Below are 57,671 nucleotides of genomic sequence, written 5' to 3' on the forward strand. Positions count from 1 at the left end.
ATCTCAACATCATTATTGCCGCCTATTATTCCCCCTGCATTGCATTTTGCAAAACAGTTGCAATTTGAGCAACTACTGCCAACAACTATCTACTCAAATAAAAACATAATTCTGCTAAGAGGCAGATAAATAAAGTGATATATAAAAATAAACTGATGAGTTTTACTTTGGTATACCAATTGCAACCTAGCTATTACTCAGCATTAACCCAATTTTAGATCTATAGAGTCAGTGTCTATTTATTATTTACTTTTATATTTCCAGGGTAAGGAGATCATATGTTAAGAGAAAAGAGTATCCTCATCGTTGATGATGAAGAAGGCGTTAGACAAACGCTTAAAAGAGGTATCCATCGCCAGTTTAATAAAGGCTGCAAACGAGTATCAATTAGCGAGGCCGGTAACGGTAAAGAAGCTATAGCCATCGCTAACAACTTTCCTCCCGATTTAATTCTTATGGATATTCGCATGCCGGTTATGGATGGATTAAAAGCTTGCCAAATTTTAAGAAGTGATAGTAAATTTGCCTCTACCATGATCATTATGCTGACCTGCGAAATAACCGAAGAAAGTGCTGGTTTACTCTCGGGCGCAGATGATTACATCATAAAGCCCTTTGATATAAAAACCTTACTCATTCGTATCGAAAGAGGCCTATTTAAACAAGGAGCAATGGGTCCAGTCTCCTATGCGGAAAGCGATGGTGTTTTATCTAAAAATTACTTTGTAGAAAGTTGGTTAAATTATGAAATAGCCAGAGCAAAACGTTATCAACACCCTTTAAGTTTACTGTTAGTAAAAATTGAATCAATAAATGACAAACAAGGAGCTAAAAGTAGGGACTTAGAAGTGATAAAGCTATTAAAACGTAGGGCATCTGATCCCTTGATAAAGTGGGGTGAGAAGACCTTTGCTATTTTACTGATTGAAACCTGTGCCGAAGATGCAGTTTTACTTGCTAAGCGTATCATCTGGTTAGTTCAAAAAAGTCCAAATCTTTCACCGCCTAATTTAGGTATTGCTAACTTAGAAGACACCTTTACTGATGATTTAATTATCAATGCCGAGTACTCCTTAGCGGCTTCAATAGCTAGCGGAAATGTTGTCCTTAATAGGTTGGCGGTAAGTTTGTAAACCCTAATTTATATTGGTTGCTTTTTATTCGATAACTTATAAATCTTTATGTGCTAGTAGGGGGAGCTATGAAACCTTTGTCATCTATTTTTGTAGGATTGTTTTTAACGTTTGTATTGCTAACTTGGTCAGTGCATTGTTATGCCACTTTTACCCAAAACCTCAGATGGAGTATAGATGGCAGTGCACGCTTGAACCATAACCAAGCTTTAGATAATACTAGTCGAATTTATGCTTTAGGTTTAGATACCCATAAAGTCTTTACGTACGCCAATGGTGATATTGGTTATGGCGTAGCGCAGGTTTACTGGACTAAATTATCTAACCATATACCTGTACCTTTTTTATTTACTTCTAAAGATGATAGTGAGTTTATTATCAGAGAGGCGCACCTCAATTTTACTGCGGGTCCCAACTGGTTGCCTAATGTTCGAGTCGGTCACTTTACTTTACCTTTCGGCTTGGAAGAGAGTATTGATACCAATGGTCGCTTACTTGATTACTATCATGGTAAAAACTTGGGCACAAAGCTCGATTGGGGGCTTAGCCTCAACAAAGTAATAAGACAAATAGAATATAACGTGAGTTACACCCTCGGTGGTAAAGACAAGGCAAAATCAGTTGACGGCTCTTATGCGGTCACCGGGCGAATAGGTTCATTAAGTCATCTTGACTTTGTGCTTGGTTTATCCATTTTTGATGGCAAGATTGATAATGTATCAAGACAAAGGTTGGCACTCGATTGGCAGTATTACTGGGGTACATGGGGACTCTTAGGTGAGTTAGCATTAGGTAAAGATAATAAACAACCACAGGGATGGCAAAACGAAAAGTACAATTTAGTTGAGCTAAATAAATCCGCCGTTAATGAGCAACTAAAATTATATGGCCAGTTCATCATTAGGGATAAGGAATTTCAAGCAAGTGCAAATAAACTAATCAATATTGGCTTTAGTTATCAATTTAATACTCAGTTAGAGTTTAGCATGTCCGGGGGGCTGCAAATTAATAGCCCAGCAAGCGGTAAAAAACAACAATTGGCTAGAGCGCAAATAAGGTATAGGTACTAATTATGAACAAACTTCATATGGTATTAGCACTGACTTTACTCGTACTGCTATTACTACCTGGAAAGGTTAACGCCATCGCTTATTGCTCCTTACGTGACCCGGTTGCGCAAATAGCACAGCTTTATCCGCAAAAAACTAATCAACTATCTATCGTTAAAACCGTTGATGATAACATTCGCTCTCAAGTACAAGTTGCACTGCCTAGTAATGACTTACACTTTAGTGAACTCGGACGACATACCCTATATATCGCTATGTTGGGTAAGCAACCCCTAGGTTATGTCCATGTAAGATCAGAGCAAAGTGATTGGGGCTTGGTAGAAATAGTGTGGGCAATTGATAAAGACTTAAGAATAAGTAACTTTGTTTTTCAACGCTGTAGAAGTCCTAAAAAGAAAATTGCCCAAAAAAGCGATTTTAAAGCCATATTTATTGGCAAAAACTATCGAGAATTGAAAGCACTATTAAGTGCTGATGGTATTACGGCAAAGAAAAGCGTATTAAATAATGCGCAAGGCGCTGCTGAGTTAGCCAATGTTGTTTTAATGTGTGCTTTGAAAACCCTGTTACTGACCGAAATGTTATGGGGAGAGGACTTGGAAAAGCTATAGTTGTAGTAACGGTTTTATTTATATATCCGTTACCAATCAAAGTGCAGGACTCAGCTGGAATTAGAAACCCGCATTTTGAAGTATCGTGGCTATATAACTAAACAATGGCAAATTAATTATGAAAATCTCTAATTATAATCAGCTATTAGCAATATCGACACTGCTCTCTGGTGTAGTTATTTTTGCAAGCCTTTGGCATCAATATCAAAAGGTGGAGCAAATATCTCGGGCACATTACGAGTCACGTTTGTTGGTACAAACCATTGAACATGTATTTACTATGTCGCAACTTTGGTTAACCACACAAGACTTACTGTTTTCTGGTCGACAAACGTATTTAGCAAAAGGTATAAAAGTTCAATCGGAACAGCTTAAGAAAACACTGCTCTTGGTTAAAATAAAAAGCTCTAACAAAAATGATAAAAATTTAGTGCAGGCTTTGATTACTAGCATTGAACTAAATGATGATATCGTCAATTTCTTTGTCAATATTTCAAGAGAAGATAATAAGTTTTGGCAAGCTAGGGTTGCTGAATCTGACCAAATAACTACGCGTTATGTTAGTAACTTAGAACTATTATCAACACAGGTTTTGACGGATAATAACGCCTTAAGTAAGCTGACTAAGAGAGCCTCGGGCAACTTTATCAAGCTGTCCTTATTAGTGGTTTCTTTATATTTATTCGTTATCGTATTTACGGTAAGTAGTTTTAGTAAATATATAGTAAAACCCATCGAAAATATTACTGCTTTAGCTCAACAGGCTGCATCTGAAGATGTGATTGTTGAGTTTAGACAAACCCGAGCTCCTACTGAAGTCATAACCTTATCAAAAGCTATTCAGCACTTTACTCAACATATCACCATGGCAAAAAAACGAGCTGAGTTAGATAGGCTTAACGTTATTAAGGCAAATGATAAAGCCAATATTATTATGGATACCATACCTTGTTCGGTACTGCTGGTTGATGATAAAGGTCTGATAAAAGAGTGCAATATAGAAACTGAAAAATTATTGCTAAGTAACAAAAATGATATTATTGATAAGCCAGTGTCAAATTTTGTCCCTGCGTTAGCAACATTAGATGGTCAGTTTGATAGTGAAATAGTGTTAAGAAACATGGAGGAATCTTTACTCGCTCCTCGATTTGAACACCCACACATTGAATTCTCTGGCCGGAAAATTGTTATTATGGGAGGGGTTAATTATTTAATTACGCTGAATGATATTAACGAAAGGAAACAGAGCCAAAAAGCATTGTCTTCATTAAATGAACAGTTAATAAATGCAGAGAAGCTTGCTTCCATAGGGCAATTATCTGCAGGTATAGCCCATGAAATTAATAATCCAGTAGGTTATATTCGCAGTAACTTGGATGTACTTAATGACTACTTTAATCCATTAATAACGTATATCGAATTAACAAAAAATCCGGACAACAAAAATGCGGCCGAAGTTTTTTTCAAAAAGGAAGATTTAAGTTTTATTCTCGATGATATTGAACCCTTAATCGCATCCTCTTTAGAAGGCGCGGCAAGAGTAAGTAAAATAATTAAAGACTTAGGGAATTATGCCCATATTGACGATAAACTGCCTGAAGCAATCCCCATTGATGAATTAATAGAAAAAAGTCTGACCTTAGTCGCGAATGAACTTAAATACAAAGTAGAAATAACCAAACGGCTAGAAGCTAACGCCAGTGTTATGGGCTTTCCACAAAAATTATTGCAAGTGTTTATTAATATGCTTGTAAATGCTTCTCACGCTATTGAAACTCAAGGCAGTATTTGTATTTCGTCACGTGTTGTTAAACAAGAAATTAATGTTTGTTTTGCAGACGATGGCTCTGGTATTCCCCAAGAGCACCTGAAAAGTATTTTTGATCCCTTTTTTACCACTAAGCCTGTAGGCAAAGGCACCGGTTTAGGGCTTCATATCGTACGATTAATTATTGAAGATCACCAGGGTCGTATTGATGTTAGCTCAAAGGTTGGAGAGGGTAGTCAGTTCAATATTTATTTACCTATTCATCATGCGGACCTCATTAAAAACAAAACATTTCAAGTAACGGATAGACTAGGTATTAGTTAAGGCTAAGTATTGCCCATGAAATACCTGCTATGTACCCAAGCTAATTAAGGCTTCATCTTCATGTAGTTTGAGTATAGTAACCATGCTACAAATAATGTAGCATGGTGTTTTCATTAATGTAGAAATGACCATGACCATACCCCTTCCAGGTGGCCAAGTACGCGGTTCTAAAACCGGTAAGCCTATTATGGCTTTACTCGATTTACTTGGTCGAACATGGGCGTTAGGTATTATTTGGCATCTGCATAGTGGTCCAGCAACCTTTAGAGAGTTGCAACAGCGCTGTGAGAAAATCTCTCCTACCTTGTTAAATACTCGACTAAAAGAACTCAAGACACTGCAGCTTATTGAAAGCCAACAAGCTGGTTATCAATTATCACCCCAAGGTGTTGACTTATTTGACATAATATCTCCTTTGGGTAATTGGTCATCTCAATGGGCACAAGCACTTATGGATGAAAGTAAATCATGTCATTAGCCTACGGTAATATGCCCTTAGATAGAGGTACTAACCAACGAAAGAATAAACGCTGGTTAAGTGCTGAGTTTACTCAGGATAAGACGCTATTTTGCCTAATCAATGATGGTATGAGTTTGTTCGAAAAAAGGGCGGTACATATGCCTATTTACTTGAGCAGGACACAGCTGCCCACTTTAACTGTTGATAGTTGCATTTACTTAGGTAAAGGAGCATTAGGTAAGGGTACATTAGATAAAGAAAGTCGCTCTGTTTTTGCCGTCGATTTTAATAAATTACGCTTCTCTACTCAGCAAGAGTTAACTGAAGTCGGCCAATGGTTAGGGCTTAGAAAAGTCACCGCTACTTTATCCGCCATTGATGCGTCAATATTAGCGCTTGCTAAAGGTTTGGTGCATTGGCATATAAGTCATCAATTTTGCGGTCAATGTGGTCATGCTAATCGTTCTGTTGAAGCCGGACATGCGAGACGCTGCTCTGATTGTCGCAATATGAGCTTCCCACGAACCGATCCTGCGGTCATCATGTTGGTCGAGAAAATGTTTGACGATGGTATTGCCCGCTGTTTATTAGGTCGGCAGGCCAGCTGGGCTAAGGGCATGTATTCCACCTTAGCGGGCTTTGTAGATCCTGGTGAAACACTAGAGCAAGCGGTGGTCAGAGAGGTGATGGAAGAAACCGCCATTATCGCTGAAACTCCGCAATATATTACCTCACAGCCTTGGCCATTTCCCGCCTCAATCATGTTAGGTTTTACTGCTGTTGCCACATCAGAAAAAATTGATATCAGCCAAGATGATTTAGACGATGCACAGTGGTTCACACGCGAGCAGTTAGCTGATTTTGTGGTGAATAATTCTAAGGTAGAAGAGTCAGAAGAATCAAATGAGCCGCAATATAAAATGAGTAGTGGTGATTCTATTTCATCGTATTTAATTACTGCATGGCTGAACAAAGAAATTGGGCAGTATTAATTGCAGTGGCTTAGTTAGTGTTTTAAATGGTAAACGTATAACTGTGCGCTTGTTGTACTGACAAGTTTGTGTGCATTGAAGACATTAACTAAATGTTATTTGTCATACTTTTTTCTAATGAACTATTTTTTACTTACCACTAAAGGGCTCAGCACAAGCTTATACATTAGAGCAACAATATATTATAACTACGGAGTTAAATATCTATTGCATACAGCGTTTGCTTAAATAAATAGAAATATAAAAAAGTTACTGTTGAATGAATGGTTTAAAGTTGTAGATAAAATCACTCAGAAAAATGGGAACTTTTATTTTTTTATGTTAATATTTTTTTAATTGTTAATGTTATCAAGGAATAAGATGAATTATAAAACACTAATGCTAGCTATGTCAGTTAGTCTAATATTCACCGGCTGCGCAACGGTTGAAAAAAAAGAAATTCACAACACACCAGTTAAATCACCCGCTATAAGTAAAACAATCTCAGCCAGTGCCGATCAAACTAAATATCTAAAAAGAAAAGTTGCTATTGGTCGTTTCACCAACGAAACAACCTACGGACAAAGCTTTTTTATTGATAACGATAATAACCGTATTGGTAAACAAGCTATGGATATTCTTTCATCAAAATTATTTGAAACGGGTAAGTTCATCATGCTTGAGCGTGCTGACTTAAGCAAAATTGAAAAAGAACTCTCTATGTCAGGCAGTTCTGCACTAAATAACGCAGCTGATTTTATAATTGTTGGTTCAATTACGGAGTTTGGACGTAAAGAAGTTAGCGATGTAGGCATTTTCTCACGTGTTAAACGTCAAGAAGCCAATGCCACTGTAAATATTCGTATTATTGATGTCTCTACAGGTCAAATTATCTACTCAGAAAAAGGTAAAGGCATAGCTTATTCTGAAGCAGGTACTGTACTAGGTGTGGGTGACAAAGCGGCTTACGATAGTTCGTTAAATGACAAAGTAATAGATGTTGCTATTACAGATTTAGCCTCAAATATTGTTGAAAATATGTTAGGTAAAGCATGGCGTTCTTATGTTCTTTCTTATGATGAAGGCAATTTGATAATTTCTGGTGGTAAGTCTCAGAATATTAAACAAGGGGCGATTTTTGAAGTAGTCAAGGCGGGTAAAAAAGTTAAGAATCCTCAAACAGGTATGTTTATCACCTTACCCGGTAAAACGATTGCTAAAGTTAAAGTGATAAGTTCATATGGCGAAACACCAGAATCAGAAGTTTCATTTAGCCAAATAATAGAGGGAAACTTGGACACTTATATCAAAAAAAATGATTATAAAGATTTGTTTATTCAAGAAATTATTAAATAACAATATAAGGACATTAAAATGAATATTATTCGGACATTATTTATATTTTCACTACTGGCTATGACATCAGCTTGTAGTAGTTACAACACTTATAGTTCAGGTCAAATGACTACAGAACCAGTATCTTATCTTTATTTCTCAGGAAATATTACCGGCGCTGAAGTTTCTATTGATGGCGCTCCTGCATTTTTGGTAACCAAAGCAGGCCCTAAACAACAATATAAGGTAACACCAGGTAAGCATACCATTATAGTTACCAAACAAGGTCAGGTAGTTGTTCAGCGTGACGTATTACTCGGCGATGATCATGAAAAAGAAATAAATATTCCCCAATAAAAACACCAATAACAATAATTAAAATCATCATAGGAACAACATGAAATTAGTATTAACACTTCTGTTATTTACCGTAATTCTTAGTGGCTGTAAATCCACACCTCCAATGTATATGTATGAAAATTACTCTGAAAGTTTTTATACCCTGAAAAAAGAAAGTGGCCATGAAGCTGATTCGCAATGGCAGAGCTCATTAGAAAACATTATCAAAAAATCAAATGCTAAAGCGGTAAGAGTTCCACCGGGAATTTATGCAAACTTAGGTTATATTCAATTAAAATCAAATAATTACCCAAAGGCGATTGAATTTTTTGAACAAGAAAAAAGCATTTACCCTGAATCAACAAGATTTATGGAAAATTTAATTAAAAAAGCAAAAGTGAAGGGATAATCAAAATGAATTTTATTGAAAAAATAAAAACTTCACTGCTAACCCTATCGATACTATTTCTTAGTGGCTGCGTAACTCCAACTTACGTAACAAAGGGGGAAGAATTCCCTAAAATGTACCAAGAAAAGCCTCGCTCATTGTTAGTTATGCCACCAATAAACCTAAGTACTGATGCCGAAGCAAAAGATTATTATTCCACGACAGTTGAAATGCCTATTGCTTTACATGGTTATTATACCTTTCCTTATCAACTTACTGCTGATGTATTAAGACAACAAGGCATTTATGATAGTGAGCTAGTTTATGATGTACCGCTAAATAAGTTTCATGAATACTTTGGCGCGGATGCAGTACTATTTACAAAAATTGTTAATTGGGATACTTCATATACTGTCTTAGCCTCAACGTTAACGGTTTCTATCGATGCAGAGATCAAATCAACCAAAACCTCTGAGATTTTATGGCAATATAATGGAACTGTTGTTGTTGATTTATCTGTAAATGGTGGCGGAGGAATAGCGGGTTTACTCGTTAGCGCAATAGCAACAGCAATCAATACCGCAGCAGCTGATTATACGACTTATGCTAAACAAGCAAATGGACGGTTTATTGGTAGTATGCCTGTTGGGCCATATCATCCAATGTACATGAAAGATCAACAAATTAAACTGTTAAAACAAAGTAGCAACGACTAAATAGGTTAAAATACTCTTAGTGGGCTTCTCGTGGTTCGACAAGTCCACTTTGTTGATTAGATAAATGGACAAAATACAGTTAGTCCAATTCCAATTTACTTCACATTTTTGTCGCTATTATTCACCATATAATGTCCATTTTTATGGGACAAGATCAGTTGCGGTGTCGCTTAATCCAACGAAATTTTAACCGGACTCCTTGGCGAAGAACACCACAGCATCTTTTAAAAAATTACGCTCATTTTTTACTTTAGCCAACTCTTGTTTCAACTTCATTAATTCAGGATTACTGTTTTGTTTATTTCCTTTCAAAACATCATCACCTTTCAAGCGAAACTCATCACGCCAACGACTTAGTGTCCTAAAACTAATCCCTATTACTTCGCAAACACTATTAGCAGTAACACCGTCCTCAGAAGCTTTGAGTAAAGTAATACCTTTAAACTCAGCAGGATAGCTTTGATAACTTTTGGCTTTTGCCATGAAACACCTCCTGTTGTATTTCTACAACAATTATAGTGTGTCCACTAAAACGGTGTAAGACAACATTGCTGCCGTTTGCAGCTCTAACCTGAAACTATTAAATCAAAGCCAAAACGACTACTTCAAATGCTTTGACCCCATTGGTTTACTCGAGCAGCTTAATTTTCTTTGTATAGAATCGAAAGTTTAGTTAATTCATCTTTGTTTTTTATTGAGAGTTCAGTAAAATAGTTAGTCTTTAACAGTTCTGTAAAGGTTAGTGATGAAACGCGTTGTTTTATATATTTCAGATAAATGCCCCCATTGCCGTGAAGCTCAAAAATACTTGGATGACAATGGCATTAAATACAGATTAACAAATGCGAAAATGCAGCGCGGTAGAAAAGAGCTTGACGCTATAGGAGCTCGCTCTGTACCAGCCCTTAAAATTGGTAATGAAGTAATGATTGGCTGGAATCTCGAAAATTTTAAGAAACTCTATGCCGCAGATTAAGAAGCTCAATTATCAAATTAGATAATTGAGCAACCAATGGGCACAGAGTTATTGGTTACACTATTTCGAGTGGACAACAAAATATAGAGCAGCAGAGCAGCAGAGCAGCACATAATCCGCCCCTTAGCATTATACCCGTTACCATTCAAAGTGCAGGATTTCAGTGGGATTTAAAATGACTTTAGGCAAGGAGAATAATTTCAGCATAGTCAGTCTATGCTTTGATTATTTACCGCAGTATAAAGTTATTTTAACCCCATCGAAGAAGCGCTTGAGCCATATCACTTCATCGTTGCTGTAACTTAGAATGACGCTACACGGATGTAGCTTATTAGAGAATGCAGGAGCATATTCTCCTGAATAACCATTATCTCATCACAGCGCCTTGAATTGAAATAGCTTAAGCACTCTGGACAAAATCTAGAAATAAACGGGCACCCACACAAGTCTTTTTTATCTTGCCTTTGCTCTTGCTATTCATCACGGTACTGGTAATATTTACAGTGTCGTGCCTTGAGTACTTTTTTGAGATTGAAAACTAATGATTTTTACCCTAGAGCAACAGCAATTGTTATCGACTTGGTTGCCAGTACTGGCCTTTATTGTTTTGACTTTGCTATTAATACTGGTGCTAATTCGCTTATCAAAGCAAGAAAAACGTATGCAAGCGCACACTTTTGAATTGGTTAGTCAGTTAGCCAAACAAACTGAGACGCAATTTTTACAGCAGCTTAACCAATTACAAGAAAAGCAGCAATTGCAGTTAGCCAATAGCTTTGAGCAACAAATGGCTGATTTACGTATTAAGCTTTTACGTCAATTCAATGAGCTTCAATCACAATTAAATCAAAATCAAAATCAGTCTCTCGATCAACTTATTACCCACTTAAATGCCACGGCCCATAGCAACAGAGAAGAATTGGCGAAAACATTGGCGCAAAGCAGTGACCAAATGAGTAAGCGCATTGATGGCTTAACTCAAGCGACCGATAAACGTTTGCAAGAGATTAGTGGCCAAGTTGAAAAGCGCCTTGCTGAGGGGTTTGAGAAAACCACTAAAACCTTTAGTGATATTTTACAGCGCTTAGCACTTATTGATGATGCCCAGAAGAAAATTACCGAGCTATCTACTAATGTGGTGAGCTTACAAGCCGTGCTTAATGATAAACGCTCGCGTGGCGCCTTTGGTGAGGTGCAATTAAATAGCTTGATCAGAAACGTGCTACCAGAGCAAAGTTTTAAGCTGCAGCATACTTTGTCAAACGGTAAAATAGCCGATTGCATCCTCTTTTTACCTAAACCTACCGGTAATGTTGTGGTTGACTCTAAATTCCCACTAGAAAATTATCGTAAAATGATGGACTTTGAAGCCCCCGAGTCTGAACGTAAATCGGCTATGCGTCAGTTTAAAGTAGATATAAAAAAGCATATTAATGATATTAGTAATAAGTATCTGATTGATAAAGAAACGGCTGATGGTGCCATTATGTTTATTCCAGCAGAAGCTATTTTTGCTGAAATTCACGGACATCAAAGTGACCTCGTTGAATATGCTAATAAGAAACGAGTTTGGCTGGCATCACCGACAACATTAATGGCGATACTAACCACCGCGCGCTCGGTACTTAAAGATGAAGCGACTCGTCAGCAAATACATATTATTCAGGCGCATTTATCTGACTTAGCCCAAGACTTTAATCGTTTTAAAGGTCGTTTTGCTAACCTTGCCAAGCATATTGACCAAGCGGCTAGCGATGTGAAGCAAATACATACTTCGGCAGATAAAATATCAACGCGCTTTGAAAAAATAGAGCAAGTTGATCTTGCTGAAAAAGAAACCGTAGAGCAACTTCAGTAAAATCTTTGCAACAAAGTAACACTGATATCGGCAAAAATAATTTTTTTAGTCACTTTGCTTACCCAGAGTTGCAGTTAAGTACTAGTGTTGTTCATCACTTGGTTTATACTCATTGTTATGTATTCTTGGTGCTCTTGTCTTTATGGTTAAAATATTATCTCATTTTCTGCTTTTATTATTGTTGTTATCCCCAAACTTGTTGATGGCAAAACAACAATTAACAGTGGGGGTTGGCAATTTTCCGCCTTTTTTTGTTGAAAAAGATGAGAAAGGATTTTTTCTTGAGATAACTAAAGCTATATTTAAGCAGCTGTCAGAATATAATGTGAATTTTATCTATATGAGTAACCATCGATTGTTACATGAAATTAATTCTGGCAAAATAATTGATGTGGCGTGTAATATATTTGCTGACTCGCAAGTTGATGGCTTTTTATCACTGCCTTTGTATCAATATACTGACGTCGCGGTATCAAATAAGTCGGCAAAACTGAGCATCAATAAGATTGCCGACCTACAAGGCTTCTCTATTACCGCCTATCAAGGCGCCAAAGACTTACTTGGCGAAGAATTTAAAAAAATGGCACTGGCTAACCCAAAGTACAGTGAGCATTCCCAACCTAAAGATAGTACTTATTTAATGGTTACCGGACAGAAGGATATTCGTATCGGTGATCTTCATATTTTTTTACATGATATAGCGAATAGTCGCTATAAAAATGACATGAACATAACCGCTGAAAACTTCACTATACATGAGCTGTGGCCAGATGTTTATTCGCATATGGCCTTTAAGGATGAAAAGTTAAGAGACTCAGTTAATGTGATAATTAACGAGCTGACAGAAAATGGTACTCTAGATGCCATTTATGCGAAATACCGATAATTAGTGCTATTGCTATAAGCCCACCTTCATCAACGAACAGTTTATCTTTTAAGTTTACCTAGCACTTATTTTGCTTTTAGCTAAAAGCGACATTAACAAAAACCACCACTAATAAAACTGGGCAAACAAAACGTAAATAAAAGCCAAGTAATTTTAACGATGTGTGTTGTTTTAATATAGCAATATCGGTGAGTTGGTTACCGCGTTTCCACAACCAGCCGACCACGATAAAGTAAAATAATGCCATCAAAGGCTGTAAAATAGTGGTGAGTAACTGAATCACTAAGCCAAATAATTGCTCGAAAAAGGCAATGAGTATCAGACTAGCAATAAACACTAACCCAGATACTAACCACGTCGCTCGTTTTCTCGTCATCGCTTTATCTTCAACCAAATAGGCAACCGGTACTTCGGTTGAAGAAATAGTTGAAGTAAGGGCAGCAATTGACAGTAAAGCGAAAAAGGCAAAAGAAACAAATAAGCCCACGGTACCCATAGAGCTAAATAAAGTCGGTAATATATTAAAAATTAATTGGCCTTCACCAATTAAGTGACCGTCAACAAAGACTTCTAGTCCCTTGTGTTGAGCAACGAAGAGTGCCGGGATAATCAGTAAGCCGGCAATAAAAGCGATAAAAGTATCGAGTAATGTTATCGAAAGCACTAATTTACCAATACTCTGGCCTTTAGGCATATAAGAGCCATAAGCCATCATAGCGCCAACACCAATCGCTAGAGAGAAAAATGCTTGCCCCATAGCTGCTATTATCAATTTAGGCTCGGTTACTTGCGAAAAGTCAGGCACTAAATAAAGTGTTAAACCTTCTGCGGCACCATCTTGTTGCAATATATAGGCGATCAAGCCAAGTAACATCACTAATAACATGGGCATCAATCGTGATGACCACCGTTCAATACCGCGGTGTACGCCTTGGTGGACTATGGCAGCGCCAACTACAATGAAAACTGGGGTGAATATGACATTACGTAAAGTACTTGATGTAGATAGCCATTGAGACAATTCCATTAAACCAACTAGCTCAGCTAAAGCGGCTAAAGCATGTGCGAGCATCCAGCCCGCAACGATGGTATAAAAACTCAACATCATCATGGCGCCAATAATGCCGATAATACCGGCATTATGACCGAGTTTTTTAAAGCGTTTACCACAAGCGTTTGCTAATGCAGATACTGGATTGGTTTGCGCTTGATTACCAATATAAATTTCAGCATAAAGCGCGGGTAGCGCCAGTAAAAAAGTCACCAGTAAATAAACGACTAAAAAAGCACCACCACCATTGTTTGCCGCTTGAGTGGGGAACGCCCAAATATTGCCTAAGCCTATGGCAGCACCAGCTGCAGCGAGAACAAAACCAAGTCGAGAATGAAAAGAATCACGGGGAGAAGCGGTGGTCATAAATAGTTATTAGTCGTTAAAATTAGTTACGCAAAGCTTACCGAGTTAAAACGCTTAGGGGAAGTACTATTCATACATTTTAGCCAGTAATACCAGTAGAAAAGTTATGATATAATATCGCCAATTTGTAAATAGCAATGATTAAAGAGCAAGTTATGTTGAAGTACGAAATTATCCCGGTAACGCCTTTTGCGCAAAATTGTACGTTGTTTTGGTGTAGCGATACCAAACAGGCTGCGGTAGTTGACCCTGGTGGTGATATTGAAAAAATCAAAGCAGCCATCACTAAACATGGCTTAACCCTAGAAAAGATCTTCATTACTCATGCCCATCTTGACCATGCGGGCGCAACTAATGCCTTGGCGGTACTTTACAGTGTTCCTATTGAAGGCCCTCACAAAGAAGATCTGTTTTGGATAAATGCGATTGAAGAGCAAAAACAAATGTTTGGTGAGGCATTTAATTATGCGGAAAAATTCACATCAAATCGTTTTTTACAACAAAACGATACCGTGAAATTTGGCAATATTACCTTTGAAGTCTATTTTTGCCCAGGGCATACGCCAGGCCATATCGTGTTCTTCCATCGTGAGTCCAAACTTGCTCAGGTTGGTGATGTGCTGTTTAGTGGTTCAATTGGCCGAACAGATTTCCCTCGTGGCGATCATGCCACGTTAATTCGTTCGATTCGTGACAATTTATTTAACTTAGGTGATGACGTACGCTTTATCCCAGGTCACGGACCAATGAGCACTTTCGGCCAGGAACGTCGTACTAATCCACAGGTGAGTGATACGGCAGTAGGAGTAAGATAATGAGCACTTTGATAATAAAAGCTCAGTGGCAGTTAAGTAGGATAGACAGCAGTAAAATATTTCAAGGTATTGTTATTTCGGTTATTTTACTGTCAGCGTTAATGATTGGTGCTAAAACCCATAATTTATCTGCCAATACTGTCGCCATGCTCATTTTTTTAGATATGGCGGTAACGGTATTTTTTGCGGTAGAGATATCGATACGTTTCTTAGCCTGTCCAGAGAAAAAACACTTCTTTAAAAGTGGCTGGAATATCTTTGATACCTTCATTGTTATTGGCAGCTTGGTGCCATCGGGAGGCTCCGGGGTATTATTGGCTCGCCTATTAAGGGTCTTTCGTGTTTTACGCCTAGTTTCCATGGTGCCAGAGCTGCGCTTATTGATTAATGCCCTGCTTAAAGCCATCCCGCGTATGGGCTATATCGCGCTGTTGATGTTTGTTATTTTCTATATTTATGCCGCTATTGGTAGTATGTTTTTTCATGCAATTAATGAAGTGTTATGGGGGGATGTTTCTATTTCTATGCTGACACTGTTCCGTGTGGCGACGTTTGAAGATTGGACCGATGTTATGTATGAAACAATGGCGGTTCATCCTATGAGTTGGATTTATTATTTAACCTTTATCTTCTTAACGGCTTTTATCTTTTTTAATATGATGGTCGGTACAGTGTTAGATGTGATGAGCCAAGAGCATGAGCAGTATCGTGCGGAGCAACACGGGGAAACTGGCGATGGCGGAGAACCAGCTAGTCGTGCGCAAATAGATAAGTTAGAAATGGAGTTAGCAGAAATTAAAGCCTTGATACTGGCAAGTAACTCACTTGGGAAGGTAAAAAATAGCAGTTAGTGAACAGATGTCAGTTAGACAGCATAAAGCAACAGGCAGTTACTTACTCAAGTCACTGCCTTTTTTATGGTCATACCGGTTTTATAAAGTTTGTGATCTTGTGGTGCATAGGAAAAATAAATCAGAGCAACGCTGATATGGCGTATTTTAACCAGTAAAAGTGAACAATGATGTAGTGAATTGCTATTATACACCGCTGATTTTATTGAGATCTTTTAAACTGAGTAATGATACGATCCAGGTGATTAGCAAAATTTTGTCTATCAGTTTGATTTAATGTGGGAGGCCCGCCTGTATGCACGCCACTGGCACGCATAGTGTCCATAAAATCACGAATGTTGAGTCGAGATTTTATATTTTCTTTGGTATAAAGTTCGCCACGTGGACTAAGGGCTTGGCCAGATTTAGTTATCACTTCATCGGCAAGCGGAATATCACTAGTAATCACTAAATCATTCGCTTCAATACGCTTAACTATTTCATCATCGGCGACATCGAAGCCACTGGTTACTTGCATGAACTTGATAAAGGGCGATGGGGGTATGCGAATATGATGATTGGCGACTAAGGTTATGGCTATTTTTGTTCTATCAGCGGCTTTAAAGAGTATTTCTTTAATCACCACCGGACAGGCATCGGCATCTACCCAAATTTTCATGTATTTCCTTAGCGTAACTTTTTCGGATGCTAATATGATACAGTAATTTACTCGGTAATTAACAACTAAGTAATTAAAAGTCTGAGCGAAAATCTAGCTCAAATTTAGCTGAACCTTAGATAAGGTTTAACTAAGGTTTAACTAAGGTTTAGCTGATTTTTAAGTAATAATGGAGCGGATTTAATAATGCCAAACCCCCGTTATCAACAAATATGGCAAACGGTACAGTTAATCCCAAAAGGCAAAGTGGCTTGTTATGGACAAATTGCTGACTTAGCCGGTTTACCTGGCAGGGCAAGGTTAGTCGGTAAGGCACTCGGTAAAGTGCCCAAGGGTGGTTGGCAAGGCAAAGCGGTACCCTGGTTTAGAGTCATCAATTCACAAGGAAAGGTTTCTTTCCCGGTCGAGAGTGAATATTTTGTCAAGCAAAAGCAGCTTTTACAAGATGAACAGGTTGTTGTCTTGGGAGGGAGAGTGAAATTAAAGGATTTCCAATGGCAACCAGACTTATCTGAACTATTGTTTTTACTTGAATTTTAACCGCTGTTGGCCTTAATGAGTGCCTTTAAACGACACTATTTAAGTGAGTGGCTGTTAAGAGGAGGGCGTAAGTTTCTGAGAGGATTATGCTAAAAAAAGCCCAGTCAAAAACTGGGCAAAACAAAAGGAGAAACATAAGGGAAGTTAGGGTTTAAGAGTCGCTATTTAACTAGCACCATTGAGTAAACTTTTGCCGTTAATGGCTATCTTACGTGGCTTTAAGGCTTCGGGGACCTCTCTTTCAAGATCAATATGTAAAAGGCCATTTTCCATATAAGCGCCAATGACTTTAACATGGTCACCTAGTTGGAACTTACGTTCAAAATTTCTTTCGGCAATGCCTTGATGCAAGAACTTTTTTTCTGTTTGGTCTTTTGTTGCGGCCTTTATTCCCGTAACAATTAAATTACTTTGTTTTGTTTCGATATCCAATTCTTGCTCACTGAAACCAGCGACAGCCATAGAAACACGATAAGTATCTTGAGTCAGAAGTTGAATATTATATGGCGGGTATGATGATTGTTTGTCAGCTCGTGAAGCTTTTTCGATTAATCCGGCTAAGTGGTCAAAGCCGATAAATGAACGGTATAATGGACTGAAATCTGTAGTGTTTCGCATAATAAGTTATCCTAATATATAGCAATAAGTGGGTATTATTTTAAACAAAAACGTTTATCTGTTGAGTCATTTCTAGCAAAGTTATATTGCCTAGAGCTGAACTCCGAAACTGTCATTATTTAAAATAAAGCTGCCTTTCACAATGAACAGGCAATTTTGTTGTGTAGCCCCTTACGGCGACTACACAATTAAAGATGGGAACGTTTATTTTTTTTTCAACGCTGAAGGTGAATAAAATAAATATTTTTATTTTAAGTGATTGTTTAAAAAGATTTTAAATTTTATTTCTTTAGGGCTATTTTTCAACCATTGGTTCAGACGGAGTATTGATTTTTGGGCCATCAATAACAATTACTGGTGCGGTAAATTTTACTTTTGCTAAGGCTTTGTCGTAATTAGGATACTGTGAAATGTTCGCCACCAACTCTTTGTAAACAATCTTTCCTTGGTTATCAATAACAAATATCGCTCGGGTAAGTAGGCCCATGTCTTTTATCAATAAACCATAGTTAACACCAAATTCTCGCCAAACAGAGTCCGATAATACTTTAATGGAATCAATTTTTTCAACATCACAAAAACGCTTTTGCGCAAAAGGAAGATCATTACTAATGGTTAACAAGGTGATATTTTTTGGCAGCTTTGCGGCTTCCTCATTAAAACGTTTAGTTTGAATGGAGCAAACACCCGTATCTAGACTCGGTACCACTGAAATTAATAGCGTTTGTCCGTGGAAGTCTTTTAGCGACACAGGGGTAAAGTTTTTATCAACAACTTTGAACTGTGGTGCTTGTTCGCCGACATTAACTTGTTGGCCTAAAAGGGTGATGTATTTGCTACCAGCTTTAACCAGATTATTCGACTCAGGCAGATTATTTAAATCCCAAGCGTTGCTGTGAGATTGAAAAGATAAGGTAAAAATGGCGATAAAAAAAACCGATAAGCTGATGTTTGAAGTAGAAAAATTCATGATTTATTGAAAGTAGTCGTTAAGGTGAACGGATAGTAGCCGTTTGGGGATGAAAATTCTATATATAGAACCTTTATCATTGTTTTTTATATTGGATACTCTATGGTTATCAATAGAGGCTTTAATCAGCCGTTGTTATTGTTTATGTAAGGCTCAAGGTTAATATGACAACCAAACTATTAATTTGTGATGATTCAAATATGGCGCGCAAACAAGTGGCGCGTTCATTACCAGAAGGTTGGGATGTCGATATCAGTTTTGCTACTAACGGTATTGAAGCAATTGAAGCGATAAAGGCCGGCAAAGGCGATGTACTATTACTTGACTTAAATATGCCTGTAATGGACGGTTATCAAGTGCTTGAGGCCATATTAGCACAAGATTTACCCACACTTACCATCGTTATATCAGGTGATATTCAACCGGAAGCTCATCAGCGTGTCACCAGTTTAGGTGCTTTAGGTTTTATTCAAAAGCCTATCAATAAAGATATCCTGACTAAAGTACTCTCTTCTTACGGGCTTTTTTCAAATGAAAGTCTAGCGGTCATTAGTGGGCAAGATAAGCTGATTGATAACCCGGTTACGCCGGATAAAAAAACTTACCCCATTACAACTCAAGAAATACGACCTGCCATGGCGGCTAATATTGAACAAGCTGAGTGTGAGCCCTTAAATGAAGGTCCAGAACTCACCTTATCAGCAGATATGCGGGATTGTTATCAAGAACTAGCGAATGTCGCTATGGGACGTGCAGGGGATTTGTTGGCACGTTTACTTAACGTCTTTGTTGAGTTACCTATACCTAATGTTAATTTCATTGAGGTAAGTGAACTTAGAATGGCACTAAAAGATATCGAAAACAATGAAACTACCTCAGGTGTTTGCCAAGGTTTTATTAGTGCGGGTATTTCAGGTGAAGCGCTATTGATCCTTAATGATTCCAGCTTTAAAGATGTCGCCTCACTGATGAACTATCAATATGATGCTGATATGGGCACAGAATTAGAATTATTAATGGATTTAGCGAATGTTCTTATTGGTGCTTGTTTAAAAGGCATCTCTGAACAACTTGATATCCAGTTCAGCCAAGGGCACCCAGAAGTATTGGGTCAGCATAGAGAAATATCTGAGTTGATTGCTAATAATGCTAAAAAATGGAAAAAAACCTTAGCAATAGAAATTAGCTACGGTATAGAAAATTATTCAATTAAGTGTGACTTGCTGTTGTTATTCACTGAGAAATCAATGGTAACATTAAATAATAAATTGGCTTATTTGATTGATTAGTAAATGGGTTGAACACAGGTTAATAACGTAGCTTATTGCAAGAAAAGATCATAAATAATGCAGTTAAGCGAAAACAGGAATGGGTTATGATGTTAGAAAAATCACAATTAAATGAACTACATTGGTTAATGGAAATGTTGCACAACATTGACGTAGGTTTAGTTGTGCTAGATAGAGAGTTTACTATCCAAATATTTAATGGCTTTATGGAAAATCATAGTGGTTTATTACCCACAGAAGTAAAAGGTAAATTGATCTTTGATCTATTTACCGAAATACCTCGAGATTGGTTTATCCGCAAAGCCGAGTCGGTTTTTTTACTAAAAAATAAAGCCTTTACTATTTGGGAGCAGCGACCGTATTTATTTAAGTTTGAAAGTTACCGACCGGTAACCGGTAGTGCTGATTTTATGTATCAAAATACCACCTTTATCCCGCTACTTTCCTCAACTGGTGAAGTAAGCCACTTATGCCTAATCGTTTATGATGTCACGGATAATGCGGTACATAAACAAAGCTTGAAAAAAGCCAATGAAGAGTTAGCGATACTGAGTCAAACCGACGGTTTGACTCAGTTATTTAACCGAACACATTGGGAGAAGTGTTTATTAGCCGAACATAAGCGCTGGGGTCGTAGTAAGCATCCTAGTTCATTGGTCATGATAGATATTGACCACTTCAAAAATATTAATGATAGTTATGGTCATATGGTCGGTGATGAAGTCATTCGTCATATTTCAGCTTTAATACGTCATCATGTGAGGGAAACGGATATTTGTGGTCGTTATGGTGGTGAGGAATTTGCCATTTTATTATCTGACACCTCTCTGGAGAATGCTCGAATATTTACTGAGCGCCTGCGTAAAGAAGTGAGTGAGGCTATTGTCAAATATAATGATATTGATATTACTTACACCATCAGTATTGGTATTGCTCAAGTAGACGAGAGCATTGAAAGCCATGAAGTTTGGCTTGAATGTGCCGATGCTGCCTTATATCGCTCAAAGAAAACAGGGCGAAATAAAACCTCCTTGCACCCCCAGCAGGTAATAACTTGATAGGTAAATCAGAGGGGAATTGATTAACAACGTTACGTTTAGCTAGTAAGGTTTATCGAGGTTTACAGTAAAAATAGTGGCTAGAATGGCCACTATTATATTTTTTAATAGCACTTAAAGTTTAAAGCTCTTTAGTAACGCCAGTGGTACTAAAATCATCAGCCATAGGATAGCATTTGGCCATTGACTGTATGGGGTGTTACCGCTAACAAATTCTACCGTGCCTCTGAGTACCACTTCTTCAAACTGTGGTGCAATCGCGGTAATTTCACCTAAATGGTTTATCATGCCGGTCACCCCATTGTTTGTCGCTCGGACTAAGGGGCGGCCAAATTCTAATGCGCGCATGCGTGCTATTTCAAAATGTTGATGTGGGCCATGCGAGTCACCAAACCAAGCATCATTACTGACCGTTAATATCATATCTGTTTTATCAGTAAAGTTGGCTGCTAACTGCTTTGGAAAGGCTATTTCAAAACAGTTTAACGGTAATATATGTAAGTTATTAGCGATTAAATTTGGTTGAATATAATTGCCCGCAGTAAAAGAGGACTGAGGCAGATTAAAAAAAGGTGCTAACGGGCGAAGAAATTCTTGAAAGGGTACAAATTCACCAATAGGTAATAAATGACTTTTATAGTACCGATTGCTGTGATTGTAATAGTAGCCTCGCTCATCTTCGGGCGATTTCTTTCCTAATACTAATAAAGCATTAAAATACTCTTTACTTTCAAAGTTATAATTAATTAAACCAGTAATAACGGCGCTGTTATTTAAAATAGCAGCGCGATTCACCGTCGCTAAATAATCTTGCACGGCGGGCTCTAGTACCGGAATGGCTGACTCAGGCCAAACAATGATATCAGCATCATAATTTTCTTGGGTTAAATTTAAGTATTTGAGCATGGTCGGCCACTCTTGCTCGGGTTGCCACTTTATTGATTGAGCTATATTGCCTTGGATCAAAGCAACTTTAATCGATTTTCCGGTTAATTGTGTCCAACCGACTTGAGTAAGGGCGATACATGTCGCGGCAATGCTTAAAAGCAGCGTAAGTGGAATAATTAAGTTTTTGCTAGTTAATGCTTTAAGCGCTGCGGAATTATTTTTCACCGCTAACGGTAGGTAAACGAGCAACACTTTAACTAAGCAGATATTGATAAGTAAAATAATACCGGTAAGGCCTACTTCACCAATAACCGGAGCAAAGCTAGCTAATGGACTATCTATCTGACTATAGCCAAGTGATAGCCAAGGGAAGCCCGTTAATACTACTGACCGTAAGTACTCACAAAATAGCCAAAGAGAGGGCAGTAACCATAAGTTAACTTGCTTGTTCTTCGATAGGCGTGCAGTTAAATAACCGGCGAGCGCTAGAAAAGTTGATAGATAGACACACAATACCAACATTAGCAGTAAAGATAAGATCAGCGGTAAACCACCAAACTGATCGATACTGACATGAACCCAGCTTATACCGCTACTAAACCAACCAAAGGCGAAAAGCCCTATTTTCTTAGCGGCAACTCCTGGGGAAGCCTGATTTACCTGGTGGAAAATGACGCTCGGTAAAATTAAAGCTAACCACCAGTAAGAAAATGGTGCGTAAGCAAAAACCAAGAAAAAACCACTAAAAAAACACAGCCAATTGGCCGGGTTGCTTAGCTTGCTTTTAATTGATTTTAAGAAACGGCCTATAAGGGTGTTAGTCACTCAATTTACCGTTAATTTCGTGGCTCTTATTGACGCTAACTTGTAACATTTGCATGCGCCTATTATCTGAGGAAAGTACTTTAAATTCAAAATTATCTAAATTAAATAATTCACCCTTTTTCGGTACATGATTAAACTTATGCAAGAGAATACCGCCAATAGTATCAGCATTGCTTTCATCAAAATCACAATTAAAGTAGTCATTAAAGTCACTTAACTCAGTGAGGGCTTTTACTAGGTAGACATTGCCAGCTAAATGTTTGATTTGGTCATCGATTTCATCATCGGTTTCATCTTCAATTTCACCAACAATAAGCTCTAAAATATCCTCGATAGTGATAACACCAGAAACACCGCCGTATTCATCAACGACAATAGCCATATGATAGCGGTTAGAGCGAAACTCTTTTAATAATGGTTCAACTTTCTTGCTTTCAGGCACAATGATGGCGGGTCGAATAATATCACCGAGGCTAAAGTCATGACTTTGAGAATTAAAACCAAACGCAAGTAGGTCTTTTGCTAATAAAATACCATCAACGTGATCGATATCCTCATTAACAACGGGAAATCGAGAGTGACCCGACTCTAGGATAATGGGCAAGAAATCTTCAAGTTTTTGGTTAATATCAATAGTAACCATTTGCGATCGTGGGATCATTATTTCTCGAACACGCATTTCTGATACGTCTAAAACACCTTTGATCATCTGCTTGGTTTCAGGGTTAATCAAATCTCTATCTTGTGCATCATTCAAAACATCAACGAGTTGGTCTTTGTTTTTCGGCTCAGAAGTTAATAATTGCATAACTCTTTTTAAAAATGATTTACTGGCTGAGCCGTTTCTAGAGTGGGGGTTGTCATCGCTCATAGAGCTATTTTAATTCCTTTATTAGGCTAAATAATATTTTATTTAGTATATTATTTAACAATTTCATTGGTTAATTTATCGGGTAAGTCTATTTTGATCGTTATTAATTTATAATTTACAGCGCTAAATACGGATTACTAACCCCTAACTTTTCTAAAATAGTTATTTCAATGGCTTCCATTTCTTCTGCTTCATTGTCACTTATATGATCAAAGCCGACTAGATGCAAGCAGCCGTGGATAACTAAATGTGCCCAATGGTCAAACAAGGCTTTATTTTGTTGCAGGGCTTCTTGTTTCATTACGTCGATACAAATAATTAAATCACCTAACAAGTTTAGTTCTATGCCTTCAGGTACTTCAAAAGGGAACGATAAAACATTAGTTGGTTTATCTTTACCGCGGTATTGAGCATTTAACTGCTGGCTTTCTTCACTGTTAACAAGGCGAATAGTGAGTTCAAAATCTTGCTGAGGCGTAGTGCTCACCTCGGCTAAAGCCGTATCAACCCAGAGTTGGAACTGTGCTTCGCTTGGTAACTGTGTTGCAGAACAGGCAATTTGCAGATCAATCACATGCGCCATTAACTTAAATCACTTTTATCATTCTCTGACAGAGAGCCTGATTGTACTGCTGCCTGTTGGGCTTGCTTCTTTTGTTGTTTTTCTCTATTGACCTTTTGATCATGATTGTCATAAGCATCAACAATTCTGGCAACAACAGGGTGGCGGACAACATCCTTAGACTGGAAAAAATTAAAGCTTATCCCCGGAATATCTTGTAAAACTTCAATGCCATGACGCAGCCCTGACATTTGATGTCGAGGTAAGTCAACTTGGGTAATGTCTCCGGTGATCACGGCACGAGAATTAAAACCAATACGGGTTAAAAACATTTTCATTTGTTCAACGGTGGTATTTTGAGCTTCATCTAATATGATGAAGGCATCATTTAGCGTTCTACCACGCATATAGGCCAGTGGCGCTATCTCGATAACATTACGTTCGATAAGCTTTTCTACTCTTTCAAAACCAAGCATTTCGAATAAGGCGTCATATAATGGCCTTAAGTAGGGATCTATTTTTTGTGATAAATCACCAGGTAAGAATCCTAATTTCTCTCCCGCTTCGACCGCAGGCCTAGTCAGTAAAATACGACGTACTTCTTGACGCTCTAGCGCATCTACTGCGCAGGCAACGGCTAGGTAGGTTTTACCTGTACCCGCAACACCAACACCAAAACTAATATCATTGGTGAGAATGTTTTGGACATAAGCTTGTTGGTTACCATTGCGCGGTTTAACAACCCCACGTTTGGTTTTAATAGTAACCATATCATCATATTTATTGTCTAACTGATTACCTAGTTGAGTATCTAATTTTGATGAAATTTTATCTTTTACCGGGGCTTGCTCAAGACAATCAGCCTCCAAAATGGCTAAATGGACCATTTCGGGGGTAATAATTTTACTTGCACCTTTAACGGCTAAGCTTTCAAGATAAAGATCTTTTAGAATCTTAACGACAGCTGCACGAGTCTTAGCTTGACCAACAACAGTGAACTCATGGCCACGGTAACTTATCTCAACACCTAAACGACGTTCAATAGTTTTTAAGTTATCGTCCATCGGGCCACATAAGTTGGCTTGCCTATGATTGTCTACCGGCTCCAAGTTGAAAACATCTCGGGTTAACTTTAGTGATTTAGTCGTCGGTGTTGTCAAATTTATTTCCGCTTTGTTAAATTATCAATGCTTAGCATTTATCAGTAGTGCACTTTCAGGAAAAACTATAGCGCAATGTTATGGCGTAAAAGTACCTACACCTAATTCGTCAAGGGTACTTGGCGTAGTAGTGTGGTGATTATTTGCCAAAATGTCTGCAGGAGAATGGGCAATGCGCAGACCCATGTCTTTCTCTTCACGGACTAATTCGCCACGTAATGAGTTGGCAATTACATCGGTAATTTTGATATCGACAAATTGGCCAATAACGCTATGTGGGGCAACAAAATTAACAGTACGGTTATTTTCTGTTTTACCGCGTAGTTCCATAGGGTTCTTTCTAGAAGGCCCTTCAACAAGAACACGCTGTTCAGTGTTGAGCATTTGTCTAGCAATACGCAATGCTTGCTGGGTAATACGGTCTTGTAATAGCTTTAAGCGCTGTTTCTTGGTCTCGTCACTAATATCATCAGGTAAATCTGCTGCGGGTGTACCAGGGCGAGCGCTGTAGATAAAGCTAAAGCTTAAGTCAAAATCAATGGCTTTAATTAAGTCCATAGTCGAAGTGAAATCTTCATCGGTTTCTCCAGGGAAGCCGATAATAAAGTCAGAAGACATAGACAAATCAGGGCGAACTTTTTTCAGACGACGAATTTGAGACTTGTATTCAAGTACTGTATGACCACGCTTCATTTGCGTTAGGATGCGATCACTACCACTTTGAACCGGAAGATGCAGGTGGTTTACTAGTTCAGGCACATCAGCATAGGCTTCAATTAGGTCATCGGTAAATTCAACCGGGTGCGAGGTAGTATAACGAATACGGTCGATACCATCGATGGTAGCAACCAAACGTACTAGGTCGGCAAAACGACAAATGCTACCATCGTGTGTATCACCACGATACGCATTTACATTTTGACCCAGTAGGTTTACTTCACGTACGCCTTGCGCGGCAAGTTGCGCTATTTCATAGAGTACGTCATCAAGTGGGCGACTAACTTCTTCACCACGGGTGTAAGGCACTACGCAGAAAGTACAATATTTACTACAACCTTCCATAATAGAAACAAAGGCAGTAGCGCCACTTGCTTTAGGCTCAGGTAGGCGGTCAAACTTTTCAATCTCTGGAAAGCTAACATCAACAACGGGACTACTTGTTTTCTGTACTTGATTAATCATTTCAGGCAAGCGATGTAGGGTTTGCGGACCAAAAATCATATCAACAAAAGGTGCTCGTTTACGTATAGCATCACCTTCTTGTGAGGCAACACAACCACCAACACCAATAAGTAAATCAGGCTTAGTCTCTTTCAAACGTTTCCAACGACCGAGTTGATGAAATACTTTCTCTTGTGCTTTTTCACGAATGGAGCAAGTATTAAGCAAGATAACATCAGCTTGTTCCGCTTCTTCAACCAAGGAGTAGCCATGGGTTGAATCCAACAATTCTGCCATCTTTTGCGAGTCATACTCGTTCATCTGACAGCCCCAAGTTTTGATATATAACTTTTTACTCATTTACTTCACTCTTCAAGCACAAATTGCACGGGGAATGCCTAAGCAAGCCCAGTACAGATAAAAGGAGGCGTATTTTATACCAATTTAGGACAAAGTTCGAATGAATAAGGCAACTAGTTGTAAATGTCTCTATTATTTTACTTTATCGTAAAAAATAATAGCTTAAGTTAAGGCCATCAACGGGAAGCTAATAACAAGCTGACTACCTTTATCATCGTTAGTAAAAGTATTAAGAGAAGCTTGATGTTTATAGGTAATTTGACGAATAGTATAGCTAGCTAAATCGAAACTTACTTTACTACTCAATTGACTAAATGAATCATTATCAGCACTAATGGTTAACCATAACTTTCCCTTCACTTCCTGTAACGTTAAGTCGAAGTTAGCGACATTACTTTTAAATATGGCAGAAATCAGTGCTTCAAATATTACTTTGTAGACATCAGCTCTAAGCTCATAATTTAACTTATCCAGTTCTTCATCAATATTGGTGTGTAACGTAACCTGATATTTATTAAAAACATAGTCAGCTAAAAAAGGCACTGCTATTGACAATGTTTTTCCGGCAAGGTTGTCAGGCTCTTGTGCATTAGAACTCTCTTCCAGTGCCAGTATGCTTTGTTGTATTAATTGTTTACTTTGTACTATGTCATTGCTCTCTAATGACGTGGAGACAAGTTGCAAGTTACGTTGGATGACTTTCATCAATTTACCACTGTTCCTCATATCATTTTTGAGTAACGTGTGGATATGCTTAATGGATTTGGTCCGTAAAAATAACAACCAAGCAATGATTAACACAGTAAAAAATAATGTTACGCCATAAAATATTCGTAGCTGTAAGCTCCAGTACCAAGGGTAGGCAACATGAATTTCAGTAAAGGCTTTTATGTTACTCCATTGGCCCAAACTATTAGTCGCCATAATTTCCACATGATAATTACCAGCAGCTAGCCCGGTAAGCGTTAATTGATTATTACTTATTTGTTGCCAGTTATTATTATTAATACGGTACTGGTACTTTTTGGCTAGGCCTGGCCGGTAGTCTAAACTGGCTAAATCAAGGGTGATAACATCGTTACCGCTGTCAATTTCAATGGTTTTATTAAGTAAATACGGGCGGCCAGATATCGTTGTTTTACTGATAAGAACATTTGGGTTGAATTGCTTCTGCTTGATAAGAGTAATTGCTAAAATGCCACTGTAATGAATGGCGTAAAGGGTATTGTCTTTTACTAACAGACTACTGACAAAAGTGTATTGTTGGGTATTTTCAATTAATGTTAATTGATGTGTTGTCGGCGAAAGTCGATATAAACCTGGCTGGCCAGAGACCCAAATATCGCTACCTTCTACTAACATCTCAGTGAAGCTATGCCCTTTAAAAATCTGAGCTAATAAATCACCTTGTAAGTTAAACACTAGGATGCCATCGCCTAGGGTTGAGGCGAATACCTTATTATCAGCTAAAACGAAAGAAGCCACTTTACTTTTGTTGGGGGTATCAAGTGTTATTACCGAATTTGATGACGGTTGATACAAGCTGATATTGTTATTATTGGCAATCCACAACTGACCATTATCCAGCGGTAGCACATCGAGAATTTCAGTGCTAATGAGGCCGTGTTCTACACTGATCTGCTTAGTTATCTTTTTTGAGGCCAAGTCATATATATATAAGCCATCATAATTAGTGCCGATATATAATAGGTTGTTTTTATGCTCGAGTTTTAAAATGAGTTGATTAGCAAGGATGTGGAGTTTAGTTACTTGCTGAGTCGTTTTATCAAAGCGCCATATGCCATCAAAGCTAGCCGTATAGAGTTGCTTATTTACCGCTAAGACATCAAATATTTTCAGGCCTTTTTTACTAAAGTTATTATTAACGCTTTCCTTAAAAACAGGTGTTAAAAAGTTTTGTAAACCTGCGCCATAACTGCCAATAATAATTTCATTTTCAAATAACGTTATTTCATTAGCATTAACCGCGAGTTTAAAATCAACGTCATGATTCTTAATAAAGCTTTCACTAAGTTGCTCGACCCCATGGCTACTGGCTAGCCATAAGACCCCCGAGGAATCTTGAAAGACTGCCTTAAGGCGTACATCTTTCGCAATGCCATAGTGATGAGGTAATGTTGTTAATGTTAAACCGTGATATTGAGTTACCTTACCCGTGCTGCTAACGGTGATGAAATTATCGCCTGCAAAGGTTTTGGTTAAACCATAAATTCTTTCGTTATGCGCGATAGAGGTTAGTTGACCATCATCAGTTAGTCGGTATATTTTATCAGCGGTTATCGCAATGACAGCATTAGATAAGACGGTTATAGCGGTAATGGAGTGAGGCAGAACGGATAACAGTTGTTCATCTTGTAATTGAAATAAACCGTCACTGGTGACGATATAGAGTTGTTCATTACTATGTAAAAGCTTACTGATGACAATATTGTGATGCAGTATTTCTGTTATCTTGGTAATTGGATTAAAGCGGTAAAGTTTATAGGGCGAATAAATATAATAATGACCTTTAAAGAATACCGCACGGTAATGACTTTGTATGTGAGTCTTTATCGGTAACTTTTCAACCCCACCATTACGCGTATCAAATAACCATAAACCGTGGGTTTCGGTGGCGAGTAAAAGCTTGTCGTCAATGAGGGCTATGTCCTGAATCCACGAGTATGGCAGCGGCCACTCTTGATTGTTCAGCGAAAAGTTAATACTTTGCTTACCATCGGCTCTTATTAAGCCTTCTTGCCCTGCAAGCCAAACAAAACCTCGTTTATCTTGCAATATTTTTGCGATATTACTAAAGCTGTTAACTGAAGTGCTGTTAACTGAAGTGCTGTGAGATGCATGGCTAGTAAGGCTGGTTGTCAAAAGGCTAAGTACTAGGAAAACTAAGTACTTAACCTTATCGAACACTATCAAGGGCGTATTAAACGATACTTTCAGGGGTGATTTTCTTGCCATCATCATGGACTTTATCGCCACAAACAGCGAAAACCATTGGCACGTCGCCATCAGTAATAGGTTTTTGCACCAACAGGTAAGTAGGTTTTCGTGGATCATCTTGATGTTTCTTCTCTGCCCAAGCTTTTTTGATGTTATCAGCAAACGGCTGACCGTATTTTACCGCGAAGGCTGTGACTAGCATTTCAACACCAAAGTCATCCATAACCAACATAGTATTGTTATGGTATCCACTTGCACTATCGAAATCTATATCAACCGTTAATATTTTATTATTAGGTAAAACTAAGTCAGCTCTTAGTTTAGATATTACAGCACGGTCACTATGCGCTTTTAGCTGAGTTCTATTTGGTTTTTCAGTAAAGTCATACACTAAATTGATATCTTTAGTGATACATCTTTTTTCAGTATTGAGTTCCGTTGTAGGGCTTTTTTTTAATGCGGACATAGTGGCTTCCTTGTTAATTCGTAGGGTGGTTTTTTATCATTATTATTAACGGTTCGCCTTTAAAGTAATAGACGGAGTTCAATGAACATTACTCCAATTGAAAGAGTTCAAACTTCTCACCAAAGGCATTTTACTATAACTTAAATATCCCTACAGACAAGGTTTCTATTTTTGGCTTAGCGGTAAATTAAAATTAAACTTAAACTTAAATTATCTGCTTTTGGTAGATGCACTTACGGTTAGATTCATGGTGCACTCTTTGTGGTTATTGCTATAAAAAACCTCTTTATAGCTGAACAACTGCTATTTCAAAGACACTAACGAAATAAACTTGATTAAAAATATCATAAAGCAGTCGAAAATCTCTGTGTGCTTGGGTAAAATAAAGTCATCTTACGATATTGTTGTGAACTCTAAAGCATGGAACATTTTGATTGTGTAGTTATTGGTGGTGGTATGGTTGGCGCAGCAAGTGCACTGACTCTAGCGCAACTCGGTTTACAGGTAGCCTTAGTGGAGCAGTACCAAGCAAAGAACTATAGTGCAGAGCAAGAGATCGACTTACGCGTATCCGCTATTTCTTTAGCGTCTCAAAATTTACTAAACCAAGTGGCTGCTTGGCAGCAAATTAAAGCGTGGCGGGTTTGCCCCTATAAGCGCCTTGGTGTTTGGGAACATGAAAGTGCTTATACTGAATTTAATGCCGATGATATAGAGCAAACACATCTTGGTCATATCGTTGAAAACCGGTTAATTCAACTGGCGTTATGGCAACAAATTCACGCAATGGAAAATATCAAAACCTTTTGCCCTGATAGCTTAGTCTCTTTAACACAAGATAATGATAAAGTAACTTTAGCCTTAACACATTGCTCGATAACGGCAAAACTGGTGGTTGGCGCAGACGGTGCACAATCAAAAGTACGCCAAATGACAGCCATAGGTATGACCGGCTGGGATTATCAACAATCAGCTATGTTGATTAATATTGAAACCTCACAACATCAACAGGATATTACTTGGCAGCAATTTTTTCCAACAGGACCCGTGGCATTCTTACCGTTATCCGGTGAAAGTACTTTGGGCGGTTATGCCTCTTTAGTTTGGTACCATCAACGTGATGAAATCACCCGTTTAGCATCCTTATCTAATGTACAACTTGAACAAGCAGTGCTTAAACACTTTCCAAAAAAATTAGGTGCTATTAAAGTGCTTGGCAAAGGCGCTTTCCCGTTAACAAGAAGGCATGCTAATACCTATCAGCATAAGCGAGTGCTGTTATTAGGCGACGCTGCGCATACGATTAACCCGATGGCAGGGCAGGGCGTTAATTTGGGTTTTAAAGACGTTGTGGCTTTACAACAGGTGATTGCCGAAGCTATTGGTAATGGCGAAAGTTGGCATGATGAGGCAGTGTTAGCACGCTATGAGAAAAAACGCCGCAAAGAGAACTTACTGATGATGTCTACCATGGATGCCTTATATGTTGGCTTTAGTCACCCTTCGCCAGTGATTAAAGCTGCACGTAATTTAGCGTTACTGGCCGTTAATAAAGTGCCCTTCCTAAACAGCACCATCAAAAATAAGGCACTGGCTTATGCTTGTGGTTTATAGCTGAGGTACCTGAGGTAAAGAGGTAGGGTAATAAAAGGTTTAACTCTTCCTCTTCTTTCGAAAGGGGGGGAGTTGAACCCTCACATCAATGAGCTAGAAAGTAGCGACTATTAGTCGTGGATAAACATAATAATAAAAATGATAGTAGGTGGGATAAATAGGCTCCCCAGATGTACTGATTATTTTAAAACTAGGGCTTATTTGTTAAATAATAGCTCTGTAGGAATTTTAATGTAGAGACGTTTTCTAGATGATACCGGGGGACTTTAATTCATCTTTACATGAGTAAAAATGGTGGCTACACCGGGACTCGAACCTGGGACCCCATCATTATGAGTGATGTGCTCTAACCAACTGAGCTATGTAGCCTTTGAAACACAAATAATTATCTAATATTAAGCAGTGCTTAAGTTTTTAGATAATAGAGGGAGTGTTTTTATTTTCTAGATATTTGAAATGGTGCGGGTCAAGAGACTTGAACTCTCACATCTTGCGATACTGGAACCTAAATCCAGCGCGTCTACCAATTCCGCCAAACCCGCATACATTCAAGGTTTAAAGAGACTTGAACTCTCACATCTTGCAATACTGGAACCTACTCTCTATAAGAAAAGTAGCGCGTCATCGATTTCTCAATTCCGCCAAACCCGCATACATTCAAGGTTTAAAGAGACTTGAACTCTCACATCTTGCAATACTGGAACCTACTCTCTATAAGAAAAGTAGCGCGTCATCGATTTCTCAATTCCGCCAAACCCGCATTACATCCAATTTTTAAAGAGACTTGAACTCTGTATACCACTATAAAAATGGCAGGGATAAGAGGATTTGAACCTCTGAATGACGGGATCAAAACCCGCTGCCTTACCGCTTGGCTATATCCCTCCAGGGAGGTAATTACATTACATACTTTTTATAGAGCGAAACTAATTTAAAAAATTAGTGACTTAATAAAAAGTGGCAGGGATAAGAGGATTTGAACCTCTGAATGACGGGATCAAAACCCGCTGCCTTACCGCTTGGCTATATCCCTGCAATGTACTTACTTTTTACTTGTGCAACTAAGTTGCTTTGAAATGGTACGGGTCAAGAGACTTGAACTCTCACATCTTGCGATACTGGAACCTAAATCCAGCGCGTCTACCAATTCCGCCAAACCCGCATTACATCCAATTTTTAAAGAGACTTGAACTCTTTTTTACTTCAATAAAAACCGAAGTAAAATGGTGGCTACACCGGGACTCGAACCTGGGACCCCATCATTATGAGTGATGTGCTCTAACCAACTGAGCTATGTAGCCTTTACCAACCTGCTCGGTAGCAAGTGCGGCGTATTATGCTAATCTACCTGCCATACGTCAACCGTTTTTTTCGAAAAAGGTGTACTTTTTATTTGTTTGTCTATTGCTTGTGCAATATGACGGTAAACTATGCAAAAAAAGGTGAGAAACGCATTACCGATTGGAAAAGAATATTACGTTTCACTATATAAGCAAGCAGGAGACTTATCTGTCTCTTGCTTCTTCTGCTAAATGTGCGGAATGTTTTTCTAAGTTATCTATTTCAGCTTTAACTTTTTTAGAGGGTAATTTACCAATAATGAATTCTCCGACTTCTAAAGAGTTAGATTTAGCTGCAAATATTAATAAATTATCACCGTTACATTCAAGGCCATCATAAATATTACGAATTTTCAGTTTATTCTGCTTTAAGAATGATCTTAAGCGATTTTTATCATTTGCTTGAACATATTCACAAATACGTAAGCTTAAGTTATCTGCCTGAACAGGTGCAGCAGTTATAACACTTGTAGCCAATAACATGGGTAATAAAATAATTTTTTTCATTGTTGTGCCTTATTATTTTTAATTAATAAATTTATTTAGACAAAGAAATTGTAGCCCATAACCTTAGTTATTTTATCGGCGAGTAGAATTAATATTGAATATCTTTCTAATTTCTTTGAAATTATCAGGCGGTATTTTAGTTGTATATACAATTTAAACAAGTCTTTATCGATATATTCAGGCAGTTAATTTAAGCTTAACTACAATTTACTGCTAAGGACAATACTCGTTAGCATCATACAGGCACAAAAAAAGGCTCATCTTAGATGAACCTTCTTAAACAACTAATTAGTTTATTATACCAATTGTACTAATTAAGTGATCATTTTCAAAGGGCCTAAATATCCAATAACTTCGTTGCTTTCAATCCCAATAGCCAGCTATTGCTCAATCAAGCGCCTTGTTCTTGAACATTTATTCTCATTGAATTCTGTACCTTAATTAATTCAAATGGTATTAGTTAATAGCTAAGTTACACATTAAAACGGAAGTGAATTACGTCGCCGTCTTTTACGAGGTAACTTTTACCTTCTAAGCGCCACTTACCGGCTTCCTTAGCACCAGACTCACCATTAAATTCGATAAAGTCATCATAACTCACGATTTCAGCGCGGATAAAGCCTTTTTCAAAGTCAGTATGAATGACACCAGCAGCTTGTGGTGCAGTCGCATTTTGTTTGACAGTCCATGCACGTACTTCTTTTACACCAGCCGTGAAATAAGTCTGTAAGTGAAGTAATGAGTAACCGGCATTGATAACACGATTAAGACCGGGTTCTTCTAACCCTAAATCAGCCATAAATTCAGCTCTGTCTTCATCATCCATTTCAGACAATTCGCTTTCAATTTCAGCACACACAGCAACAACGATAGCACCTTCTGCATCCGCTATCTTTTGTACTATATCAAGGTAGGGATTGTTTTCAAAACCATCATCATTGACGTTAGCGATATACATGGTTGGTTTGATTGTTAAGAAGTTTAAGTACTCGACCGCCGCTTTTTCTTCTTTGGATAACTCCAATGAACGAATCATGCTACCGTCTTCAACATGCTTTAATATTTTTTCTAAAACAGGCATTTCAAATTTAGCATCTTTATCTCCGCCTTTAGCCTTCTTAGCTAAACGAAAAATTGCGCGCTCTGCGGTGTCCATATCAGATAAAGCTAATTCAGTATTGATAACCTCGATATCATCAGCAGGATCAATCTTATTGGCAACATGAATAATATTGTCATTATCAAAGCAGCGAACTACGTGACCAATAGCATCAGTTTCACGAATATTAGCTAAAAACTTGTTACCTAAACCTTCACCTTTTGATGCGCCTGCAACAAGACCGGCAATATCAACAAATTCCATAGTGGTGGCTAAGACACGCTCAGGTTTTACTATTGCCGTTAATTTATCTAAGCGCGGATCGGGTACCGGTACTACGCCAGTATTAGGCTCAATAGTACAAAACGGGAAGTTTGCCGCTTCAATACCTGCTTTGGTAAGTGCATTGAATAGTGTTGATTTACCGACGTTAGGCAAGCCAACGATACCACATTTAAAACCCATAATTTTTACCTACTGATTAGTTGCTAACACATAGTTACTAGCGTGTATTTACTTGTGTATATTTACTCAGCTTTAAACGAATGTAAGCGATTTTGCGCTTTCTTTAAATCGTCTTTTAGCCAAATATCAAGACATCGACTGGCTTCGTCGATTGCTTGTTCTATTTTTGCTTGTTCTGCACTAGGCGCTTTACCTAATACGTGACCCGTTACTTTATCGCGGTGACCAGGATGGTCAATACCAATACGTAACCGGTAAAAATCTTTATTATTAGCCATACGAGCGATTATATCTCGTAAGCCATTATGTCCGCCGTGACCGCCACCTTTTTTTATTTTACAAACACCCGGTTGTATGTCTAATTCATCATGAGCAATTAAGATTTCATCGACTGATATTTTATAAAAATTAGCTAATGGTGCAACTGCTTGACCGCTACAATTCATAAAGGTGGTTGGAATTAATAAGTGGACAAGGTTTCCCGCAATTAATCCTTTGCCATAAAGGCCAGAGTATTTTTTTTCGGGACGAAGGGATATGTTGTGACAACGTGCTAGTTCTTCGACGAACCAAACACCTGCATTGTGGCGTGTTTTGCTATATTCGGGACCAGGATTACCCAGCCCCGCAATTAGTTTAATAGTCATTATCTATAATATTATAAATGAATGGGGCTATTATTCAGCAGCTGGAGCTTCTTCTGCTGGAGCTTCTTCGTCATCAACTACTTTAGCAGTTTTAGGTGCTTTAGCAGAAACAACAGCTAGATCGTGATCTTCGCCTTTAGCTAATTCGTCAGAAGTTACGCCTGCAGGGAAGGTAACATCAGATAAATGTAAAGTTTGACCAAGTTCTAAACCGGCTAAGTCAATTGTAATGAACTCAGGTAAGTCTTTTGGTAAACAAGTGATAGCGATTTCATTCATGTGGTGAGCAATGTTCGCACCAGTTTTAGCAGCTTCATCTTCATTAATGAAGTGAATAGCAGTCTTTGCATGAACAACATGGTTTGGATCAATGCGGATGAAATCTAAATGCATTACCAATTGCTTGAACGGGTGACGTTGCATGTCTTTAATTAAACACTCAACTGGCTTACCAGCAATATTTAATGTTAATACTTGCGTATAGAATGTTTCTTCTTGTTGAGCACGGAATACATCTTTGTGCGCTAAAGTTAAAGATACAGACTCTTTGCCTTCACCGTAAAGGATAGCAGGAACTTTGTCCGCGTGACGTAGGCGGCGGCTCGCACCTTTCCCTAAATCAGTACGTACTTCAGCTTCTAATGTTAATAAATCAGTCATTTTAATACTCTTCTGTATAAAAGTTATAATAAGTTAAAAAACTTAAAAATTAAGTCTTGTTTTTTGCGACCAAAAACAAGGAGATACCATTTTTTTAATCAATGAATAGCTAAACAATAACTAGGCCATTAGATAAAAAAGGCGCCGCATAATAACATTTAGATCGGCTGAAAGCTATGGCTAATTGCACAACAAAGACTTAACCGACAGGGTTATGTTTTGAACAAGGTTAACTTTCTAGGCAAACTAAACTGGTGAAGCCTCATTAACGGTAGAGTCTAGTCGATGATAAACTAAACCTGTTGACCTTCTGGCAGAGAAGTTTGCGCTTTGGTAAAGCTTCGCCAATAGGCTTTTCGCCAAATATACTCTAACGGGCCTTGGCTGAAATAGCGTAAATACCAATGAGCAAGGCCAATTTGTAGCACGGTGAAGACTAAAGCAATTAACACATAATCGAGTCGGTGTGCGGTCAAATGGAAGTCTTGGTTCCAAATTCGAAGTAGGACGGCCATCGTGATTGATTGAAAAATATATAAAGAGAGTGCTAGTTTACCTGGTGCTGCAAATAGTTTAATAAAACTATGCTGATTGTTCACCACTCTTACGACTATATGAGCGTATAACAGTGCGACAAATATTGCTGATACATTAGCCATTTCACTGCTAATGACACTATCAATGGCAGGAACCGTTAACATTAGGGTCGTTTCGATACCGGTGAGTATAACTGCTGCTAGAGCCACTTTTATAAGCTGCGCATTAGTGAAGCCCTTTTTAAAGAAGCCAACTCTATATAGAAAAGCGCCAAGTAACATCAAACCAGCAAGTTGCCAATAAGCTGATATAGGTGAAAGTAATACTAAGGCTAAGGCTGTGCCACCTTGCTGAAGTATTTGGTAGCCATAACCACTAAACCATAAAGTATACATTTCACGATATTCATCTGAGTTCCTAATAACTGTTGGCTCTTCAATAACAAATACAAATAAGACTGTTAAAGCTATGGTAATGGTTATGCCTATCGACAAGAATTTAATGGCTTTTTTATAAAGGCATTTAAGGGGGAGTGCTAGCGAACTTAGAATAGTTAGCGCACAGATACCATAAAGTAGCAGAATGTCACCGCCAAAAATAAATATGCCATGAAGCAAGCCAAACCCCATTAGCCATTTCATTCGGGCTGTTAAAAAAAACTTAGCGGATATTTGTTTTTTTTTGCATGATTTGTATTGAATGGCAAGACCTGCACCGAACAACAAACAAAATAGTGTGCGAAAACGGCCATCAAAAAATACAGCGTTAATTATTTCTATGGCGGTATCACTAGGGGGCTTTGGCATTAATTCAACGTAGCCTGCTGTAAAAAAGCCGTGGTAATAGATATTCATAAAGAGAATACCGAGAATTGCTATGCCACGTAGTATATCAATAGATTGAATCCGCATTGATTAACCTCATTTAAATCCGTTTGAATGATTTAGTTAATATATAGGCTTTTGCAGATAAACTATATATTTGTTAGATAAAAATGATGCGAACTTTAAAGTTGCGGACTAAAGTGATGATGTGATGTTAATAATCGTTAATCGTTAATCGTTAATCGTTAATCGTTAGCACAAAAAAAAGCAGCCGTTATCGGGCTGCTTTTTTGCAAGGTTGGTAATAATCCCTTAGGAATTAATCAAACATTGCTGAAATTGACTCTTCATTGCTCACACGACGAATCGCTTCGCTCAGCATGCCACTCAAGGTCAATTGACGAACCATTTTAAGCGCTTTAATTTCATCAGAAAGTGGAATTGAATCAGTTACTACCACTTCATCAAGAACAGAGTCTCTTAGATTTTGCGCTGCATTACCAGAGAGTACCGGGTGAGTAGCATAAGCAATTACACGTTTTGCGCCATGTTCTTTTAATGCTTCAGCCGCTTTTACTAACGTGCCGCCGGTATCAATCATATCATCTACAATAATACAATCACGGCCTGCAACATCGCCAATGATATGCATAACTTGCGCAACGTTCGCTTTCGGGCGACGTTTATCGATAATGGCTAAGTCAGCGTCATCAAGCAACTTGGCAACGGCACGAGCTCGCACTACACCACCAATATCAGGAGAAACAATCACCGGATTATCTAACTTACGGTTCTTCATGTCTTCTAATAAGATTGGCGTACCAAAAGCATTATCAACAGGCACATCGAAAAAGCCTTGGATTTGCTCGGCATGTAAATCAACCGTTAATACACGGTCAACACCAACGCTTGATAGGAAGTCAGCAACTACCTTTGCAGTAATTGGTACACGAGCACTACGTACGCGTCTGTCTTGGCGAGCATAACCAAAGTAAGGGATAACAGCAGTGATACGGCCAGCAGAGGCACGACGCAATGCGTCTATCATTACAATTAATTCCATTAAGTTATTATTGGTTGGAGCACAGGTTGATTGAATAATAAAAACATCAGCACCACGGACGTTTTCATTTATTTCAACACATATTTCACCATCACTAAAACTACCGACTGTCGCATCACCTAGAGGCATATATAGGCGGTCACAAATTTTCTTGGCCAGTTCAGGGGTGGCATTACCCGCAAAAATCTTCATGTCAGGCACTGTAGATTCCTCAGAAACATTTGACATTAATAAAAGACTCTTTGATTGAATGCTAATCATTGAGCAGTATAACGCTTACTTAACTGTAGCAGTAATTTTGCGCACAATAGTACATTTAAAATAGCCGTTTTAGTTAAGTTCGCAAATATTTTTAACTGTTTATTTGTTCAGTGATAATTTTGTCATCACTGAACATAATGGCGACTTATTAAGCCCCTGCGCGACAAAAGAGCTGACTCCTTTTGGGAGTTTCGCTTGTAATGAACGCGCCTCTCTTTGATTAGAAAACCGGGTAAAAACACACGCACCAGTTCCCGTCATTCTTGAGGGTGCGTATTCTACCAACCAAGCCAGTAACTTGGCAACCTCAGGATAATGTTTTATTACTAGTGTTTGGCAGTCATTATGGAATTTATCATTGATAAAGTCACTGGTATCAAGGGCTGAAGAGGATAGTCTCTTAGTATTTCTAGGCAGTTCTACAGCAGTAAAAACTTGTTGAGTAGAAATGCTGCATTCGGGTTTAGTGATTAAGTACCAGCATTCCTGTGGATGCATGGCACTCAGCTCATCACCAACCCCTTGAGCAAAAGCGGCAAAGCCATGGACAAAAATGGGTACGTCAGCACCTAAACTCAAGCCTAATGTTGCTAGTTCAGTCAATGATAATTGGCATTGCCATAACGTATTCAGTGCGACTAATACGGTAGCTGCGTTTGATGAACCACCACCCAAACCACCGCCCATAGGCAGTATTTTGTTAATGCTAATTTTGACGCCGAAGGCAGTATTGCTTGCCTTTTTTAATAGTCGTGCCGCTTTTACAATTAAATTATCTTCATTATTAACGCCTTCAATGGGTGTCAATAGCGTTATTTCTGATTTTTCAGTGACCGTTAAGTTAAGCGTGTCGCTGTGGTCAATAAACTGGAACAGGGTTTCTAAATTGTGATAACCATCATCGCGCTGTCCGACAATATGCAAAAATAAATTAATCTTTGCGGGCGCGGGAAATTCAAAAGCTTTATTTAGAAATGGGTTCGAAAGGGCAAAACAGGTCATTACGTCGTTCAACTTGTTAGAGAGTTAAGTATAGGTGTCGTTAAAGGCTTCGTTATCAAACTAATTATTTTTAGTGTTAATAGACCATTCGTTTATGGCTATTTTTATCAATAAACCCTCTTTCTTTATCGAAATTTTAGTGGCTAAACTGTAATTAGCAACTTGTTGATAGCGGCTATAACTTACTTGCCAGAGTTCATTATTATAATGACTTGATAGTGTTTTTGGTAGCTGTGTTATTTCATCATAGCTAATAATATCACTCTCTTGATAAGCAATGCCCTTGAGCCAGAAGCTTAGTGCTTTGGTTGGTAATATTAGACCCGTTAATGAGTAGGTAAGGGCGGCAAGATCGTTACCTTGGTAGGTTTTTCCATCTACTTTCAAGGTATGGTTGTTGCCTTTAGAGTTAAGCTGTAAAACATTAATTCCTAAGTAACTGGTTAAGCTCAGTCGCTGGCTATTGTTATTTTCGTCTACCTGCCAATTTAATGAAGCACTGTTACGATTATTGGTTTCAATAAAGGCAATTTTCCCTGTTACTTGCCACTGTGATAAATGTTGTAAACTAGCTACCCGCTGTTGAGGGCTTTGTTTAATCGTTAGTTTGAAGTCATCGTTGGGTATTGAACTACAACCAGATAACATCAAAGTGAATAAGGTTGCTGTACAAAGGTAAGTTTTTAAAAGTTGCTTCATTAAGTTAATCATATATACATAAGATAATGGCTATTGGAACATAGCATTTTATCCTTTGTAAATAGCTGTATTATTTTTAGGGACTTTTATCACAGATCATATTTTAATAGCGGGTCTTGGGTTATACTTGCGCTATGAGTTAAACAAGTTTACTGACTTGTTGGAAATGTTTACATAAATAGGTTTATTACTTTGTCCATAGTTGCTGTTGGAATTAATCATAAAACTGCGCCTGTAGCGGTAAGAGAAAAAATATCTTTTCATCCAGATAAGCTTTCCGCCGCCTTAAAAGAGATGCTTAATGCAGTACAGTGCCGTGAAGTGGCGATACTTTCTACCTGTAATAGAACAGAGCTATATCTAGTACAAGAGGGTGATTTTGATGTTACCCAGCAACGCATTATTCAATGGTTAGAAAAATATCATAACGTCCCCGCTTCCACTATTTTACCTAGCCTATATTGGCACAAAGATCAGCAGGCCGTTAATCATATGATGCGTGTTGCTTGTGGTTTAGACTCGCTTGTTTTAGGTGAGCCACAAATTCTCGGGCAAATGAAACATGCATATAGCCAAGCGAAAGCTGCCGGTTCTATGTCATTGATTATGGATAGGTTATTCCAACGAACTTTTGGTGTTGCTAAACAAGTTCGCACCGAAACTGAAATAGGCGCTAGTGCAGTATCTGTTGCTTTTGCCTCAGTGAACTTGGCGAAACATATTTTTGGTGGTCTTGAAAAAACTAAAGTACTACTGGTTGGTGCGGGTGAAACTATTGAGTTAGTTGCCAAACATTTATACGAAAATAAGGTTGGCAAAATCACTGTGGCTAACCGAACTTTAGCCCGTGCAGAAAATATGGCTAAAAAAATTGGTGCTGATGTTATCACCTTAGCGCAAATACCTGAGCATATGTGTCATGCTGATATTGTTATCAGTTCTACCGGCTCTACTTTACCTATCATAGGTAAAGGTATGGTTGAACAAGCTTTAGCATCGCGTAAGCATCAACCTATCTTTATGGTTGATCTTGCCGTACCTCGTGATATAGAAGAGCAAGTCTCAGAGCTTGAAGATGTGTTTTTATACACCGTTGATGACTTACAAGGTATCATTGCTAAGAACATTGAAAATCGCCGTAAAGCTGCAGTGCAAGCAGAAAGTATTGTCAATAGTCAGTCTGATAATTTTATGGCGTGGTTACGAGGCTTAAATACCCAAGATACGGTTATTAGTTATCGTAAACAATGTATAGACAACCGTGATGTTTTACTTGAAAAAGCACTTGTCCAATTAAGAAATGGTAAAAATTCTGAGGCAGTTCTTGGCGAACTTGCCACTAAACTCACCAATAAATTCATGCATGCACCTACCAGTGCTCTCCAGTCTGCTGCCCAAGGTGGTGAACTTGATAAACTTATTTATTTACGTGATATATTCAATATTGATCCCCAAGACTAATACCTACCAGAGTAGCTACGTTATCTGTGGGTGAATATCTTCGCAACTACTCAGGTCAGTTTTCTAAGCTAAACCTTTCCGCTTAGCCTTATCAAACCTAAGTCTTCTCTAACCTAAGTCTTATTCAGTCTGCACATATTCTCTTGCTTACATTTTCTCTATAGCATGGTGGATTAGCTTATTACTGTGTTAGAATAGCGGGAATTTAGTTTTTCTCATCTGAAATATAAGAACATTCTCAATGAAATCATCAGTTTATCAAAAACTCGAAATACTAGTAGAGCGTTTCGAAGAAGTACAGGCCTTATTATCCGATCCTGAAACCATTAGCAACCAAGATAAGTTTCGTGCTTTATCTAAAGAGTTTAAGCAGCTTGAAGCGGTGACTTCAGTTTTTAATAATTATAAAAGTGCTGAAGATGACTTCTCTGCCGCAGAGTTGATGCTTAAAGATGAAGATCCTGAAATGCGAGAAATGGCACAGGAAGAATACAAAGAAACGAAAAAAGCTATTGCTGCTATTGCTGATGAATTACAAGTTTTACTTCTGCCGCGTGATCCTAAAGACGATAATAACTGTTTTGTTGAAATTAGAGCCGGTGCTGGCGGTGATGAAGCGGCTATTTTTGTTGGCGACCTATTTAGAATGTATAGTCGTTATTCAGAAAAGAAAGGCTGGAAAATTGAAGTCATGAACTGCAATGAAAGTGAGCAGGGCGGTTATAAAGAAATGATCATGAAAATCAATGGTGAAGGCGTTTACGGCCATATGAAATTTGAATCTGGTGGTCACCGTGTGCAACGTGTACCAGAAACAGAATCTCAAGGCAGAGTACATACCTCAGCTTGTACCGTGGTTGTTATGCCTGAAATGCCAGAAGCAGACGCTATTGAAATCAATAAAGCTGATTTGAAAATTGATACTTTCCGTGCTTCAGGCGCGGGTGGTCAGCATGTTAACAAAACCGATTCTGCTATTCGAATTACCCATATCCCTTCGGGCCTTGTGGTTGAGTGTCAAGAACAACGTTCACAGCATAAAAACAGAGCACAAGCGATGTCTGTACTGCAAGCTCGTCTTCAGCAGGCTGAAGATGAGAAGCGTCGTAGTGCAGAAGAGTCATCACGCCGCAACTTAGTGGCCAGTGGTGATCGCTCTGAACGTATTCGTACTTATAACTTCCCGCAAGGCCGTATGAGTGACCATCGCATAAACCTAACGTTATACCGCTTAAATGAAATAATGGAAGGCAGCTTACACTTGGTTATGGATCCTATCATGCAAGAAAACCAAGCAGATTTATTAGCTGAATTATCTGAACACAACTAATTCGAGCTTTGTCGGTGAACGTGGTGAAAAATACTAGTTTAGTTAACTGGATAGCATTTGGGCAGAAGCAATTAGCTTCTTGCTCCGATAGTGCTAAACTCGATGCGCAAATTCTCTTGGCATTTGTGCTTAATAAAGATCGTACCTTCCTACTCACCTGGCCTGAAAATAAGCTTGATAAGCCAGATGAACAACAATACCTTGCACTTTTACAAAGGCGATCATCTGGTGAGCCTATTGCTTATATTATCGGTGTAAAAGAGTTTTGGTCACTGCCTTTTCGAGTATCGCCAGCAACGCTTATCCCACGACCTGATACTGAAATTTTAGTTGAATTAGTGCTCGAGCATTTTAGTGACGTTAAGTCATTACATTGTTTAGATTTAGGTACCGGCACGGGTGCTATTGCCTTGGCACTTGCATCAGAGCAGCCTACTTGGGAAATTCAGGCGGTTGATTTTAGCCTTGATGCGGTAAAACTAGCCAAGCAAAATGCTGAAAATCTCCAACTAACACAAGTTAAAATTTTTCAAAGTAATTGGTTTAGTGCTGTTGATAAGCACAAGTTTGATGTGATAGTTTCTAACCCACCTTATATCGACGGTCTTGATGAGAACCTAAGCCAAGGTGATGTGCGTTTTGAACCACTATCAGCATTGGTTGCCCACGACCAGGGCTTTGCTGATATTAAGCATATCGCACAGCAGGCACTAGGTTTTTTAAATGCCCAAGGCAGACTGTTTTTAGAACATGGCTATCAACAGGGTAAAGCAGTTCGCAACATTCTTACCACCTTAGGTTATGAAAACTCAGAAACAGTAAGAGACCTTAATGGCCATGAACGTATTACCTGGGCAATTTCGCCAAGGCTTTAACATAAGTTAATCGATTATAAATCATTTATACATCATTTATTCATCATTACACTTTATAAACTTAAACATTTTGATAACGTAAGCTTATAAAATTATAGGCGAGCAATAAAGGAAAACATAGTGAAACATTTACATATAACTTTAGCAGTATTAAGCATCGCTTTATTCATCTACCGCTTTACTTTAATGATGATAGCGTCTAAAAAACTTGACCGTAAATGGTTGAAAATCAGTCCGCATGTTATCGATACATTTTTGTTAATTGCCGGTATTTCGCTAGCGGTTAAACTACATCTAAATCCAATGGAGCAGATGTGGCTTGCTGAAAAGATTTTAGCTTTGTTTGCTTATATTTTTACCGGTTACTATACGCTGAAATTGGCTCGTAATAAGCCGATGCAAATTCTTGGCTTTTTAGGTGCTATGGGTTGGGTTATGCTGATAGTACGATTAGCGATGACCAGAGAAGCGATGTTTTTCGGTTAAAAACTACAGTAAATTTAAAATTTTAAGCACTGGCAATAAATGGAATCGTATACGTAAACTACTATGAATGAATTGTTTTTATCAGAATTAAAATCAGTCGATAAAGATCTACTGCAAAAACTTATTTTACTGGAAGAGTATGTTTTTTCCGATAGTGCTGCAGGCAGTGTCAACGACGATGCATCTTTAGATAGTTTAGAAACCATTATCAACCAATGCATTGCTGTCATTTGTGAGATAGAAGCACCGCTAGAGAGGGCTGAATCGTTACTGAATGAATTATATTTTCAGCACCTATTTATCGACCGCTATCAAACACGTTGGCCAACCTCCGCCTATAAAGTTGCTGAGGCATTAAAGCAGCGTGCTATGTCACCTATTATCAAAGCTGCACTTGTTAAAGAGATAATTAGCGCTTGTGGTTTTGAAATTGACTTAGTCTTTATCCCTAATAAAATAATGCTACGTCTTTGCTGTGATGAGCAATACGCTATCATTTTTGATGCCGTTACCGGGGAGTCTCTAGATTGGAGCGAACTTGATATAAGGTTAGATGAGCTTGAAGGTGATCCATCACTGCATGACTTAGCTGCCATTAAAGATCAGGTTGCGTTAGTAGAGCATTTAACCGCGCTTAAAAACACCCTGATTCATGAGCAGACGTTTGATAAGGCATTAATGTGCGTTGATGTTCTCTTGTCATTAACTCCGGATGACCCTTTACAACGCCGAGATCGCGGTTTTTTACTACATCAATTAGATTGTTTTAAAGTGGCTGTGGATGATTATCGCTATTTCGTTGAGCAATGTCCTAAAGATCCCGCAGCGAAAATATTAAAAATTCAACTTGAAAAAATAGATGTCGGCAATACCGTCCTTCATTAAATTTTTCACTTCATCAAAATAAGAAAAAGGCTAAATGATGCAAGAACATATTGTGGCGAATGCGCCACTCATTACCAATGACGCCGTAGTGCTAGGGCTTTTAACTCTAATTCTAGGCTTTGTATTTTATACTTCCACGAGTAAGAATTCATTTTGCCAAAAGTTTTATAAATATGTACCAGCCCTGCTGATGTGTTATTTATTACCTTCTTTTCTTAATACCTTTGGTATTGTTAGTGCAGAGGTAAGCCAAGTTGATGAAGTGGCAAAATACTTTCTGTTACCAGCCTGTTTAGTACTGTTAACGTTAAGCATTGATATTAAAGCTATTGCTGGCTTGGGTAGTAAAGCACTGATTATGTTTATAACGGGCACAATAGGTGTCGTCATCGGCGGCCCAATTTCCTTGTTAATCGTTTCCGGTATTTGGCCAGAGCTTATTGGTGTTACTGGTCCTGAAGCTGTTTGGCGTGGCATGGCTGCATTGGCAGGTAGTTGGATTGGCGGTGGCGCTAACATGTTAGCGATGAAAGAGATTTTTGAAGCCGATGGTAAAATATTTACCATCATGGTGACGGTAGATATCGTTGTCGCAAACCTCTGGATGGCAGGGCTTTTATATATTGCGGCTAATCATAAGGCTATTGATGCGAAAAGTGGTGCGGATACCTCAGGTATTGACAAACTTATTGCCAAGGTCGAAGCGAATGAAAAAGCAAATAAACGCACGCCTGAGCTAAAAGACTTTATGCTTATTCTTGCTGTCGCATTTGGCGCTGCAGGGTTTGCACATTTCTTAGCTGACTTATTGGTACCATTTTTTCAGCTGAACTACCCAGAGTTGAAAAAATTCAGTCTACATAGCAAGTTGTTCTGGATTATTGTTGTAGTAACCACTGTCGGCTTAACTTTGTCATTCACACGAGTAAGAAAGCTTGAACATGCTGGAGCTTCCAAGGTGGGCAGCAGTTTCTTATATATTTTAGTGGCCACGATTGGCTTACATATGGATATCACACAAATTGCCGAAGCACCTAAATATGTAGTTATTGGCCTTATCTGGATGGCCATTCACATTATATTATTGTTTATTGTTGGTAGAATGATTAAAGCACCAATTTTTTACTTAGCAGTGGGCAGTAAAGCTAATATAGGTGGAGCAGCATCAGCGCCGGTTATTGCTTCTGCATTCCATCCGTCATTAGCGCCAGTTGGTGTGTTACTTGCGGTAGTTGGTTATGCCCTAGGTACTTACATGGCTTGGATATGTGGACAGTTACTTCGTATCATCGGTAGCTAAGTTTTTATATAGTTAATAAAGCATCATCTCGTTGTGGTATAAAACAATTTATGCGTTAAAAGTACTCATTGATAGTTATCAACTCCGTGCTTTTTCCTTCAAATTGATTCATACCACTTAGATGTGATGCATTATTTTAGTTAAGGCTTTTATTTACCATTAAATATGGATATCGATAATTTTTAAAGCTATTAGCTAGTACATCTACCGTACTTTTTACGAATACTTTGTTAAAGAGGCGTGTGGAATACATTATTGTTAGGAATATTCTATTAGGAAAAAATGATGACAATTAAATCAGTTTCAGTAAAAGGCATTGACGTTGCTAATGATCAGCCTTTCGTACTATTTGGTGGTATGAATGTGCTTGAGTCGCGTGATCTTGCCATGAGAATTGCCGAGCACTATGTCGAAGTTACCCAGAAGTTAGGCATACCTTATGTATTTAAGGCTTCTTTTGATAAAGCAAACCGCTCATCCGTAAACTCTTATCGTGGACCAGGCTTAGATGAAGGCTTGAAGATATTCGAAGAAATTAAATCAACATTTAATGTACCTATCATCACCGATGTACACGAACAGTACCAAGCTCAACCGGTAAGTGAAGTGGTCGATGTTATTCAGTTACCGGCATTTTTAGCCAGACAAACAGACCTTGTTGTTGCCATGGCTAAGACCGGCGCTGTTATCAATATTAAAAAGCCGCAATTTCTTGCTGCGCACGAAATGAAGCATATCATCACCAAATTTGGTGAAGCCGGTAACGACAATATTATCTTGTGTGAGCGTGGTAGCTGTTATGGCTATAACAACCTTGTCGTTGATATGTTGGCAATGGACGAAATGAAAGATTATGCGCCGGTAATATTTGATGCCACGCATGCCTTACAGAAGCCAGGAGGCCGAAGTGATAGTGCCGGTGGTCGTCGTGCTCAAGCGGCACAATTAGCGCGTAGTGGCATGGCGATTGGCATTGCTGGTTTATTTATTGAAGCACATCCAGATCCTTCTGCAGCGAAATGTGACGGACCTTGTGCATTACCACTTGATAAGTTAGAGCCTTATTTAGCGCAAATGAAAGCGATTGATGATTTAGTAAAAGGGTTCAGCCCGCTTATCACCGACTAGCTTTAGTTTGATCAGTGCTAAAACCACTGGGACTAATATGGCTAACACCATATAATTTAACAAATAAAAAAGGTGTCATAACTTAAATGTTAGGACACCTTTTTTTATTTGTGATCTTAATCGTAAAGACCTTATACCAGTTCTCAAAGCACTAGTAAGCGCGAAGAGGCAACTAACTTAATAGACTTGGTATTATTTCAGTAATGTGCGAGCATTTTGAAATATGTTAGCATGCTTATCTTTGATACCGTCAATGATAAGCTCATTAGCGTATGCTGCTGTTGCTAGTATCACAGTGTAGTACAATTTAATTATCCCGCTAATTATTCAGCAAGAAGGTTTACTCTAGTTAAAGTAACACTCTTGTTTTGATTCGCCGTAATTTTTTGCTTATTAAGGTTGTTATCAATAGATTGTTGGCTGAAATTCATTTTTATGGGCGCTAAAGAAAATTTTAGGCTGACATGTGCCGCGTTTACAAAGCTAGTTTTAACTACTGGCTCAGCTTTAACTAATACGCTTTTAGGTACAGCAGCAAAGGCTGTGGTACTTAATAAAGAAGTGGCGAATAATGCGACAAGTAAGTTAGTTTTTTTAATGTTTTGATTCATGATGTTTGTCCTGTTAGTAACCTAATAATAAAATTTCAATTCCCTGTAGATTTATTAGGACCTTTTCTCGCGCTGTTTTTATTTTTTAAAAATAAAGCGTATGGTTGGGAGCACACGCTGTACTTGAATTTCATAAAAAGTTGAGATGATGTCCTTCATCTACGGTGTGAATAATACGCAAATTTATTGTAAAATAATAATGACTTAAATTAATGTCATTCATTAGAAAAACTAATGAATAATTGTTATGCTTCCATAGTGGTTTTTTATGCACTTTTTAAACGCATATTTTTAATGTTATAGATAATTAATAGGTGACTTTTGGCTAATAGACTCCCCCCCTTAAACGCTTTGCGTGCATTTGAAGCATCAGCAAGGCAGCTCAGCTTTACCCGAGCAGCAGAAGAACTTTTTGTAACGCAAGCGGCAATAAGTCATCAAATTAAATCTTTAGAAGAGCATTTAGGCCTTAAATTGTTTATGCGAAAAAATCGAGCCCTGCTACTGACAGAAGAAGGGCAGTCGTATTATTTGGATATAAAAGATATTTTTACCTCTATACATGAAGCCACGGAGCGATTATTAGCTCGTGGTGCTAAAGGGGCGATAACGGTCAGTTCACAAGCGAGTTTTGCTATTCAATGGTTAGTGCCCAGGTTAACGACCTTTAATGCCTTACATGGAGATATTGATGTTAGGATCAAGGCGGTTGAACAGCCAGAGAACTCGCTGACAGAAGATGTCGATGTTGCTATATATTATGGCCGGGGTCGCTGGCCAAATATTCATGCTGATAAATTGAATACTGAATATCTAATTCCCGTTTGTTCACCATTGTTAATGCAAGAAAATGCTGCCAATGGCAAACCGCCACTTTTGTCATTAGACGATTTATCAGAGCATAATTTGCTGCATGATACCTCTCGTAGAGATTGGAAACGCTGGTTTAAACAAGTTGGTGTTAAAGGAGCTAATGTTAATCATGGTCCTATTTTTAGTCATTCAGCTATGGTCCTACAAGCGGCTCTACACGGACAGGGGGTTGCTTTGGCGTATAGCGTGTTAGCTAAACCGGATATTGATTCGGGTCGCCTAGTTTGTCCTTTTAATGATGTTTTAGTAAGTAAGAATGCTTACTTTATTGTTTGTCGTGAAAATCAAAAAGATAATGCTAAAATTAGTGCGTTTAGGAAATGGATGTTGGATATGGTAGCGGCAGAGCAAGAGCAAATTACTGATGGGCAAATAAGTTAATGGTTCAGATACTAATACAGCCACAAGTGATAACCCCTAAAGTGGGTAGCAACATCAACCTACAGCTAAATATTGTCGATAATGCTAAAGCACAAGTCATCTTTGCCCATGGTGCCGGCGCTAATATGTCCCATGAGTTTATGGAAGAAACAACCTTGTTACTTAATAAGGTAAATATCAATGTGATACGTTTTAATTTTCCCTTTATGGATAAAAGGGCATTAACGGGTACAAGATATCCCCCCGATAGAATGCCCAAGCTGTTGGTCTGTTATGAAACTGTTATTGAGCATGTTATTGAACAGCAAAAGAATAGCCTGATCCCCTTATTTATTGGCGGGAAATCAATGGGCTCCCGTGCCGCGGCAAGTCTAGTTTCCATAAGTGATAGTCTTAAACCTAAGGCACTAAATAAAGTGTTAGGCGTTTTTTGCTTAGGTTATCCTTTTCATCCGGCGAAGAAGCCAGAAAAACTTCGTCTTGAACCTTTATTTGAGTCGAGCAAAGCCGTTTTAATTATTCAAGGTGATCGTGATACCTTGGGAAATAAAGAGGAAATTCACAGTTATCAATTACCAGAGCATTGCCACTGTGTTTTTTTAGAAGACGGCGATCACAGTTTAAAACCTCGGGTTAAATCAGGTTTTACTCAACAGGCACATATGAAAAGTGCCGTTGATGAAATCAGTTTTTTTATCGACCGCCAAATAAAGACAAGCAACCAATAAGAAGAGTAATTTGTATGAAAAGCGCAAATATTGAGCAGTTCCAAGCGGTAAAGTCAAAAAGTAACGTTATTTTACTTAAAAGTATGATGTTTTTTGTTGGTATCAGTGGCTGTTTTTCTGTACTATTCGGCGCTTGGCTAGCTCACAGCGGCCAAGCATACCCTATAAAGGTACAATCAAGCTTGGCAACTGCGCTACAATATCAATTTTTTCATACGCTTGCGTTATTTGTGACCTTGGTTTGGCTGAAAACAGTTAAACCCACTAAGGTGTTACTTAGTGCCTGTATTGCTTTTGTCATAGGTATTTTGTTTTTTTGTGGCGCAATATATATCAAATCATTTTTTGAACTTGCTGTAATCGGTAAGATAACCCCATTCGGTGGTATTGCGTTTGCGCTAGCTTGGTTATTACTCGCATTTGAAAGTAAAAATAATTTTTAACTACAATATTTGTAGTGTTAATACTCTTTGGTCCACAGTATATTCGGCCATAAGATATACAAGGTAAAAACAACATATGACTTCCATCGTATTATTTTGTCGTCCAGGCTTTGAAAAAGAGTGTGGCGCAGAAATCCAAGACAAAGCGGCTTGGAATGAAATGTATGGCTATTTAGAGCTAAAGAAAGATAAAGGCATAGTCTTTTTTCATCTACAAGAAAGTGCACATGGTGAAGAATTAATGAATAAGTTGCCTCTTAAGCGACTTGTTTTTGCCCGTCAGTGGTTTATCACAGTAACTGATACCATCGCATTACCTGACTACAATCGTGTTGAAGCTATTATTGAAGCGCTAGGCTCTAAATGGCAATATAGCGATTTACGTATGGAAATGGCTGATGATAATGATGGCAAAACCTTAAGTAAGTTTTGTCGTAAGCTCTCAGTGCCTTTGCGCCAAGCATTACGTAAAAACAAAATACTTACCCAAAAAGGTAATAACTCTGCCGATGATCCCGATGGCGCTATCTTACATGCCTTATTTTTAAGTGGCCAAGAAGTTATTTTAGGGTTTTCATTAGTTCGTAATAGCTCTCCACATGTAATGGGTATTCCTAGATTAAAGTTTCCTAGCGCATCACCAAGCCGTTCCACTTTGAAACTTGATGAAGCATTTTTATACTTTATTCCTCGTGATGAGTGGGATGAACGGCTAACTTCCGGTATGAATGCTGTCGATTTAGGTTCAGCTCCTGGAGGGTGGACTTATCAATTAGTGCGTCGTGGCATGATGGTTACAGCAATAGATAATGGTGCTATGGCTGAGTCATTAATGGAAACGGGGCAAGTAAAGCATAAGATGATGGATGGTTTTAAATACGTGCCAATGAAGCAAAATGTCCATTGGTTGGTATGTGATATGATAGAAAAGCCACAACGTGTCGCTAAGCTAATGAGTAAGTGGCTGTTGCATGGCTATTGTAAAGAAGCGATATTTAACTTAAAGCTACCAATGAAAGGTCGATACCAACAAGTCACCAATGATCTACAATCGATTAAAGATGCGTTTGGCGAACATAATGTTAAATATGAGCTTTACGCGAAGCACCTTTATTATGATCGTGAAGAGATCACGGTACATGCGCGTTTACTTTCTCCGGCGCCGTTGAAGGAAAAAGATTAATTGTTAGTGTTTTTTTAAACAACTGAACGAATGATAAATAAAAAAGCTATCTAGTTTATTAATTAACTAGATAGCTTTTTTTTGTATCAGGCTTTGAATGCTAAGTCTTAAGAAACTAAGGCTTATAGTCTTTCAAGTACTGCTTGGGTGAAGTCAGTTGTGCCGTGGCTACCACCTAAATCACCTGTGGTTCTATCACCAGAGGCAATAACATCTGTAATAGCAGCTCTGATTTTTTCTGCTTTATCGCTCATATCTAAGTATTCAAGCATTTGAATTGCCGCTAACATCACTGACGTAGGGTTTGCTATATTCTTTCCGGTAATATCAGGTGCACTACCATGCACAGCTTCAAAAATTGCACAATCTTCACCGATGTTGGCACCTGGCGCCATGCCAAGTCCGCCAACTAGGCCGGCACATAAGTCAGATATAATATCGCCAAACAAGTTAGTGGTTACTATGACGTCAAACTGCTCTGGGTTCATCACCAGTTGCATGCAACAGTTATCAACAATCATTTCGGTTGATTCAATGTCAGGGTATCGCAGAGCTACTTCACGGGCAACTTTTAAGAACAAGCCTGAAGTAGATTTTAAAATGTTTGCTTTATGAACAGCGGTTACTTTTTTACGGCCTTGTTTGCGGGCAGTTTCATAAGCAAAGGTTAATATTTTTTCAGCTCCATCACGGGTAATAATACTCATTGCTTGAGCTTCAGTACCATCCTCAGAGACCACTTGACCAACACCTGAATACATACCTTGGGTGTTCTCTCTAACGGTAATGATATCAATGTTTTCATAACGCGCTTTAGTGCCTTTAAATGACAATACCGGGCGTAAATTTGCATATAATTTAAATTGCTTGCGTAAGGCGACATTGATAGAGGTAAAGCCTTCGCCAATAGGCGTGGTTAATGGTCCCTTCAACGTGATCTTATTTTTTGCGATAAGCTTAAGGGTCTCTTCAGGTACTAATTCTCCATGCTTTTCTAAGGCTGTTAAGCCTGCATCAGCAAATTGATACTCAAAATTACAGCCGGCTTTATCGAGTACTTTAAGGGTTGCATCGATAATACTTGGACCGATACCGTCGCCAGGAATTACCGTTATGGTTTGTTTAGTCATGTAAGTTCACCTTGTTCCAATTTGTTTGAAAAAAAATCTGATTTAGCACCTTGAGTTCGTCTCTGCTCTATTACTTATAATGGGCACAATGCGTCAATATTTAAGTAATTACTTGCTCCGATTTAAGGCAAGACAGACAATAAATTGTTGCTGTTTTTCCTGGAAATAAATCGCTAAGTCATACCGGGGCATTAAGTGGTCTGCTCAGTGCTTTGTTGAGGTATTTTATATCATGACATCACTCTGTAAGCGAGCTTGAAAGATTTTATCACGAACGCCAAAAAGGGGGATTTAAGCGCGTTCGTCATTTAATACTAGATAGTAGGGGGGATCGCAGGCCGTATCAATCTGACTTTAGTCTATAATAGGGGCTTTTTTACCGATGTTGGGGTGGTTTTTAATGATGCCCCATTGTTCTGGGTAGTTATTTCCTAAACCTATCTCTTTGAGGGTGCCATTGATAAACAATAAGAAGCTACATTCGTCTTGTGTGGTAATACCATCGGATTTTACATGCTGAGTCCGATAAAACATGACTTGGTAATTAACATCGTCAACTTTTCTCGCCTCGGTTAAGTCAGGGCTGCCTAGCTGAGATAGGGCTTGTTCGAAAGTGAACTCTTCTAATTTTATCTTAGCAATAAATTGGCGGTTATAAGTTTCTCTATCATCCCATTTCATTTGATCTGGACTATCATCATAAAAGGTAACAACAAGGGCAACAAAAGCGGCATAAACCGTTAGTGCAAGTAGGATTCGGCCGATTACTTTCTTATTCATAGTTATTTTTCTTTTATAATTAAACTGATTTTACAATGAGTTTCTATCACCATTAATGGCAATTATATTATCATTAATTTCATGCTCAGGTGAAGGTGTTGTTAATCGTATATCTTTTAAATTAAAGCCTAAAGGAATATCTTGCTTTAATGTGAGTAGTTTTCTGGCCAAATCCATCTGCTCAACGCTATTGGTTAATTTCTCTGCAATTGTCGCTTTTAAGTCGCTTGCGTTGAGCATGGCTTTTAATGAACCATATTGATTCAGTAATTTTGCCGCATTTACTTGGCCAATACCAGCGACACCTTCAATTTTATTGGTGTTGTCACCCGTTAAGGTCCAAAAGTCTATCAGTTGAGATGACTTTACATTGAACTTGTTTTGTACATGCTCTTCATCGAGGTAGCGACGATTAAAGTAATCATAAATATGAATATTAGGGCGAAGTAATGATAAAAAGCCTTTGTCAGTTGAAATAATGGTAACTTTTTGGCCATGAAGCGCCATTTTTACGGCTAACGTGGCAATAAGATCATCCGCTTCATCTTCATCGGAAGTTAATGAGTCAACTCCCTGTGCCATAAAGGCATCTTGCATCTGGGTTAATTTATTGGCCAGATGCTCAGGCATTTTTTTCCTACCTTTTTTATAGCCTTCAAAAATCTGATAGCGCCAACAAGGCTGCTGGCTGTCAAAAACGGCTAATGCATGAGTCGGTTTATGCTGTTCAATAATTTTTATTACTGCGTTCACACACGTTTTTTGGGTGTTAAATAGTACTTGTTTTACTGTACTGCTCGACAGCTCATCGCCGGCTTGCTGGGTTATCTGTTTAAAAGGACGCTCTTGCACAGCGTACACCCGACGAATTAAGTTTAGGGCATCAATGAGTATTAAATGAGCTGACAATGTTAACCCTCAATGACTTTATAGCAGGGGGTATACTCACTACCAGGAAGCTTCATCCGTTGTTGACTAACAAAGGAGGCGAGTAATTTATCCATTAAGACCATTATTTTCTTATCCCCGGATATTTCGAAAGGACCAAACTGTCGAATAGCTTTTATGCCACCTGACTTTACATTACCAGCGACTATGCCTGAAAAAACACGGCGTAAATTAGCCGCTAGCTCTGCTGTGGGTAGTTCATAGCTAATACTTAGCGCGGCCATATTCTCGTGGGTTGGCTCAAAAGGGTGCTGAAATTCTTCTTCAATGACTAGGGACCAATTAAAGTGGTAGGCATCACCGGTTGCTTTTCTGTGTGCCAATACTTTATCAAGACCACTCTTCATCAACTGGGCAACCTTAACGGCATCGTCAACGACAATTTCATAGAGCGATTGTGCTCGTTCACCTAAAGTAGCACCTATAAATGCGTCTATCTCATTAAAATAGTCAATGGCACTTGAAGGCCCAGTAAGAATTATAGGAAGTTGCTGCTCGGTATTTTTTTCATTAAGCATAATACCTAAAATGTAGAGTAATTCTTCAGCCGTGCCCGCACCGCCGGGAAAAATAATAATACCATGTGAAATTCGCACAAATGCTTCTAAGCGCTTTTCAATATCGGGCATGATGACTAATTCATTCACTATTGGATTAGGTGGCTCTGCAGCAATAATGCTTGGCTCAGTTAAACCTATGTAGCGACCTTCTTTATTGCGTTGTTTGGCGTGCCCTATAGTCGCTCCCTTCATCGGGCCTTTCATTGCCCCAGGACCACAACCAGTACAGATATTAAACCCCCGAAGACCTAGTTGGTAACCGACATCTTTAGTGTATTTGTACTCATTATGTTTAATTGAATGGCCACCCCAACACGTCACTAAATTAGGTTCTGTTTCGGGTAATATAGCATTGGCATTTCTTAGGATATCGAAAGTGGCATCAGTAATGTCTTCTGAAGAGCTTGGCATTGTTCTGTAACGGCTGTGAAGAAAAAGGATGTCTCGAAGAACAGCTGACAGGTGCTCTCTAATGCCGCGAATTATTTTGTCATCAACGAAGGCATGGGTTGGAGGGTTTGTTAAATCTATCTTAACACCCCGCTCACGCCTAAGTACTTGGATTTCAAAGGAGAGGTATTGCTGATATATCTCTTCTGCATCATCGGTATTCGACCCAGCGTTAAGTACAGCAAGAGAGCAATTTCGGTAAAGTTTGTATAAAGAGCTTGTCACTGATTGTTGAAGTTGATCTACTTCTGCTTGTGAAAGCAAGTTCATATTGCCGACAGGATTAATTTGAATATGCATAGCTCACTCCTTTATGCTTTTTTTATAATTATGATGAAATATAGCTTTATCAGGCGAGGTTTTTATCAGCATAATTATTGGGTTTTATATGGTTAATTATTTTATATACACAACTTGGTTTTTACCCGATTTTTTCGCTTTATACATGGCTTCATCGGCACGCTCAAAAGCTATATGAATATTGTCATCAGCCCTTATATGAGTAGCACCTATGGAAAAGGTGATACTTACCTTGTTGCTTTTAAACTTGAATGGTAAGCGAGCGACATATTTATTTAAAACACTAAGCTCTGCTATGAGGGCCTTTTCCTGGATTTTAGAATAAATTAATACAAATTCTTCGCCACCATAGCGACCAACAAAGACGTCTTTGCTGACGTGGTTCAGTATAGTATTCGCGATGACTTGCAGGGTTTTATCGCCAGCGGTGTGTCCATAGTTATCATTAATTTTCTTAAAATCATCAATGTCGAGTACCACTAGTGCTAATTCGAAAGGTTTATGATGAAAACGTACCATTGCTTTAGCAAAGTACTCATCAAAAGCCGCTCTATTACCGAGTTTAGTAAGGGCATCTTGCATACTTCTTTTTTGTTGGTTAGCAAGTTTCTCTTCAAATATTTTACTTTGTGCTTCAAGTTGTTCGACCTTAGCTGACATATCTTGCAGTTTATCCGCTAATTTTTGCTGGCTTTGTTGTTCAAACTTTGATTTTTGTTCTAATGTACTGGCGATAAATTGCAACTTCTCATTAATGTCTTCTTTTACTTGATTTAATGATGATGCTCTTTCAACGCTA

General features: G+C 38.4%; 55 protein-coding genes, 6 tRNA genes and 1 pseudogene (1 of these 62 only partly in view). 30 read left to right on the forward strand and 32 right to left on the reverse strand.

The genetic code is table 11. The annotated features are described in order from the left end of the window. Positions 1-278 precede the first annotated feature (278 nt). The 10 genes from F580_RS0101280 to F580_RS0101325 all read left to right on the forward strand — a co-directional run bounded on the left by F580_RS0101280 (position 279) and on the right by F580_RS0101325 (position 9,115). Positions 279-1,133 carry a GGDEF domain-containing response regulator gene (locus tag F580_RS0101280; RefSeq protein ID WP_019025886.1) on the forward strand — a complete coding sequence of 285 codons (855 nt, stop codon included), beginning with the start codon at positions 279-281 and terminating at the stop codon, positions 1,131-1,133. Between the two features lie 68 nt (positions 1,134-1,201). After that, positions 1,202-2,203, forward strand: coding sequence for a hypothetical protein (locus tag F580_RS0101285; protein WP_019025887.1), 1,002 nt, complete (start codon positions 1,202-1,204; stop codon positions 2,201-2,203). A 2-nt stretch (positions 2,204-2,205) separates the two neighbouring features. Continuing rightward, positions 2,206-2,814 (forward strand): hypothetical protein, encoded by a 609-nt coding sequence (locus tag F580_RS0101290; RefSeq protein ID WP_019025888.1) that lies wholly within the window; start codon positions 2,206-2,208, stop codon positions 2,812-2,814. A gap of 118 nt (positions 2,815-2,932) precedes the next feature. Then, complete coding sequence (locus F580_RS25290) at positions 2,933-4,906, forward strand: PAS domain-containing sensor histidine kinase (protein ID WP_019025889.1); 1,974 nt, start codon at positions 2,933-2,935, stop codon at positions 4,904-4,906. A 130-nt stretch (positions 4,907-5,036) separates the two neighbouring features. After that, entirely contained in the window at positions 5,037-5,384 is a 348-nt protein-coding gene (locus F580_RS0101300; protein ID WP_019025891.1) for a winged helix-turn-helix transcriptional regulator, read from the forward strand. Next, positions 5,375-6,358: an NAD(+) diphosphatase gene (gene nudC, locus F580_RS0101305; protein ID WP_019025892.1), complete on the forward strand. Its 984-nt coding sequence runs from the start codon at positions 5,375-5,377 to the stop codon at positions 6,356-6,358. Before F580_RS0101300 ends, nudC begins: the two co-directional genes overlap by 10 nt. Positions 6,359-6,718: 360 nt before the next feature. Continuing rightward, complete coding sequence (locus F580_RS0101310) at positions 6,719-7,693, forward strand: CsgG/HfaB family protein (RefSeq protein WP_019025893.1); 975 nt, start codon at positions 6,719-6,721, stop codon at positions 7,691-7,693. Between the two features lie 18 nt (positions 7,694-7,711). After that, entirely contained in the window at positions 7,712-8,029 is a 318-nt protein-coding gene (locus F580_RS0101315) for a hypothetical protein (protein ID WP_019025894.1), read from the forward strand. 40 nt (positions 8,030-8,069) lie between these two features. Beyond that, on the forward strand, positions 8,070-8,420 hold the full coding sequence (locus tag F580_RS0101320) for a DUF4810 domain-containing protein (protein WP_019025895.1): 351 nt from the start codon (positions 8,070-8,072) through the stop codon (positions 8,418-8,420). A gap of 5 nt (positions 8,421-8,425) precedes the next feature. Continuing rightward, the gene (locus tag F580_RS0101325; protein WP_026301174.1) at positions 8,426-9,115 is read left to right on the forward strand and encodes a DUF799 domain-containing protein; all 690 of its coding nucleotides are present in this window, start codon (positions 8,426-8,428) and stop codon (positions 9,113-9,115) included. 157 nt (positions 9,116-9,272) lie between these two features. On the opposite strand, the pseudogene F580_RS0101330 reads toward F580_RS0101325, so the two are convergent. Continuing rightward, positions 9,273-9,598: pseudogene (locus tag F580_RS0101330) on the reverse strand (transposase); the annotation flags it as partial. A 262-nt stretch (positions 9,599-9,860) separates the two neighbouring features. Here F580_RS0101330 and F580_RS0101335 point away from each other — a divergent pair. From F580_RS0101335 to F580_RS0101345, 3 genes are all read left to right on the forward strand, one after another. Next, on the forward strand, positions 9,861-10,091 hold the full coding sequence (locus F580_RS0101335; RefSeq protein ID WP_019025898.1) for a glutaredoxin family protein: 231 nt from the start codon (positions 9,861-9,863) through the stop codon (positions 10,089-10,091). 541 nt (positions 10,092-10,632) lie between these two features. Further along, entirely contained in the window at positions 10,633-11,949 is a 1,317-nt protein-coding gene (locus tag F580_RS0101340) for a DNA recombination protein RmuC (RefSeq protein WP_019025899.1), read from the forward strand. Between the two features lie 142 nt (positions 11,950-12,091). Further along, a complete protein-coding gene (locus F580_RS0101345; RefSeq protein WP_019025900.1) occupies positions 12,092-12,835 on the forward strand; it encodes a substrate-binding periplasmic protein in 744 nt (247 codons plus the stop codon). Positions 12,836-12,911: 76 nt separating this feature from the next. Here F580_RS0101345 and F580_RS0101350 read toward each other — a convergent pair whose 3' ends face one another. Continuing rightward, positions 12,912-14,252, reverse strand: coding sequence for a sodium-dependent transporter (locus tag F580_RS0101350; protein ID WP_019025901.1), 1,341 nt, complete (start codon positions 14,250-14,252; stop codon positions 12,912-12,914). A 158-nt stretch (positions 14,253-14,410) separates the two neighbouring features. Between F580_RS0101350 and F580_RS0101355 the strand changes: the two genes are divergently transcribed. Next, positions 14,411-15,067 (forward strand): MBL fold metallo-hydrolase, encoded by a 657-nt coding sequence (locus F580_RS0101355; protein ID WP_211215598.1) that lies wholly within the window; start codon positions 14,411-14,413, stop codon positions 15,065-15,067. Further along, positions 15,067-15,918, forward strand: coding sequence for an ion transporter (locus F580_RS0101360; protein ID WP_019025903.1), 852 nt, complete (start codon positions 15,067-15,069; stop codon positions 15,916-15,918). Before F580_RS0101355 ends, F580_RS0101360 begins: the two co-directional genes overlap by 1 nt. Before the next feature lie 202 nt (positions 15,919-16,120). Here F580_RS0101360 and F580_RS0101365 read toward each other — a convergent pair whose 3' ends face one another. Beyond that, positions 16,121-16,576 carry a YaiI/YqxD family protein gene (locus tag F580_RS0101365; protein ID WP_019025904.1) on the reverse strand — a complete coding sequence of 152 codons (456 nt, stop codon included), beginning with the start codon at positions 16,574-16,576 and terminating at the stop codon, positions 16,121-16,123. Between the two features lie 186 nt (positions 16,577-16,762). On the opposite strand from F580_RS0101365, the gene F580_RS0101370 reads away from it, so the two are divergent. Continuing rightward, positions 16,763-17,116: an MGMT family protein gene (locus F580_RS0101370; protein ID WP_019025905.1), complete on the forward strand. Its 354-nt coding sequence runs from the start codon at positions 16,763-16,765 to the stop codon at positions 17,114-17,116. 165 nt (positions 17,117-17,281) lie between these two features. Here the strand turns inward: F580_RS0101370 and F580_RS0101375 are convergent, their stop codons facing one another. Next, complete coding sequence (locus F580_RS0101375; protein ID WP_019025906.1) at positions 17,282-17,734, reverse strand: Hsp20 family protein; 453 nt, start codon at positions 17,732-17,734, stop codon at positions 17,282-17,284. 295 nt (positions 17,735-18,029) lie between these two features. Further along, the gene (gene tpx, locus F580_RS0101380; RefSeq protein ID WP_019025907.1) at positions 18,030-18,704 is read right to left on the reverse strand and encodes a thiol peroxidase; all 675 of its coding nucleotides are present in this window, start codon (positions 18,702-18,704) and stop codon (positions 18,030-18,032) included. 164 nt (positions 18,705-18,868) lie between these two features. Between tpx and F580_RS0101385 the strand changes: the two genes are divergently transcribed. Together F580_RS0101385 and F580_RS0101390 are read left to right on the forward strand one after the other, a co-directional pair. Then, positions 18,869-19,993: a response regulator gene (locus F580_RS0101385; protein ID WP_019025908.1), complete on the forward strand. Its 1,125-nt coding sequence runs from the start codon at positions 18,869-18,871 to the stop codon at positions 19,991-19,993. Positions 19,994-20,079: 86 nt separating this feature from the next. After that, the gene (locus F580_RS0101390) at positions 20,080-21,051 is read left to right on the forward strand and encodes a GGDEF domain-containing protein (RefSeq protein WP_019025909.1); all 972 of its coding nucleotides are present in this window, start codon (positions 20,080-20,082) and stop codon (positions 21,049-21,051) included. A 114-nt stretch (positions 21,052-21,165) separates the two neighbouring features. Here F580_RS0101390 and lnt read toward each other — a convergent pair whose 3' ends face one another. The 7 genes from lnt to F580_RS26785 form a co-directional block, all read right to left on the reverse strand. After that, positions 21,166-22,764, reverse strand: a complete 1,599-nt coding sequence (gene lnt, locus F580_RS0101395; RefSeq protein WP_019025910.1) for an apolipoprotein N-acyltransferase — start codon at positions 22,762-22,764, stop codon at positions 21,166-21,168. Next, positions 22,757-23,635: a CorC family transporter gene (locus F580_RS0101400; RefSeq protein WP_019025911.1), complete on the reverse strand. Its 879-nt coding sequence runs from the start codon at positions 23,633-23,635 to the stop codon at positions 22,757-22,759. Before F580_RS0101400 ends, lnt begins: the two co-directional genes overlap by 8 nt. Positions 23,636-23,750: 115 nt before the next feature. Then, complete coding sequence (ybeY, locus tag F580_RS0101405) at positions 23,751-24,218, reverse strand: rRNA maturation RNase YbeY (RefSeq protein ID WP_019025912.1); 468 nt, start codon at positions 24,216-24,218, stop codon at positions 23,751-23,753. Next, the gene (locus F580_RS0101410; protein ID WP_019025913.1) at positions 24,218-25,261 is read right to left on the reverse strand and encodes a PhoH family protein; all 1,044 of its coding nucleotides are present in this window, start codon (positions 25,259-25,261) and stop codon (positions 24,218-24,220) included. Before F580_RS0101410 ends, ybeY begins: the two co-directional genes overlap by 1 nt. Before the next feature lie 174 nt (positions 25,262-25,435). Next, on the reverse strand, positions 25,436-26,878 hold the full coding sequence (gene miaB, locus F580_RS0101415; RefSeq protein ID WP_019025914.1) for a tRNA (N6-isopentenyl adenosine(37)-C2)-methylthiotransferase MiaB: 1,443 nt from the start codon (positions 26,876-26,878) through the stop codon (positions 25,436-25,438). A 162-nt stretch (positions 26,879-27,040) separates the two neighbouring features. Next, the gene (locus F580_RS0101420; protein WP_019025915.1) at positions 27,041-29,761 is read right to left on the reverse strand and encodes a ligand-binding sensor domain-containing protein; all 2,721 of its coding nucleotides are present in this window, start codon (positions 29,759-29,761) and stop codon (positions 27,041-27,043) included. A 58-nt stretch (positions 29,762-29,819) separates the two neighbouring features. After that, positions 29,820-30,302 carry a hypothetical protein gene (locus F580_RS26785; RefSeq protein ID WP_019025916.1) on the reverse strand — a complete coding sequence of 161 codons (483 nt, stop codon included), beginning with the start codon at positions 30,300-30,302 and terminating at the stop codon, positions 29,820-29,822. 420 nt (positions 30,303-30,722) lie between these two features. Here F580_RS26785 and F580_RS0101430 point away from each other — a divergent pair, with 420 nt between their 5' ends. Then, the gene (locus tag F580_RS0101430) at positions 30,723-31,916 is read left to right on the forward strand and encodes an FAD-dependent oxidoreductase (RefSeq protein WP_019025917.1); all 1,194 of its coding nucleotides are present in this window, start codon (positions 30,723-30,725) and stop codon (positions 31,914-31,916) included. A gap of 292 nt (positions 31,917-32,208) precedes the next feature. On the opposite strand, the gene F580_RS0101435 is transcribed toward F580_RS0101430, so the two are convergent. The 14 genes from F580_RS0101435 to lolB all read right to left on the reverse strand — a co-directional run bounded on the left by F580_RS0101435 (position 32,209) and on the right by lolB (position 41,020). Further along, a tRNA-Met gene (locus tag F580_RS0101435) sits at positions 32,209-32,285 on the reverse strand. An 88-nt stretch (positions 32,286-32,373) separates the two neighbouring features. Further along, positions 32,374-32,458: transfer RNA gene (locus F580_RS0101440), tRNA-Leu, on the reverse strand. A 268-nt stretch (positions 32,459-32,726) separates the two neighbouring features. Further along, positions 32,727-32,801: transfer RNA gene (locus tag F580_RS0101445), tRNA-Gln, on the reverse strand. A 73-nt stretch (positions 32,802-32,874) separates the two neighbouring features. Continuing rightward, positions 32,875-32,949 (reverse strand) — tRNA-Gln (locus tag F580_RS0101450). A gap of 44 nt (positions 32,950-32,993) precedes the next feature. Further along, a tRNA-Leu gene (locus tag F580_RS0101455) sits at positions 32,994-33,078 on the reverse strand. 62 nt (positions 33,079-33,140) lie between these two features. Then, positions 33,141-33,217, reverse strand: a tRNA-Met gene (locus tag F580_RS0101460). Between the two features lie 204 nt (positions 33,218-33,421). Continuing rightward, positions 33,422-33,763 carry a DUF3718 domain-containing protein gene (locus tag F580_RS0101465; protein WP_019025918.1) on the reverse strand — a complete coding sequence of 114 codons (342 nt, stop codon included), beginning with the start codon at positions 33,761-33,763 and terminating at the stop codon, positions 33,422-33,424. Positions 33,764-34,235: 472 nt separating this feature from the next. Continuing rightward, the gene (gene ychF / locus F580_RS0101470; RefSeq protein WP_019025919.1) at positions 34,236-35,327 is read right to left on the reverse strand and encodes a redox-regulated ATPase YchF; all 1,092 of its coding nucleotides are present in this window, start codon (positions 35,325-35,327) and stop codon (positions 34,236-34,238) included. 62 nt (positions 35,328-35,389) lie between these two features. Further along, entirely contained in the window at positions 35,390-35,974 is a 585-nt protein-coding gene (gene pth / locus F580_RS0101475) for an aminoacyl-tRNA hydrolase (protein WP_019025920.1), read from the reverse strand. 30 nt (positions 35,975-36,004) lie between these two features. Next, positions 36,005-36,634, reverse strand: a complete 630-nt coding sequence (locus F580_RS0101480) for a 50S ribosomal protein L25/general stress protein Ctc (protein WP_019025921.1) — start codon at positions 36,632-36,634, stop codon at positions 36,005-36,007. Between the two features lie 293 nt (positions 36,635-36,927). Continuing rightward, on the reverse strand, positions 36,928-38,082 hold the full coding sequence (locus tag F580_RS0101485; protein WP_019025922.1) for a DUF418 domain-containing protein: 1,155 nt from the start codon (positions 38,080-38,082) through the stop codon (positions 36,928-36,930). A 232-nt stretch (positions 38,083-38,314) separates the two neighbouring features. Next, positions 38,315-39,259, reverse strand: a complete 945-nt coding sequence (locus F580_RS0101490; protein WP_019025923.1) for a ribose-phosphate pyrophosphokinase — start codon at positions 39,257-39,259, stop codon at positions 38,315-38,317. A gap of 159 nt (positions 39,260-39,418) precedes the next feature. Further along, positions 39,419-40,321, reverse strand: coding sequence for a 4-(cytidine 5'-diphospho)-2-C-methyl-D-erythritol kinase (ispE, locus tag F580_RS0101495; RefSeq protein ID WP_019025924.1), 903 nt, complete (start codon positions 40,319-40,321; stop codon positions 39,419-39,421). Positions 40,322-40,381: 60 nt separating this feature from the next. Continuing rightward, a complete protein-coding gene (lolB, locus tag F580_RS0101500; RefSeq protein WP_245560575.1) occupies positions 40,382-41,020 on the reverse strand; it encodes a lipoprotein insertase outer membrane protein LolB in 639 nt (212 codons plus the stop codon). Positions 41,021-41,212: 192 nt separating this feature from the next. Between lolB and hemA the strand changes: the two genes are divergently transcribed. The 7 genes from hemA (at position 41,213) to kdsA (ending at position 48,485) form a co-directional block, all read left to right on the forward strand. Next, on the forward strand, positions 41,213-42,481 hold the full coding sequence (hemA, locus tag F580_RS0101505; protein WP_019025926.1) for a glutamyl-tRNA reductase: 1,269 nt from the start codon (positions 41,213-41,215) through the stop codon (positions 42,479-42,481). Positions 42,482-42,722: 241 nt separating this feature from the next. Continuing rightward, entirely contained in the window at positions 42,723-43,811 is a 1,089-nt protein-coding gene (gene prfA, locus F580_RS0101510) for a peptide chain release factor 1 (protein WP_019025927.1), read from the forward strand. A gap of 23 nt (positions 43,812-43,834) precedes the next feature. Beyond that, positions 43,835-44,686 carry a peptide chain release factor N(5)-glutamine methyltransferase gene (gene prmC / locus F580_RS0101515; protein ID WP_019025928.1) on the forward strand — a complete coding sequence of 284 codons (852 nt, stop codon included), beginning with the start codon at positions 43,835-43,837 and terminating at the stop codon, positions 44,684-44,686. Between the two features lie 120 nt (positions 44,687-44,806). Next, on the forward strand, positions 44,807-45,172 hold the full coding sequence (locus F580_RS0101520) for a SirB2 family protein (RefSeq protein ID WP_019025929.1): 366 nt from the start codon (positions 44,807-44,809) through the stop codon (positions 45,170-45,172). A gap of 63 nt (positions 45,173-45,235) precedes the next feature. Then, complete coding sequence (locus F580_RS0101525) at positions 45,236-46,057, forward strand: SirB1 family protein (RefSeq protein WP_019025930.1); 822 nt, start codon at positions 45,236-45,238, stop codon at positions 46,055-46,057. 37 nt (positions 46,058-46,094) lie between these two features. Then, the gene (locus tag F580_RS0101530; RefSeq protein ID WP_026301178.1) at positions 46,095-47,357 is read left to right on the forward strand and encodes a DUF819 family protein; all 1,263 of its coding nucleotides are present in this window, start codon (positions 46,095-46,097) and stop codon (positions 47,355-47,357) included. A gap of 285 nt (positions 47,358-47,642) precedes the next feature. Beyond that, positions 47,643-48,485: a 3-deoxy-8-phosphooctulonate synthase gene (gene kdsA / locus F580_RS0101535; protein WP_019025932.1), complete on the forward strand. Its 843-nt coding sequence runs from the start codon at positions 47,643-47,645 to the stop codon at positions 48,483-48,485. Between the two features lie 323 nt (positions 48,486-48,808). On the opposite strand, the gene F580_RS0101540 is transcribed toward kdsA, so the two are convergent. Further along, positions 48,809-49,096, reverse strand: a complete 288-nt coding sequence (locus tag F580_RS0101540; RefSeq protein WP_019025933.1) for a hypothetical protein — start codon at positions 49,094-49,096, stop codon at positions 48,809-48,811. A 321-nt stretch (positions 49,097-49,417) separates the two neighbouring features. On the opposite strand from F580_RS0101540, the gene F580_RS0101545 reads away from it, so the two are divergent. The 4 genes from F580_RS0101545 (at position 49,418) to rlmM (ending at position 52,704) form a co-directional block, all read left to right on the forward strand. Further along, complete coding sequence (locus tag F580_RS0101545; protein ID WP_019025934.1) at positions 49,418-50,350, forward strand: transcriptional regulator GcvA; 933 nt, start codon at positions 49,418-49,420, stop codon at positions 50,348-50,350. After that, a complete protein-coding gene (locus tag F580_RS0101550) occupies positions 50,350-51,078 on the forward strand; it encodes an alpha/beta family hydrolase (RefSeq protein ID WP_019025935.1) in 729 nt (242 codons plus the stop codon). Before F580_RS0101545 ends, F580_RS0101550 begins: the two co-directional genes overlap by 1 nt. A 14-nt stretch (positions 51,079-51,092) precedes the next feature. Then, on the forward strand, positions 51,093-51,521 hold the full coding sequence (locus F580_RS0101555; RefSeq protein WP_019025936.1) for a DUF423 domain-containing protein: 429 nt from the start codon (positions 51,093-51,095) through the stop codon (positions 51,519-51,521). A gap of 76 nt (positions 51,522-51,597) precedes the next feature. Further along, a complete protein-coding gene (gene rlmM / locus F580_RS0101560; RefSeq protein WP_019025937.1) occupies positions 51,598-52,704 on the forward strand; it encodes a 23S rRNA (cytidine(2498)-2'-O)-methyltransferase RlmM in 1,107 nt (368 codons plus the stop codon). Positions 52,705-52,826: 122 nt separating this feature from the next. On the opposite strand, the gene F580_RS0101565 is transcribed toward rlmM, so the two are convergent. The 5 genes from F580_RS0101565 to F580_RS0101585 all read right to left on the reverse strand — a co-directional run. After that, on the reverse strand, positions 52,827-53,834 hold the full coding sequence (locus F580_RS0101565) for an isocitrate dehydrogenase (protein WP_019025938.1): 1,008 nt from the start codon (positions 53,832-53,834) through the stop codon (positions 52,827-52,829). Between the two features lie 354 nt (positions 53,835-54,188). Beyond that, positions 54,189-54,614 (reverse strand): DUF3192 domain-containing protein, encoded by a 426-nt coding sequence (locus F580_RS0101570; protein WP_019025939.1) that lies wholly within the window; start codon positions 54,612-54,614, stop codon positions 54,189-54,191. Positions 54,615-54,644: 30 nt separating this feature from the next. Further along, entirely contained in the window at positions 54,645-55,523 is an 879-nt protein-coding gene (gene xni, locus F580_RS0101575; protein ID WP_019025940.1) for a flap endonuclease Xni, read from the reverse strand. A gap of 2 nt (positions 55,524-55,525) precedes the next feature. Further along, positions 55,526-56,872: a nucleotide 5'-monophosphate nucleosidase PpnN gene (ppnN, locus tag F580_RS0101580; RefSeq protein WP_019025941.1), complete on the reverse strand. Its 1,347-nt coding sequence runs from the start codon at positions 56,870-56,872 to the stop codon at positions 55,526-55,528. 96 nt (positions 56,873-56,968) lie between these two features. Next, positions 56,969-57,671 carry the 3' end of a GGDEF domain-containing protein gene (locus F580_RS0101585; RefSeq protein WP_019025942.1) on the reverse strand. The gene runs 905 nt beyond the window's last position, so only the last 703 of its 1,608 coding nucleotides appear in the window; its start codon lies off the right edge, out of view — the gene reads right to left on this strand; the stop codon is at positions 56,969-56,971.

The sequence above is a fragment of the Colwellia piezophila ATCC BAA-637 genome, from assembly GCF_000378625.1.
In the GTDB taxonomy this organism is placed as follows: Bacteria; Pseudomonadota; Gammaproteobacteria; order Enterobacterales; family Alteromonadaceae; genus Colwellia; species Colwellia piezophila.

What these genes read in the sequence shown, in the direction of transcription:
- F580_RS0101280 (WP_019025886.1), top strand. Translation starts at nt 279, where the DNA reads ATGTTAAGAGAAAAGAGTATCCTCATCGTTGATGATGAAGAAGGCGTT.
- F580_RS0101285 (WP_019025887.1), top strand. Translation starts at nt 1,202, where the DNA reads ATGAAACCTTTGTCATCTATTTTTGTAGGATTGTTTTTAACGTTTGTA.
- F580_RS0101290 (WP_019025888.1), top strand. Translation starts at nt 2,206, where the DNA reads ATGAACAAACTTCATATGGTATTAGCACTGACTTTACTCGTACTGCTA.
- F580_RS25290 (WP_019025889.1), top strand. Translation starts at nt 2,933, where the DNA reads ATGAAAATCTCTAATTATAATCAGCTATTAGCAATATCGACACTGCTC.
- F580_RS0101300 (WP_019025891.1), top strand. Translation starts at nt 5,037, where the DNA reads ATGACCATACCCCTTCCAGGTGGCCAAGTACGCGGTTCTAAAACCGGT.
- nudC (WP_019025892.1), top strand. Translation starts at nt 5,375, where the DNA reads ATGTCATTAGCCTACGGTAATATGCCCTTAGATAGAGGTACTAACCAA.
- F580_RS0101310 (WP_019025893.1), top strand. Translation starts at nt 6,719, where the DNA reads ATGAATTATAAAACACTAATGCTAGCTATGTCAGTTAGTCTAATATTC.
- F580_RS0101315 (WP_019025894.1), top strand. Translation starts at nt 7,712, where the DNA reads ATGAATATTATTCGGACATTATTTATATTTTCACTACTGGCTATGACA.
- F580_RS0101320 (WP_019025895.1), top strand. Translation starts at nt 8,070, where the DNA reads ATGAAATTAGTATTAACACTTCTGTTATTTACCGTAATTCTTAGTGGC.
- F580_RS0101325 (WP_026301174.1), top strand. Translation starts at nt 8,426, where the DNA reads ATGAATTTTATTGAAAAAATAAAAACTTCACTGCTAACCCTATCGATA.
- F580_RS0101335 (WP_019025898.1), top strand. Translation starts at nt 9,861, where the DNA reads ATGAAACGCGTTGTTTTATATATTTCAGATAAATGCCCCCATTGCCGT.
- F580_RS0101340 (WP_019025899.1), top strand. Translation starts at nt 10,633, where the DNA reads ATGATTTTTACCCTAGAGCAACAGCAATTGTTATCGACTTGGTTGCCA.
- F580_RS0101345 (WP_019025900.1), top strand. Translation starts at nt 12,092, where the DNA reads ATGGTTAAAATATTATCTCATTTTCTGCTTTTATTATTGTTGTTATCC.
- F580_RS0101350 (WP_019025901.1), bottom strand. Translation starts at nt 14,252, where the DNA reads ATGACCACCGCTTCTCCCCGTGATTCTTTTCATTCTCGACTTGGTTTT.
- F580_RS0101360 (WP_019025903.1), top strand. Translation starts at nt 15,067, where the DNA reads ATGAGCACTTTGATAATAAAAGCTCAGTGGCAGTTAAGTAGGATAGAC.
- F580_RS0101365 (WP_019025904.1), bottom strand. Translation starts at nt 16,576, where the DNA reads ATGAAAATTTGGGTAGATGCCGATGCCTGTCCGGTGGTGATTAAAGAA.
- F580_RS0101370 (WP_019025905.1), top strand. Translation starts at nt 16,763, where the DNA reads ATGCCAAACCCCCGTTATCAACAAATATGGCAAACGGTACAGTTAATC.
- F580_RS0101375 (WP_019025906.1), bottom strand. Translation starts at nt 17,734, where the DNA reads ATGCGAAACACTACAGATTTCAGTCCATTATACCGTTCATTTATCGGC.
- tpx (WP_019025907.1), bottom strand. Translation starts at nt 18,704, where the DNA reads ATGAATTTTTCTACTTCAAACATCAGCTTATCGGTTTTTTTTATCGCC.
- F580_RS0101385 (WP_019025908.1), top strand. Translation starts at nt 18,869, where the DNA reads ATGACAACCAAACTATTAATTTGTGATGATTCAAATATGGCGCGCAAA.
- F580_RS0101390 (WP_019025909.1), top strand. Translation starts at nt 20,080, where the DNA reads ATGATGTTAGAAAAATCACAATTAAATGAACTACATTGGTTAATGGAA.
- F580_RS0101400 (WP_019025911.1), bottom strand. Translation starts at nt 23,635, where the DNA reads ATGAGCGATGACAACCCCCACTCTAGAAACGGCTCAGCCAGTAAATCA.
- ybeY (WP_019025912.1), bottom strand. Translation starts at nt 24,218, where the DNA reads ATGGCGCATGTGATTGATCTGCAAATTGCCTGTTCTGCAACACAGTTA.
- F580_RS0101410 (WP_019025913.1), bottom strand. Translation starts at nt 25,261, where the DNA reads ATGGACGATAACTTAAAAACTATTGAACGTCGTTTAGGTGTTGAGATA.
- miaB (WP_019025914.1), bottom strand. Translation starts at nt 26,878, where the DNA reads ATGAGTAAAAAGTTATATATCAAAACTTGGGGCTGTCAGATGAACGAG.
- F580_RS26785 (WP_019025916.1), bottom strand. Translation starts at nt 30,302, where the DNA reads ATGTCCGCATTAAAAAAAAGCCCTACAACGGAACTCAATACTGAAAAA.
- F580_RS0101430 (WP_019025917.1), top strand. Translation starts at nt 30,723, where the DNA reads ATGGAACATTTTGATTGTGTAGTTATTGGTGGTGGTATGGTTGGCGCA.
- F580_RS0101465 (WP_019025918.1), bottom strand. Translation starts at nt 33,763, where the DNA reads ATGAAAAAAATTATTTTATTACCCATGTTATTGGCTACAAGTGTTATA.
- ychF (WP_019025919.1), bottom strand. Translation starts at nt 35,327, where the DNA reads ATGGGTTTTAAATGTGGTATCGTTGGCTTGCCTAACGTCGGTAAATCA.
- pth (WP_019025920.1), bottom strand. Translation starts at nt 35,974, where the DNA reads ATGACTATTAAACTAATTGCGGGGCTGGGTAATCCTGGTCCCGAATAT.
- F580_RS0101480 (WP_019025921.1), bottom strand. Translation starts at nt 36,634, where the DNA reads ATGACTGATTTATTAACATTAGAAGCTGAAGTACGTACTGATTTAGGG.
- F580_RS0101485 (WP_019025922.1), bottom strand. Translation starts at nt 38,082, where the DNA reads ATGCGGATTCAATCTATTGATATACTACGTGGCATAGCAATTCTCGGT.
- ispE (WP_019025924.1), bottom strand. Translation starts at nt 40,321, where the DNA reads ATGACCTGTTTTGCCCTTTCGAACCCATTTCTAAATAAAGCTTTTGAA.
- lolB (WP_245560575.1), bottom strand. Translation starts at nt 41,020, where the DNA reads ATGAAGCAACTTTTAAAAACTTACCTTTGTACAGCAACCTTATTCACT.
- prfA (WP_019025927.1), top strand. Translation starts at nt 42,723, where the DNA reads ATGAAATCATCAGTTTATCAAAAACTCGAAATACTAGTAGAGCGTTTC.
- F580_RS0101525 (WP_019025930.1), top strand. Translation starts at nt 45,236, where the DNA reads ATGAATGAATTGTTTTTATCAGAATTAAAATCAGTCGATAAAGATCTA.
- F580_RS0101530 (WP_026301178.1), top strand. Translation starts at nt 46,095, where the DNA reads ATGCAAGAACATATTGTGGCGAATGCGCCACTCATTACCAATGACGCC.
- kdsA (WP_019025932.1), top strand. Translation starts at nt 47,643, where the DNA reads ATGACAATTAAATCAGTTTCAGTAAAAGGCATTGACGTTGCTAATGAT.
- F580_RS0101540 (WP_019025933.1), bottom strand. Translation starts at nt 49,096, where the DNA reads ATGAATCAAAACATTAAAAAAACTAACTTACTTGTCGCATTATTCGCC.
- F580_RS0101550 (WP_019025935.1), top strand. Translation starts at nt 50,350, where the DNA reads ATGGTTCAGATACTAATACAGCCACAAGTGATAACCCCTAAAGTGGGT.
- F580_RS0101555 (WP_019025936.1), top strand. Translation starts at nt 51,093, where the DNA reads ATGAAAAGCGCAAATATTGAGCAGTTCCAAGCGGTAAAGTCAAAAAGT.
- rlmM (WP_019025937.1), top strand. Translation starts at nt 51,598, where the DNA reads ATGACTTCCATCGTATTATTTTGTCGTCCAGGCTTTGAAAAAGAGTGT.
- F580_RS0101565 (WP_019025938.1), bottom strand. Translation starts at nt 53,834, where the DNA reads ATGACTAAACAAACCATAACGGTAATTCCTGGCGACGGTATCGGTCCA.
- F580_RS0101570 (WP_019025939.1), bottom strand. Translation starts at nt 54,614, where the DNA reads ATGAATAAGAAAGTAATCGGCCGAATCCTACTTGCACTAACGGTTTAT.
- ppnN (WP_019025941.1), bottom strand. Translation starts at nt 56,872, where the DNA reads ATGCATATTCAAATTAATCCTGTCGGCAATATGAACTTGCTTTCACAA.